Here is a 54,271-nt window from a genome sequence, read left to right as displayed (position 1 = left end):
CCGGACAAGACCCGCCGAAGACGGCGCAACCTGGAACGCCGACGACCGGAGAACACGCGCGGGCGGGAGGCGGCGACCGGAGCGCGGGCAGGGAAAGGGCGTCGGCCGGGGAACGCGCAAGCCGGGAAGGGACATCGGCTGGGAACCCGAACCAGGAAGGGACAACCGCCGGAGAACGTACCCCGGCAGGGGGCGACGGCCGTAAAGCGCTTACCGGAAAGGGACGGTAGCCGGAGAAGGCGCGCCAGGAAGGGAGGCCACCGGAGAACGCGGGCCGGAAACGGCAGCCCCCGGAGAGTACGCGCCGGAAACGGCAGCGGCCGGAGAACGCGCGAGCCGGGAAGAGGCGCCCCCGGAGAGCACCCGCCCAACAGGCGAGGCGACCGCCGGAAAGCGCGCACCGGGAGGGGCCGCGATCCCCGCGCGACTCAGACGCTACGGCGGGCGTGCAGGATGTGAACCGGCGGCGGCGGCGGGCGCCGGCCCGCCGTCGCCGTCGTGTCCACAACCGCCTTCCGCCACCCGAGGAGAACGGTGAGACCCACCCGCTTCCCGCGTCGCGCAGACGTGCTGGCCACCGCCGCACGCGCCCTCACCGCCCCGGCCACTGTCACTGCCACCACGGCCTCCGCCGGTGTCGGCCGCACCTGCGCGGACGCTCCGGCCCACAACCCTCCTGGGCAGCAACGAGTTCGAGCACAGCTGCGTCGGCGAGGCCGGGTCCGTGCGGAGCGCGTCCGCCGTGTCGATCCCCGCCCCCGCCACCCCGGACCCCGCCGACGGCTACCGCGCGACGGCTACGCCGCCCCGGTCGCGGCCACCCTGGTCGCGGCCACCCCGCACACCCCGTACACCCCGGCCCGGCTCTGCGGCGGCGGCTACCTCGACACCATCTGGACCAGCGGCTGAGCTCCCGTCGCACGGGATTGATTGACCGAGCGGCCCCGACCCCCCGGTCAATCCGCCCCCGGCCCCACCCTCGCCACCTGTCACCCCACCGTCCCGCCCCCACCCCCGCCGCCTCGACCTCGGCCCCGAGGACCATCCCGAAGGCCATCGCGAAGACCGGAATTGATTGACCGACACCGCGAGATCCGCCGGTCAAAACCGCCCGGGCATAGAACGGACCACGCCGGGTGGCCGTCGGGGGACGGGCCCCGCCGTCCGGCGAAGCAGGCCGAGGTGTCAGGGGAGGCGTGGGGGATGGAGTTCGGGATTCTCGGACCGCTGCTCGTACGGGACGAAGGGGGGAGCCGTTCGGTCCCGGCGGCCAAGCAGCGGGCGCTGCTCGCGGCGCTGCTGGTCCGGCGGGGGCAGGTGGTGCCGACCGAGGTGCTCGCGGACACGGTCTGGGACGGGTGTCCGCCGCGCACCGCCGCCACCACGCTGCGCAACTACGTGATGCGGCTGCGCAAGGCGCTCGGCGAGGCCGGTGAGCGGCTGGCCACGGAGGCGGGCGGCTACCTCCTCGACGTCCGCGCCGAGGAGTTCGACACCGACCGGTTCACCCGGCTGCGCGACCTCGGCCACGCCCGGTTGCGCGAGGACGATCCCGGGCGGGCCGCCGCCCACTACGAGCAGGCGCTGGCGCTCTGGCGCGGACCGGCCCTGGTCGACGTCCCCTCCGAAACGCTGCGCCGGGCCGAGACCGGCTGGCTCACCGAGGCCCGGCTGGACGTGGTGGAGGGCCGCACCGAGGCCGGGCTGGCGCTGGGCCGGCACACCGAACTGCTCGGCGAGCTGCGGTCGCTGACCGCCGCGCACCCGGAGCGGGAGCGGCTCTGGGCGCAGTTGATGACGGCCCTGTACCGCAGCGGCCGCCAGTCGGAGGCGCTCGCCGTGTACGGGCGGGTCCGCCGGGTCCTGGCGGAGGAGCTGGGCGTCGACCCGGGCCGCGAGCTGCGCGCCGTGCACGGGGCGATCCTGCGCGCCGACCCGGCCCTGGCCGCACCCGTCCGGCCCGCCCGGGCCCGTGCCGGGTTCGTCACCCCCTTCCAACTGCCGCCCGACCTGACCGACTTCACCGGCCGGACCGCCGAGGTCGCCGACCTCGCCGCCCGGCTGGCCGAGGCGGGCGGGGGCGCCGGGTGCCGGGCGCCGCTGATCGCGGTCGTCAGCGGCCAGCCGGGCGCGGGCAAGACCGCGCTGGTCCAGCACGCCGCGCACGCCGCCCGCGCCGGGTACCCGGACGGCACCCTCTACGCCGACCTGCGCGGCAGCCGGCCGCGGTCCGCCACCCCGCACGCCGTGCTCGGCGGCTTCCTGCTCGCCCTCGGGGTGCCGGCCGCCGTCGTGCCGGCCGACACCGAGGCCCGGACGGCGCTGTTCCGCTCGCTGCTGGCCGGGCGGCGGACGCTGGTGGTCCTGGACGACGCCCGGGACGGCGCCCACGTCCGGCCGCTGCTGCCCGCCGGCCCCGGCAACGCCGCGCTGGTCACCGCCCGCACCCGGCTGCCCGACCTCGGCGGGACGCACCCCGTCCACCTCGGGCCGCTGCCCGCGGACGAGTCCCGGGAGTTCCTGGCCCGGCTGCTCGGCCCGGCCCGGGCGTCCGCCGAACCGCGGGCCCTGGCCCAACTCGCGGCCGTCTGCGGCGGGCTGCCGCTCGCGCTGCGGATCTGCGGGGCCCGGCTGGCCGCCCGGCCGTCCTGGGCCGTGCGGCACCTGGTGGAGCGGCTCGCGGACGAGGACCGGGCCCTGGACGAGCTCCGGCTGGGCAGCCTGGACGTCCGGGCCGTCTTCACGGCGGGCTGCGCGGCCCTCGACCCGCCCACCGTCCGCGCCTTCCACCTGCTCGCCCTCGCACCGACCGGCACCGTCGGCCTGGCCACCGCCGCCCGGCTGCTCGGCGAGTCCCCGGTCCGCGCCGAACGCGTCCTCGAACGGCTCGCCGACGCCGGTCTGCTCACCGCCCGGGAGCCCGGCCGCTACCGCTACGAGCCGCTGATGCGGGCCTACGCCCGCGAACTCGTCCGCCACCGCCCCTCCCCCGCCCGGCCCGGCCCCCGCGCCCCCCGCCGCGCCGCCCTGGTCGGCTGACCCGCGGCGGCCCGCGGCGGCGACCCGCGAGGGCGGCCCGGCGCTCAGGTGCCGGACGGCCCCGCGGGGTTCCCGACCGCCGCCTTTTACCCTCACCCTCATCCTCACCCTCACCCGCGCCCGGAACGGAATCCGCTTTTCCGAATTGGCGTGCGCATGGAAAATAACCCTTGCTCCCCTCGGAAAACCCTTCCCTACGCATACGAACTCCACAATCCGGTGTTAGCCTCCAGCTGTTTCGCTCGCCGCGTGGGCGTTCCGGGCCACGGCGGGGCACGCTGCCCGCACCCGGTCGGCCGCGCCCTCGCGACCTGAACAGGGGGAGAACGTTGGAAAGGGAAACCCGTACACCCCGGATGACGCCGGAGATGGCACCCGGGACGGCACCGGGGATGTCGCGCCGCGCGCTGGTCAGGGGGGCGGCGCTCGGAGTGGCGGCGGTCGGCTTCAGCGCCACCGCCGGGGCCTGGGTCGCCGAGGCCGCGGCGGCGGGCCCGTTCGACCGGGTGCCGCGCCTGGACGGTGAGCTCCTGCTCGACACCGGCAGCAGGGCCGCCGACAGCGTCGACCAGGGGCGCATCGTGGCCCGCACGCCGGGCGCGGTCCTGCGGCCCGGCTCCGTCGACGACGTCGCCAGGATGGTCAGGTTCTGCGCGGACCGCGGCATCGAGGTGTCGGCGCGCGGCCGGGGCCACACCACCCACGGGCAGTCGCTCACCGAGAACGGCCTGGTCGTCGAGATGCGCGGGCTCGGGCGGATCCACCGGGTCGGCCCGCGGGGAGCCGACGTCGACGGCGGCGTGCTGTGGACGGAGCTGATGACGGCCGCGTTCGCCCGCGGCCTGACACCGCCGGTGTTCACCGGCTACACCGACCTCACCATCGCCGGCACCCTCGCGGTCGGCGGCGCGTCCCCGGGGGCCGGGTCCACCCGCGGCCTGCAGATCGACCACGTCCAGGAGTTGGAGATCGTCACCGGGCGGGGCGAGGTCCTGGTCTGCTCCGACCGCCGCCACGCCGACCTCTTCCGGGCCGCCCTCGGCGGACTCGGGCAGTGCGGCATCATCGTGCGCGCCAGGCTCGACCTGGTGCCGGCGCAACCCTCGGTCCGGACCTACCAGTTCACCTACCCGACCGGCGACGGGGCCGTCGGCGACCTGCGGACCCTCACCGAACGCGGCGAGGTGCTCGGCGCCTACGCCCTCTGGGCCCCGACCGGGACGTCCCTCGTGGGGCAGCTCCTCGTCAGTGTCCCCTTCACGCCCGGCTCCCCGCCCGACGGCCGGCAACTGCTGCGCGGCCTCAGCCAGCCCCCGTCCGCCGCCGCCGTCACCGACCTGAGCCACCCGGACTGGGTCACCCAGGTCAACCGGCAGGTCGCCCGGCTGGAAGCCGCCCTGGACTACGGACGCCTGGTCAAGCCCTGGTTCGACGTCTGGCTCAACAGCTCGACGGTCGACCGCTTCCTGCGGGACGTCCTCACCGGCCTCAGCCCGCACGACCTCGCCCCCGGCTCCACGCTCCTGCTCATCCCCGCGAAACGGACCGGCGTCGACCACCCCGCCTTCCGCGGCCCCCGGGCGGACGCCACCCCCTGGATGTACCTGTTCGACATCCTCGACAACTCCGCCGCCCCCGGCCCGGACCCGGCATTCGCCGCCGACCGGCTCCGGCGGAACGCCGAGCTCTACCGCAGGGCCCGCGCCGTCGGCGGCTCCCGCTACCCCATCGGCGCACTCGAATTCACCAAGGCCGACTGGATCGCCCACTACGGCGACGCCTGGCCCGCATTCCGACGGGCGAAAAACCGCTTCGACCCGCGCAACATCCTCAATCCCGGCCCCGGAATATTCTGAACCCCCTTCTCGGGACCGGAAGAAACCCGAAGAAACCCTCCCCGCCCGGGGCGGTTCCCCGAAGGCGCGGGACAGTACACTGGGCCCGGTACCGGGCCCAGTGATCCCTTCCCGAGGAGGTGCGCCGATGACTGCCGAAACGGTCGCTCCCGAGTGGATGCACCACCAGATCACCGCGGACGAGTACGACTCCTGGTCCGAGGAGCAGTGCGCGGGCATCGAGATCGTGGACGGGATGGTCGTCGTGAGCCCGAGCGCGTCCAAGCGCCACAACCGCCTGGCCCGCATCCTGGCGAACGCCCTGGACGCGGCCGCCGGGCCGGAGTGGAACGCCGACACGGACTTCGACGTCCGCCTGCAGGACGTGCCGCTCACCAACCGTCGGCCCGACGTGGTGGTCTACCGCGCCGAGACCATCGACCTCACGCCCACTCGCCCGGAGCACGTCCTGCTGGTCGTCGAGGTCGTGTCACCGGGCTCGGAGACCACGGACCGCGTCGTGAAGGTGAACCAGTACGCCCGGGCCGGCATCGCCTTCTACTGGCGGATCGAGCAGACCCCCCACGGCGTCCCGCTCGTCTACACCCACCTCCTCGACCCCGCGACCCGCTCCTACCGCGACGCGGACGTCTTCACCGGCACGGTCAGGGCCACCGCCCCGTTCCCGGTCGAGATCGACCTCGGCACGGTCTGACCGGACTCCGGCGCGTCCGGCCGCTCCCGTCCCTCCGCCCGTCCGCAACAGCGCGGCGTACCGGTAACCGGGAGAAGCGGTACGCATCCGCCCGCGGGCACGCTACGTTGATAGCCCGTCACAGACTTCCGAGGGGAACCAGCGGCGTGACCAGCGAGCAGGATGCCATCGACACGGCCGTGGGCGCCGTCATCTCCGCCGTACGGGCCGGCGACACCGCCGGTCTGTACGAGTCCGTGATGCCACCGGCCGGCGGGCGGACGCCTCCCGCCGAGGCCGGCCAGTGGTTCGGCCTGCTGCTGATCCGCCTGGCGCTCGCCGCCGCGGAGTCCTGCGCGCTGGAACCGGGCTGCTCCCGGGAGGCCCTCGTGCAGTGGATCGCGGACGTGCTGGGCCCGCCGCCCACCCCCGCGCTGATCCGCGGCGCGGACCCGGCCCGCATCGACCACGTCACGGCCACCACTGCCGCGGCCGACCACGCCCGGTACGTCGCGTACGCCGTCGACCTGATGCGGGTGGGCCTCGCCGCACCGGGCGACGACGTGGACCAGCAGATGATCGACGCCCACCAGGCGGCGACGAACGACAAGACCGCGCGCATCAACGTGATCGCCCTGCTCGCCCGACTCGCCGCCACCCCCTCCCGCCACGGCTGAGCCCGGGCCGCACCACCGACCACCGCCGTCGACGGCCGGACCCCGGCGGGGCCCGCCACCCGCGAGAGGCGGTTTCGGACCGCCCCGGAGAGGGGCCGCCGAAGCGGTGCGCCCCGCCAACTCCTCCGCCACAGCACCGCGTTGGCCCGTACGACGCTGATGGCGTTCGAGCGGCCCGGGCACCTGTTCGCGGCACGTCCGCCGCCGACGGCCCGGCACCGGGCAGAGCACCGGGGCGGAGCCGTCCGGCCTCCAGGCGAGCCGGAACAGCAGGTGGGACAGCATCTGCCCGAGTGCGGCGGCCAGGGTGGCGGCCAGCGGGCCGCGCCGCCGGGCGGCGGCCACCACCGACGCCGAGAACACGAACAGCCAGCCCGCCGCGAGCGGCCGCCACGCAAGGCCGCCGCACCCGGCGGCGTGCCCGGCCGAACCGAGCACCGCGCCCGCCGCGGCGAACGCGGCGGCCCGCACCAGCCGCACGTCGAGCGCGGCCGGACGGGGCGGCTGGAGGCGGGGGGCGGCTGCCATGGCGGGCCCATTCTGACCGGTCCCGCCCTCCGGTCGGCGTCGTTCCGAGAAGCGCCCGGGCGGTCCGCGGTGGCCCGAGCGGTCCGCGGTGGCACGGGCGGGGATCCCGACGCCTCGGACGGGACGGGAGCGGCGGGGGCCTACGGGCCGTAGGCGCGGACGGCACTGGCCGACCGCCGCCCGTCGAGCCGGGCCGCGACCCACGGGATGCTGCGCCCGGTCTCCCCGGCGAGGTCGCCCAGGGTCGCCCCGGCCGCCCGGCGCTCGGCCAGCCACTGCCTGATGTCGTGGGTGCCGACCCGGCGGGCGGCGTGCGCGTCGTTGAGCCCGACCCGGGAGCGGCGTCCGGCGGCGGAGTTCACACCCGTGGGGCGCAGGGGGATCCCGTACTCCTCCAGCAGGGCGCGCACCCTGGCCCGTCCCACCCGCAGGTGGGCGGCGACCGCGTCGATGTCGCCCTCCCGGCGGACGTAGAGGGTGCGCAGGGCGTCTTCGAGGTCGTCGAAGCCCAACCCGTCGAGTGCTTCGCGCAGTCGTCGCGCCCTGCGGGTGGACTGGGTGCGGCGTCCGGCGTCCAGCTGGGCCGCGCGGGTGCGGACCAGTTCCTCCGGCTGCGGCTCACCCGCCCTGTTCGCTGCGGCACGCCGGAGTTCTCCGGAGCGGGACATGGCGTGGCCGGTCGCGAGCCGCTCCCGCAGCTCGGCCGAGGTGCGGAAGTCCGCCGCCTGGCGCACGGACCGGCGGCGGGCCAGGGCCCGCGAACTCAGCGAGCGAAGACGGCGCAGCCCGTAGCGGGTGCGGTACTCGTCGGCGCTCAGGCCGTGGCTGCGCAGGTGGGAACCCAGGGCGCGGAAGCCCTGCCCGCACACGTGACACACCACCAGGTCGGCGCCCTCGTCGCGTACGAGCGTGCCGAAGTCCGGGTGGTCGGTACGGGGCCCGGCTGTCCGTCCGCCCGGGTCCTGCGCTCCGGTCCGGCCGCCTGCGATCACCGAAGGGTCCACCTCGCCACCTTATTGCAGAGAATGTGCAACTGCTTACTTCTCGCAAGAATGCCCGGCGACCGCCCGGGGCGCGAGCGCGGGCGGCGACACCCGCCCCACCCCTGGTGCACCCTGCGCGCAAGGACGAACCCGTTGCGGAGTGGGGGCGGGCTGGTGGCGAAGTCGCCGGTGGTGCCGGGGACCGAGCCGTCCTGCGACGAGACCGGCGCGCGGCCGGCGCGGGACGGAGTGCTGCCCGGGCAGGCGGCGGCCTCCAGCCCGGACGGGCACGCCCGCTACGGCGGTACGGCCTTGGAGCGCGCCGGGTTGACCCTCGCCGACGCCGACGCGGTGGCCGTCACCACCGGCCCCGGCCGGTCCGGCACGCTCCAGGTCGGCGTGGCGGCGGCGAAGGGCTACGCGTTCTCGCTCGGCGTGCCGCCGTACGGCGTGCACCACCCGGCCGGACACGTCGCCGCCGCCCCGCTGGAGCACGCCGCCCGCACCCTCCTCGCCAGGACAGCGGCATGACGCCGTACCAGGTCCGGCCGCTGCCGTCCGGCGAGCTGCCCACCGCGCCGACGCCTCCCCGGAGCGGCCGGCCCAGGACGCGCTGCGGCGCTCGCCCTCATCCCCCTGCCGGCCACCGCGCGCCGCCGTCCGGCCGAGCTCCCGCCCGCGGCCTGAACACCCCGGAGGGGCCGACCGCGTCCGACCGGCGCCCAGTGCTCGAGGTGCCGGTGCGGTCGACGGCCGGACGGATCGCGGACTCGTCGCTGTCGCCCGTGCCGGTGACCCGTCCGGTCCCGGTCGGCGGCGACCGCGGGAGGGCGACGAGCCGGACCCTGACGGTCTGCTCGCAGTGGGCGCGGCTCGCCGCCCGACGGCCCGGACCGTGGCACCGGGCGGCTTCCTCCCCCGGGTGCCTGTCGATGTGTCCTGTCGGCCCCGAACCTTTTCCGGCAGTACTGGCACCCCTTCTGTCTGCGACCTATCACCTCTCACCGGTTGCCCGGCTCCGGGCTCCTCGCCCGTTGCCGAAGGGCGGTCACCACTGAGACGGGACGGCCCGGGGAGAGCCGTCACCACCCGACCGTTTCTGATCGGACGGTCGCGCTTCAAGCCAGTTATTGTCCTCCTGTGAGGACGTGCCGGGGACCGTCCGCCCGAGGACCCGTTCCGCCCGGCGCTAGGGTGGCCCCGTGGCGGACACTCCGACGGCGGCGGCCCCCTCCCTCGAAGCCCTGAGCGCCGTGGTCGACCGCGCCTGCGAACCCCCCACGGGCGCCTCCCGGGCGAAGCAACTGCGCTGGGTGGCCGGGGAACTGCGCACCGCCCTGGAACGCGGCGCGATCCCGCCGACGGCCGCCCGCTCCCTCGCCGCGCTCCTCGCCCCGGACACCCTCGCCGCCTACCTCACGGCCGCCGAACGGGGCCTGCTGCGGCGCAGACCCGCCGCACGGCCGGAGCACCCCTCGCCCGCGTCCATCCGCGTGCGGGAGGACTGCCTGCGCATCCTCGGCGTCCAGGCAGGCGTCCCCCTCACCCTCCCCGAACGCGACCTGCCCAAGGTCGCGCTCCGGTCGGTGGTCGCCGCCCGCCCGCGCGGCATCCTCCTCGCCCACCTGGAACACGCGGCCCGCCCCGGCCAGGGCGACGCCCGCACTCGCATCCTCGCCATCATCGGCACCGTGCTGGACACCGGGTGCCGGGCCGGCGAACTCTGCGCCCTGCGCACCCACGACGTCGACCTGCGCCACGGCACCATCCGCCTCACCCGGCTCCCCCAGCACCGCGACCCGCACGCCCCGCCCGCCACCGAGACAGTCGCCCTCTCCGGCACCACCCGCGCCGCGCTGCGCCACTGGCTCGCCGCCCGCGCCCGCCTCACCGTCCGCGACGCCGCCCAACCCCCCGGCCCCGGCAACGAGACCACCGACGCCCTGTGGGTCAGCATCGCCCCCAGCGGCCACCCCCGCCCCGGCCTCCCCCTCCACTTCCGCGGCCTGGCCCGCGCCTACGCCCGCGCCATCCACGACCTCAACACCGACATGGCCGGCCAACCCGGCTGGCAACCCCTCCCCCAACGCATGGAACCCCTACGCCGCGCCATCGAACTCCACCCCGCCGACCCCGCCGCCCCCGAGCGAGGACCACGGCAGGCCCGCCGCGGCCACCGATGACGCCCCCACCGCCGGTGCCCCGTACTCGCCCTACGAACGTCGCGGACGTCGCGGCGCACGGTCTCGTCGTAGCTGTCGGGACGAGGGTCGGCGGCCTCGGTGCGGTGGACGTGGCAGCCGGTGCGTTCGGCGGCCTTGCGGGCGAGGAGTTCGGTGGTCCCGACGGCCGGGGTGGTGCGCCCGCCGTTGAAGTGGTTCCCGCCGGGGCGCCCGGGCCCGGGTGCGGGCGGGCGCCCCGGCATGGTGTGCCGGGGCGCCCGGGGCCGGGTGGAGGCACAGGTCAGTTGTCGAGGCGACGCTTGCTGAGCCAGGCGACCATCTCGGGGTCGTGGTGGTCGAAGAACAGGGTCTTGCCGGTGTCGAGGGCCGCGACGGCGGCCATCTGGTCGTCGGTGAGGGCGAAGTCGAAGACGTCGAGGTTCTGCGCCATCCGGTCGGGGTTGACGGACTTGGGGATGGTGACGATGTCGCGCTGGATCAGCCAGCGCAGCACGACCTGGGCGACGGACTTGCCTTGCGCCTCGCCGATCCCGCTGAGGACGGGGTGGGTGAACAGGTCGTTCTTGCCTTCGGCGAAGCCGCCCCACGCCTGGTGCTGGACGCCGTGCTCGCGCATCAGGGCGTGGTCGGCGCCGCGCTGGAAGAACGGGTGGGTCTCGATCTGGTTGACCTGCGGGGCGGTCTCGTTGTTGATGATCAGGTCCAGGAGGCGGTCGGGGTGGAAGTTGGCGACGCCGATCGCCCGGGCCAGTCCCTCGTGCTGCGCGGCCTCCATGGCGCGCCACTGGCCGTAGACGTCGCCGTAGGGCTGGTGCATCAGGTACAGGTCGACGCGGTCGAGGCCCAGCTCGGCCAGCGAGGTCTCCAGGGCGCGGCGGGTGTTGTCCTGGGCGGGGGCGTCCTGGACCCACAGCTTGGTGGTGACGAACAGCTCCTCGCGCGGGATGCCGCTGTTCTTGATGGCGTGGCCGACGGCCTCCTCGTTGCCGTAGGCGGCGGCGGTGTCCAGCAGCCGGTAGCCGGCGGCGAGGGCGTCGGTGACGGCCCGCTCGGTCTTGTCCGCGGGGATCTGGTAGACGCCGAAGCCGAGGATCGGCATCTCGACGGCGTTGTTCAAGGTGACGTACTGCACGGGACTCTCCTGAGAAGTCGGCCGGTCAGGGGGTGGTGGGGCGGTCGTCCGCTTCGGTGGCCCGGGCCGCGGCGGTGGTGGCACCCGTGGCGGCGGGCCGGCCGGCGTAGCAGGCCGGGTGGGTGGTGGTCTCGGTGAGTTCGGCGCGGGCGGGGCCGTTGTCGGGGGAGCGGCGCAGCCGGGCGTCGCGCCCGGGGGCGACCAGGGCGGCGACGGTGATCGGGCTGCGCTCGCGCGGGGACGGGCCGGGGCGCTGCCGGACGTCGGTGAGCAGGACGTCGTCGGTGCGGTCGGTGAGGTCGGGGGCGTGGCGGCGGGTCAGGTCCGGGGCGCTGCGCGGGTTGGTGCCGCCCATCAGCGTTCCATCATCCGCATCTGGGCCTCGTTGTGGGTGTCGCCGGCGGCCGGGGGCAGGCTGCTGAGCGCGGTGAGCTGCTCGTCGGTGAGGCGGAGGGCGTCGGCGGCGGTGTTCTCCTCGACGCGGGCCACCCGCTTGGTGCCGGGGATCGGGGCGATGGAGTCGCCCTGGGCGAGCAGCCAGGCCAGCGCGACCTGCGCCGGGGTGGCGTCGACCTCGGCGGCGACGGCGGCGACCCGGTCGGCCAGGCGCAGGTTGTGCTCGAAGTTCTCGCCGGTGAAGCGGGGGTTGTCGGCGCGGAAGTCGGTGGCGTCGAACTGCCGGGTGTCGCGGATGGCGCCGGTCAGGAAGCCGCGGCCGAGCGGGGAGAACGGCACGAAGCCGATGTTCAGCTCCCGCAGCGCGGGCAGGACGCGGGCTTCGGGGTCGCGGGTGAACAGGGAGTACTCGGACTGCACCGCGGTGATCGGGTGGACGGCGTGGGCGCGGCGGATGGTCTCCGGTCCGGCCTCGGAGAGGCCGATGTGGCCGATCTTGCCCTCCGCGACCAGCTCGGCGAGCGCGCCGACGGTCTCCTCGACGGGGGTGCCGGGGTCGACGCGGTGCTGGTAGTACAGGTCGATCCGGTCGGTGCCCAGGCGCTTGAGCGAGCCCTCGACGGCGGCGCGGACGTTGGCCGGGCTGCTGTCGGTGCCGCCGTCCCGGCCGGTGTGGGAGATCAGGCCGAACTTGGTGGCGAGCACCACCTCGTCGCGGCGGCCCTTGAGGGCACGGCCCACCAAATCCTCGTTGGTGTAGGGGCCGTAGACCTCGGCGGTGTCGATGAAGGTGACGCCCAGCTCCAGGGCGCGGTGGACGGTGCGGATCGACTCCGCGTCGTCGGTGCCGGCACCGGTGTAGCCCTGGGACATGCCCATCGCTCCCAGGCCGATCCGGGAGACCTCCAGGTCACGCAGCTTGATGTGCTTCACGGTGTTCCCTTTCGTTCGACGGCCGGCCCCGCAGGCGCTGCGGGCGCCCGGCCGGGCCGGGGGTGGTTCACAGGGTGATGTTCCGCATGGGCGTTTCCGTGCCGATCGGGCCGTCGCCGCAGGAGGGGACGCCGACCCGGCTGACCGTCCCGCCGTCGCGCACCACGGCGAAGGAGGTGGCCAGGGTCTGCATCGAGCCGACGCACTCCAGGACCGCACCCACACCGCGCCCGGCGGTCAACTGCCGCACCTGCTCGGCAGCTTCGTCGCCGACGGCGGGGACGACGTCGGTCGCACCGCACTCCGCACCGAGGTCGGTGCGCTCCCGGTGGCGGCCCATCGGCACGACCTGCTCGGCCCCCGGCCGCCTGGCCGCCAGCACCGCGCACAGCCCCACCGCGCCGTCCCCCGCGCCGTCCCCGACCACCGCGACGCTGCTGCCGGGCCGCACCCGGGCGGTGACGGCGGCGTGGCGGCCGGTGCAGAACACGTCGGTCAGCGCCGGCGGCGAGGGCGGCAGCGCCTCGTCGAGCGCGGCGGGGACCTTGACGGTGCCGAGGAACTCGTGCCCCATCCGTGGGCCCTGCCCGGTGGCGGGGGCGGAGCGGTAGGGGTGCAGGCCGCTGCCGCACACTGCGGCACGCGGCACCCGCACGACCGCGTCCGTCGGGTTCTCGATCACCGGGCCGGGTACGTCCTCGACACGGACGTCACCGGCTCCGTGCAGCGTGGTCGTTCGCATGGATTCACTCTCCTGGCTTCGACGGGCGCCGCCGGGCAGGGCGGAGCGTGTCGCGGACGGACGGGGATCGGTCTTCCCCCGGACGGCACCCGGCAGCCGCGGCGCCCGGCACCGGAACCGGGCCGGTGGCAGGCATCGGGGCGACTCCTCGGACGGACGGATCGGTCACGCCCTCCAGCCAACCGCGCCCCGACCGCCCACGGGGGCGGGAGACAGACCCTGACGAGGTCCCCCACGCCCGTGCCCCCGCGAGGCAGCCGGCCGTAGTGTCGGGACATGGACCGACGCACCGAGATCCGCGACTTCCTCACCACCCGCCGCGCCCGCGTCACCCCCGAACAGGCCGGCCTCAGGCCCTCCCCGCTCGGCGGAGCACGCCGCGTCCCGGGCCTGCGCCGCGAGGAAGTCGCGCTGCTCGCGGGCGTCAGCGTCCCCTACTACACCCGCCTGGAGCGCGGCGACGCCCGCGGTGCCACCGACGCCGTCCTCGACGCCATCGCCCGCGCCCTCCTCCTCGACGACGCCGAACGCGCCCACCTCTTCGACCTCGTCCGCGCCGCCAACGCCACCGCCGCCGAAGCCCGCACCCCGCGCCACCCCGCCCGCCGCACCCTGCGCCCGGAACTGTGGAACATGCTGGAGGCGATGAACGGCGTCCCCGCCTACGTCCGCAACGCCCGCCTGGACCTGCTGGCCGGCAACGCCCTCGCCCGCGCCCTGTTCGCGCCCGTCTTCGACAGCCCCGCCCGGCCCGCCAACTCCGCCCGCTTCACCTTCCTCGACCCCGCCGCCGCCGAGTTCTACCCCGACTGGGACGCCGTCGCCGACCAGAACGTCGCCACCCTGCGGGCCGAGGCCGGCCGCAACCCCTACGACAAGGCCCTGTCCAACCTGATCGGCGAACTGTCCACCCGCGGCGACACCTTCCGCCAACGCTGGGCCCGCCACGAGGTCCGCCGCCACCGCGCCGGAGCCAAACGCCTCCACCACCCGCTGGTCGGCGAACTCACCTTCACCTACGAGACCATGGAACTCACCGCGGACGACGGCCTGTTCCTCGTCGTCTGCGGCGTCGCCCCCGGCAGCCGCGACGCCGACGCCCTCGACCTCCTCGCCGGTTGGACCAGCCCCCGGCCCACTAACGAGGCACCCACGCGCAGGACTTGACCTGGACGCACCGGGAAAGCCCGAAGCCGGGCCGCCGGGCCGGGCTCGGCGCGGTGCCGCTCACGGGCGCCGGAGGCGGTCGACGGGGACGGGGCCGCCCCGTGGTCACGGCCGGCGGGATCGCGCGGCCAAGGCGTCGGCGACGGTGGCGTGCAAGGTGAAGGCCCCGGTGAGGTCGGAGACGTCCAGCAGGCGCAGCACGGGCGGGCTCGGGGCGATCAGTGCGAGTGCGGCGTGGTGGCGGGCGGTCTCCTGGCGGGCGTGCAGCAGGAGGGCCAGGCCGCAGCAGGCAAAGAAGGTGACGTCGTCCAGCATCAGGCCGAGCAAGTCGTACGGGCGCCGCGTGGCGCGGGCGAGGGCGGCGCGGGCGGCGGGTTCGGCATCCATGTCCAACTCGCCGTCGAAGTGCACCAGTGCGGTGGTGCCGAGGTGGGCGGTGCGGACCGCGAACGGCACGCCGGTCGCGGGGACGGCCCGCGGGGACGTGCCCGGCGGGAACACGTGCGGGCAGGCATCGGTCGATCGGGCGGGCATGGGGTGCCTCCTCGTCCCGCCGGAACCCCGCGTCCGGAAGCGCGGGGCCCACGCCGTGACGGCCGTGCCCGGAAGGGTTTTCCGGAAGCGGAGGCTGCGAACGGCGGGGCGGCGGCCACGATCCGGCGGAAGGCGACCGACACCCCCAGCCTACGCTCCCGCACCCGGCCGCCACCGCCGCGCCGACCGGCACCGGGCGGAGGGGGCGGGCGGGCCTGCGACCGGTCCGGGTGCCGGACCGGGTGATCCGGGACGGCGGTCGGCGCGGGCACCGCGGAGGCGGTCGGGGCGGGGTGCGGTCCCTCGGGTGGGGCGGACGAGCGGCTACTCGCGGGCGCTGGGCACCTGGAGCGGGTCGTTCGGCGCGTCCGCCTTGGCGGCCGTCATCTCCTCGCCGAGTTCGGTCAGGCGGTTGCGGCCCACGGCCTTGCGGACCTCGGGGAACCACTCCTCCTCCTCTTCCTCGACGTGGTGGCGCACGTTCTCCATCAGCACCGTCATCTTGGCGTCGAAGCGCTCGTCCGCCGGGTCGAGTCCGGCGAGTTCGGAGAGCATCCAGAGCACCACGTGGTGCTCCTCGACGCTCTCCAGCACGTGGTCGGTGGTGTCCGGCACGGCCTTCCGGGCGGCCGGGTAGAAGATCTTCTCCTCGATCCAGGTGTGCACGGTGAGTTCCCGGATCACCTTGTCGGCGATGTCCCGCTTGTGCTTGTGCGCGTTCTCACCGGCCTTCTCGAACTCCTTGAACAGCTTCTCGACCGTCTTGTGGTCGTCCTTCAACAGCACGATGGCATCCATCGGGACCCTTTCGGAGGCGGTGGCGGTGGCGGCGGGGAAGTCCTGCGGGGAGGGACAGTTGACGGCGGACCGGGACACGGACACGTCTGCCCCGAGAAGTTGAACCGACTCCCCGGACCCTGGACCCTGTCCGTGCCCTGTCGTGGTGTCAGCGGGCGGGGGCCGCCGGAGCGGGGAGGCGCTGCCGGGCCCGGTGCGCGGCCGACAGCGTCCGGATGTCGCCGATCACGGTGCCGGGTCGTCGCCGACCACCGGCGGGGCCTCCGCGCCCGTGCGCCGCCGCCCGTCTCGGGGACGGACCGGTCCACGAAGCCGCCGCGATCGAAGTCGGGCGTTTGGAAATCCCGGCAGCGTGAAGACGGATCCCGTCACCGACAACGCTCGTAGGAACAGGAGAACCACATGAGCATCCTCGCTTGGATACTGATCGGCCTGGTCGCGGGTGCCGTCGCGAAGGCCCTGATGCCGGGCAAGGACCCGGGCGGCATCATCATCACGATGCTGATCGGCATCGCGGGCGGCCTGCTCGGCGGCTGGCTCGGCAAGGTCATCTTCGGCGTCGACTCCATCGACGGCTTCTTCGACCTCTCCACCTGGGTCGCCGCCATCGCCGGCTCGGTCATCCTCCTCGCCGTCTACCGGCTGGTGACCGGCAACAAGCACCACGGCCACCACCACCGTCACGCCTGATCCACCCGGCACGTGCAGCGCGGCAGCCCCCACTCCTGGGGGCTGCCGCGCTGCGCGTGCCGGGCTGCCTCGTCCGGTCCGGCGCCGGAGCGGACCGGACCTCGAGTCTCTCACGCGGCAAGGGCGTTGGACGTGAAGCACCGGGCCTCGGCCACCGGGCAGCGTTGTCCCTGCCCGCCCGGGAGCGCCGCGCCGCCGGAGCGCGGATGGTGCCGGACGGCACCGGAGGGGTGGAAGCGGTGGCAACGGGCAGACGTGCCGTGATCGCCGCTCCAGCGGCGTCGGGCACCGGCCGCGGTGATCACGTGGCCGACGGGCCCGCACCCGGCGGAGGTGGCTGCGCCGCTGATCGCACTTCTCCCCGGAGGTACCCGCCCATGGCGACCACTGTTCTGCGACCCGTCGACCTCGGGACGGTGTGGACGCTGCCCGGGGTCTACGCGCCCCAGGCGGACACCTTCCTGCTGGCCCGGGCGCTCACTGCCGAGAAGGTCTCCGCGGGCACGGACGTCCTGGACCTGTGCACCGGCAGCGGCGCGCTCGCCGTACTGGCGGCCCGGATGGGCGCCCGGGTCTGTGCCACCGACATCTCCTGGCGGGCGGTGCTGACCACCCGACTCAACGCGGCCCGGGCCCGAAAGCGGGTACGGGTCCTGCACGGTGACCTGTCGGTGCACGGGCCCGGCAGGACCTTCGACACGGTGGTGGCCAACCCGCCCTACGTACCGTCCCCCGCCGCACTGCCGCCGCGCGCGGGCCCGGCCCGGGCGTGGGACGCGGGCCGCGACGGCCGCCACCTCGTCGACCGGATCTGCGCGCGCGCCCCGTCCCTGCTCAAACCGCACGGCGTGCTGCTGATGGTGCACTCCGGACTGTGCGGTGCCGACGCGACGGTGCGGAAGCTGACCGACGCCGGGCTGAGCTGCTCGGTCACCGAACGCGCCCGCGTCCCCTTCGGGCCGGTCCTCACCGGCCGGCTGCCGTGGCTGCGGGCCCAGGGTCTGATCGCCCCGGACGAGGACCGGGAGGAACTGGTGGTCGTCCGTGCCGAACGCAGCTGACCGCCCCCGCCGGGTCTCGGTGGACCGCGACGGCCCGGTACTGATCGAAGGACCGGTGGAAGTCGTCGCCGACGACGGCTCGACCACCGTCTCCGACCGGTTCGTCGTCGCCCTGTGCACCTGCCGCCGCAGCCGCACCTATCCGTGGTGCGACACCAGCCACCGCGCACGAGACCGCAGACCCGCCGCGAACGCCCCGGACGGCGAACAGCGGCACGACCAGCGGAGCGAAGGAGAATCGTGAAGGCCACCGCCCCCGCCACCGCCACCGGACGGCGCCGCACCGAACCCGCCCTGCCCGCACCGCGCGGACCGCTGTCGGCCGGCCTGCTGACCGCGCTCACCACCCCGCGGGCGCCCGCACCCGACCCGCGCGAAGCGGCGAGGGCCGACCCCTACGGCGAGGACCTGCAACTGGCCCTCTACCTGCTCTACGAGTTGCACTACCGCGGCTTCGCCGCAGTGGCCGAGGACCGCGAGTGGGACCCGGCACTCATGCCGCTGCGCCGGGCGCTGGAGGACCGCTTCCTCGCCGCGCTGCGCGCCGACGTCCCCGCCGGCCGCGGCACCGAGGAGGTGTTCGGCGAACTGCTGGTGGAGCCCCTCGACCACCGCGGCAGCGTCGCCCACCACCTGGAGCACGAGGGCGAGTTGTGGCAGCTACGGGAGTACGCCGCGCTGCGCTCGCTGTACCACCTCAAGGAGGCCGACCCGCACGCCTGGGTCATCCCCCGCCTGCGCGGCCGGGCCAAGGCCGCCATGGTGGCCATCGAGTACGACGAGTTCGGCGCCGGCCGGGCGGAGGACGTCCACGCCCGGCTCTTCGCCGACCTGATGACCGATCTGGACCTGGACACCGCCTACGGCCACTACCTGCCGGTCGCGGCCGCCGATGTGCTCGCCACCGTCAACCTGATGACGCTCTTCGGCCTGCGCCGGGCGCTGCGGGGCGCCCTGGTCGGCCATTTCGCCTGCGTCGAGGTCACCTCCCCGCCCGGCTCGCGCCGGCTGGCCGCCGCGATGCGGCGCGCCGGGGCGGGCGCGGCCGCCGTGCGGTTCTACGCCGAGCACGTCGAGGCGGACGCCGTCCACGAGCAGGTCGTGCGCCGCGAGGTCATCGGCGGACTCCTCGAGGACGAACCCCACCTGGCAGCCGACGTGGCCTTCGGCGCGGACGCCACCGTGCTCCTGGAGGACCGGCTCGCGGCCCGCCTGCTGGACACCTGGCGGCACGGACGCTCAGCCCTCCGGCCCGCCTGACCGGCCGTCCGCGACGGCACCCGCCCCCCCGGCCCGCAGCCCTGCCGACGGGCCGCCGGTCGTGGAGCGCATGGACACGGGTGCCGCGCGGGCCCCGGCCTGACCCGGTGTCAGGCCGGGCTCGGAGCGGGGTGCGGTTCGGGGACGCGGCACTTCGGGACGGAGTCGACCCGATGCCCCAGCCGGACCGAGGCGGCCCACCGCGCCTCCCCCGACCGGCGGCCAAGGCCGCGCCGACCGGCCGGTCCGGGGCCGCCCACGGATCGGTCGAACGGTCGACCGCGAAGCAGGAGGGCGGGCACATCAGGCGGCGGCACCCGGCGAGGTGTGACAGCACGGCCTTGCCACCGGCCTTCGCCGGCCGGTGCCACGGGCGACGGGCACCCGACGCAGGGGCGGGCGACGCGGCCAGGGCGCGGTGGCGGTCGAAGATCGTGCTCTTTTCGAATGGGGGCGTCGTCCGGGGGCGTCGTCCGATTCGGCACGCTCCCGGAGGCGGCCCGTTCCTCGGACGATGCCGTCCGGGCGTGCGCACGACCCGTCAGCGGAGACGGCGGTGGCCTCATCGCCGCACACAGGACTCGAGAGCGAGGCCGGGGGCGCTGCTGCTCGGGAGTTCGGCGTACCCGCGCACGGGTTCCACTGCCGCGAAGCCGCCGGGATTGCCGCGTACCGAGGCGTTGCGGAGACGACGGCGCCGGCCCTTGGGCGCCACGCCTTCGCGGGTGTGGCGCTCGGTCAGGGCGACCTTGGAGTGGCCGCCGTGCCGTGCCGGTTCCCGGAGCTCCGCCTCAGGGTGATCTCGGGGTTCATGCGTGCCGCTGACCCGCCCCCCGTCCGCCGTCGGCTGGCGCCTTGTCGCCGAGTGAGAGCAGCAGGGTGCGCAGGGTGTCGGCGAGGGCTGCGCGCTGGGCGGTGTCGAAGGCCGCGAGCAGGCGGTTCTCGTTGGCCACGTGGGCGGGCAGGGCGCGGTCGATCAGTGCCTGGCCCTGTGCGGTGAGTGCGACGTGGACCACGCGGGCGTCCGTCGCGCTGCGCGTACGGCTGACGAGGCCGCCGCCCTCCAGCCGGTCGAGGCGTTGGCTGATCGCACCCGAGGTGACCATCGCCGCCTGCATCAGCTGGGCGGGGGTGAGTGTGTGCGGCGGATCGCTGCGGCGCAGTGTGGCGAGCATGTCGAAGGAGGGCGCGTCCAGGCCGAACTCGGCGAAAGCGGGACGCAGTTCGGCGTCCAGCAGGCGGGCGAGTCGCTTGAGCCGGCCGATCACTGCCATCGGAGAGGTGTCCAGGCCGGGGCACTGCCGATCCCACTGGGCGAGCACCAGGTCGACGTGGTCGTTTGGTTCCTCGGTATCGGTCACGGAACCAGGGTAGCCAATACCTTAGCGATGAGATATTTTCCCTTAGCGCTAAGGAATCAACCTGCGGCCATCCTGCTGTCAGCCCTGGCACCGACCGTCCGGGGTACCACCTCCTACACCACCACCGAGTTCCTCCCGCCGAACGGACCGCTACTGGCCGCCGTGGCGCGCGCCCCGCCCGCCGGGCTACCGCTCGTCGCCCTGCTCTCCGCCGGCCTGCTCGGCGATCGACTCACCCTGCGCACCGCGGCCACCGGCACCCGTACTGGCCACCACCGGAGGGCAACTGGTCGCCGGCGGCCTGGTCCTGCTGCCCGTCGCGCTGCTGGTCGCTCGACTGCGGCACGCCACCGCCCCGCAGCCCGCTCGGTTCTGACCCTCCCCACCCAAGGAGCCCCATCATGCGCATTGCCGTCTTCGGAGCCGCCGGAGCCGCCGGAACCCAAGTCGTGACCGAGGCCCTGTCCCGCGGACACGAGGTCACCGCCGTGGTCCGCACGGCCGAGCGTTTCGCGGACCTCCCCCCGCGCGCCCTGGCCGAGATCGGCGACGCCACCTCCACCCAGTCCGTGGTGGAGCTGACCCGGGGGCAGGACCTGGTGATCTCCGCCACCCGTCCCGCCCCCGGCCACGAGCGCGAACTCGTCACCGCCACCAGGGCCCTGCTCGCCGGCCTGAAGCACACCGGGGCCCGACTGCTCCTGGTGGGTGGTGCCGCCACCCTCACCCTGCCAGGAGGCGGCACCGTGATGCAGGCACCGGACTTCCCCGCCGACTGGCTGCCCATAGCAAGCGCGTGTGCCGCCCAGTTGGACGTCTGCCGCGCCGAGACAACCGTGGACTGGACCTACCTGAGCCCCCCGGCGCTGCTCGAACCCGGCCTTCGGACCGGCAACTACCGACTGGGCGGGAACGACCTGGTCACGGACGGGGACGGGGTGTCGACGCTCTCCTACGAGGACCTCGCCGTCGTACTGCTCGACGAGGCCGAGCACCCGCGGCATCGGCGCTCACGCTTCACCGCGGCGTACTGAAAGCGGCGTACTGAAAGCGGAGCCCCGGAGCAGTCGGCCCGTCAGGGTGCGCCCGCGGACCCGTTCACCGGACAGCACCGGTAGCCCAGCGAGCGCACGTTGCGCGGTGCCCTGGGGAAGGTGACCCCAGCCGCACTGGCCCGAGCCCCTGATCGCGCGGGCCGCAGGCCGAGCCGCCGCCGACCGCACCCCGGACGGCGTCGGCGGACGTGAACGCCGCCGTGTCGAGGCCGACGCGGTGCGTTCACCGGTGCCGCAGGCGCGGGGTGGGGCGGTAGTGCCCGTCGAGGTCGGCGCCGGCGGTCGCGCTGCCCGGGGCGATGCGGACGAGTGCGCCGACGATCCGGCCGATCCGGCCGCTGTGGACCAGAGTGAACCACAGGGCGCCGTCCGGTCCCGTGGTGAGGGAGTAGGGTCCGGCCGCGGCGTCGGCCACCGGGTGCTCTTCGATGGTCACGTGGGTCACAGCGGCTTCTCCAAGGCGTGCTCGGCGGCGATGCGGGCGAGGTCGGCCGGGGTTCCGGCCATGACGGTGCGGGCGTGTGCGGTGACGAGGCCCGTGGGTCGGTCCCACCAGGCGGCGCGCTGCAGCCGTTCGACGTCGGCGGTGACCACGGCTCCGGCCGCGATGATCGCGCCGTCCCCGATGCGCACGCCGGGCATGACGGTGGCCCGGTAGCCGAACCGGACGTCGTTGCCGACGACCGTGTCACCGCGGCTGGGCACGGCGGTGACGATGTCCAGGGCCTCCTCGGCCCACCGGCCGCCGAACACGGTGAACGGGCAGGTGGACACCCCCGTCGTCGGGTGTTCGGGGCCGTAAGCGCAGCGGACGTCGCTCCGCTCGAACTCCGTGGCGGCGTCCGGGTCCTCGTAGGACGTGTACGCGCCCACGTCGATGGTCGGCGAGGTGGCGAGGGGCTTGAGGAACACCGCGCGTTCGTGGGCGGGCAACGGGTGGAGAGTGGTCGGATCGGGTGGCCAGGCACCTCTCCTCGGGGAGGGGTGTGCCCGGGTACGGCGGAGACGGGCGGGGAGGGGTCCGGTCTAGCTCGGGCCGCCGGCGGACGCCTTGCCCGAGGCGGTGACCGTGCCGGGGCCGCTGGAGCGCTGAGGGGTCGCGGAGCCTTCGGCGGGCCCGGGCTCCGCGGGCCTGGCCTTCGCCAGCCACAGGCCGGTGAGCACGGCGGTGGCGGAGGTGACGGCGCCGGCGGCGAGGAAGGCGTCGTCGAGGCCGGTCCCGAAGGGTGCGCCGCCGGACTGCCGGGTGCGGACGACCGCTCCCAGCAGTGCCACGCCGAGCACCGCGCCGACCTGCCGGGTGGTACTGCTGATGCCCGATGCGAGGCCGCCCTCCTGCGGGCCGACCGACTGGATGGCGGCTCCGGTCAGCGGGGACAGGGTCAGGCCGAAGCCGATGCCGACGACTGCCAGCCGCCACCACACGTTCCCGTAGCCGGTGTCGGCCCGCACCGTGCCGAGCGCCAGCAGCCCCGGGCCCGCCAGGGCCAGACCGGTGGTGACCACGGCGCGGAAGCCGTACCGGGCGGCGAGCCGGCCCGCGTACGGACTGACGAGCACCATGGCGAGGGTGGCGGGAAGGGTCTGCAGGCCGGCGCGCAGGACCGAACTGTCCTGGACGGACACGAAGAACTGGGAGAAGAAGAACGACGAGCCCATGAGCGCGAACCCCACCGCGCCCATGGCGGTGTTGGAGACGGTGAACAGCCGTTGCCGGAACAGCCGCAGCGGCAGCATCGGAGCGGAAGCGCGCGCCTCCACGGCGACGAAGGCGGCGAGGAGGACCGCCGCGGCGGCGAAGTTCCCCAGGACCACCGACGACAGCCAACCGCGGGCGCCGCCCTCGATCAGCCCGTAGGTCAGCGTCCCCACGCCCAGCACGGAGAGCACCGTCCCCGGGACGTCGACCGCGGGAGCGCCCGGATTGCGGGACTCATCGAGGTGGCGCAGGCCGACCAGCAGCAGGACCGCGCCGACGGGCAGGTTGACCAGGAAGATCGCGGGCCAGCCGAAGGCGTCCGTCAGCACGCCGCCGGCCACCGGGCCCGCGGCCAGGCCGATCCCGCTGAGTCCGGCCCACAGCCCGATCGCCCTGATCCGCTCCTGCGGCACGGGATGGGCGGCGGCGAGCAGGGCCAGCGAGGCGGGGCTCAGCGCCGCCGCCCCGACGCCCTGCAGCACCCGGCCGACGACCAGCCAGCCGAGCGAGGGCGCGAGGCTGCACAGCACGGAGGCGGCGGTGAACACCGCCACGCCGATCAGATACACCCGCTTGCGGCCGAACCGGTCGGCGAAGATCCCTCCGGACAGCAGCAGCATGGCGACCAGCAGGACGTACGCGTCGATGATCCACTGCAGACCGGTCAGCTGGGTGTGCAGCCGCTGCTGCATGTCGGGCAGCGCCGCTCCGACGACCGTGTTGTCGAGCAGGACCATGAACTGGCCCAGGCAGGTCACCGCGAGCAGCACGGCCCGGTTCGGTCGACTGCTCGCGTCCGCATGTGATGCCGTCAATGGGCCCCCCTTCCGATCGTTGCTCGCATCCGGCCGGATGCGGCGTGGGTGTCGGTGTGACCCGGCCACCTAAAGCAGTCGGCGACTGCGTTAGATGACTGTAGGGAGCCCCCGCCACAAACGCAAGCGGCAACTGCGTTAAGGTGGCGGCGTGAACGAGCGACAGCAAGCCCGGCGTCCCGGCGGGCGCAGCGCCCGCGTCGGCGCCCAGGTGCACCAGGCCGTCACCGAGCTGATCGGCGAACGCGGCTACGGCAACTTCACCGTCGGCGAGGTCGCGGCCCGCGCGGGCGTGGCGGACAGCAGCATCTACCGCCGGTGGGGCAGCCTGGAGAAGCTGCTCACCGACGTGGCGCTCACCCGCCTCAACGCGCGCTCACCGATGCCCGACACCGGGAGCTTGGCCGGCGACCTGCGCACGTACGCGGCCCAGGTGGCCCGTGAGATCACCGGACCCGACGGTCCGGCGGTGCTGCACCTGGCCGTCGCCCTGTCCGGCAGCGGCGAGCAGGGGGTGCGGGCGGGTCAGGAGCTCCGGGCCGAACGCACCCGGCAGTTGCAGTCCGTGCTCGACCGCGCCCGCGCCCGCGGCGAGGACGCACCCGACGCGTTCGACGTGCTGGACCACGTCCTGGCCCCGATGTACGTCCGCGTCCTGTTCGGCATGGTCCCGCTCGCCCCGGACTACGTCGACGGGCTGGTCGACCGGCTGCTGTCGACCCGCCGAGTGGATCAAGGCTAGGGCCCACGGCAACATCGCGTGTCGGTCACCGGCCGGGTGAGGCATAGCGCGGCGTGGAGCACTACGCCGACCCCCGGCGGCAGCAGCCCGGCACGATCAACCGCAACGACGGTGGCCGCGGCGTGCACTTCATGGACCCGGCGGGCCACGCCGTGGAACTCATCACCGTGCCGTACGGCGGCCGGCCCTCGTCACCACACGCACCGAGGACCACGCCCCCGGGCCCTGTCCGCGAGGAGTCCGGCCGGCGCCCAGGAGCCGTTGCCACACGCGGCCGGTCGTCCGGGCCGCGAGGAGTTCGGCCGGTCGCCCGGCCGGGGTTTCCCGGCCGGGCGACCGGTGTGGACGCCGCGTGGTTGACCGGCACCGCTCGCGCCCGGCCCCGGTCGCGGGCGTACCGGTCCAGGACCCGGGCCCCCCGGGCCGGAAGTCCGGGTCCGCGAACCGGCCCCGCCACGTGCGCACGGCGTCCACGTGCACTCCCACCTCGACGGCGGTACGCGCGTTGGACCTGCCTCAAGCCGCCCGGAGCGCGCTCCGCGCCCGCACCCCGGCCCGGTGGTCGGTCTTGCGGCCCCAGGCCCCCTTCGACCGGTGCCGCTCGGCGGCGGTCCGGACTGCCGGGCGCGCGGCGGCAACCGGCGGGGCAGACAGGCCGATCAGCAGAAGTGGATCATGAAAGCCGGAGCCTGCCGTATCCGCTTTCACCCGGGCCCGGGCCGGGCCGGGGCGGCGGGCCCGGGCGCTCACGGGGATCCCCCGGGGTCGACAACGACGGGGCGGCTCAGGAGAGTTCGTGCCGGGTGCCGTCGGCGACGGCGTGGAGCTTGTCGGGGTTGGCCACGTTGTGGATGGCCGAGATGCGGCCTTCCACGTCGAAGTCGAAGGTCATCGTGGCGATCACGCGGTCCGGGCCACGGAAGACCACGCCCGGGCCGCCGTTGATCGAGGTGAGTTCCGCCCGCATCCGATCGGGTGTGACGCCCTGGTAGGTCGCGGTGCCGAGTGCGGCGAACCAGCCGGCCACGGTCTCCAGGCCGATGACCGGCTTGAGGGCCTGGCGGACCTTGCCGCCGCCGTCCGTCCACAGCGTCACGTCCGGGGAGAGCAGCTCCATGAGGGTGTTGATGTCGCCGCCCGTCGCCGCCGCGAAGAAGCGCTCGGTGACGTCGCGCTGGCGGGCGCGGTCCGCGGTGAAACGGGGCCGGCGGGCCCGAACGTGTTCGCGGGCGCGGTGGGCGGCCTGCCGCACCGCCGCCTCGGAGCGTTCCACCGCCTGGGCGATCTCCGCGTAGCTGAAGGCGAAGACCTCCTTCAGTACGAAGACCGCGCGCTCCAGGGGGCTCAGCGTCTCCAGGACGACCAGCAGGGCCATGGAGACCGAGTCCGCCGCGGCGGCGCCGTCGGCGACGTCCGGGCCGGTGAGGATCGGCTCGGGGAGCCACGGCCCGACGTAGGTCTCGCGCTGACGGCGGGTCGAACGGAGCCGTTCCATCGCCAGGTTGGAGATGATCCGGGTCAGGTACGCCTTGGGGTCGGCGATCTGGGAGCGGTCGGCCGACGACCATTTGAGCCACGCGTCCTGGACCACGTCCTCGGCGTCCGCAGCGGTACCGAGGAGGCGGTAGGCGACGGAGAACAGCAGGCTGCGGTACTGCTGGAAGGCGAGCTGGTCGGGGCTCTTCTGCTGCGGCTGGATCACTTGGCGCTCCGAATCCGGGTGTAGCGGCCGCCGTGCGGCCAGAACGCGCCCGAGACGGGCATCTTCTTCATGCGGGCGAAGGTCGGCCACGGTGCGGCGGTGACGGTCTCCTTGTACTTCGCGGCCCGCTTGCCGGTCAGTACGAACCGGCGCGGACTGTCGTCGGGGTGGGTGAACTGCACAACGGCGTCGCCCCGGCCCAGGCTGACGGGGGTGTGGTAGTAGCCGAAACGGAAGGGCCGGGGTTCCTTGCCGGCCAGCACCCGCAGGATCGAGAGGGCCGCGTGCACGCCGGTGGGCATGCCACCCTGGCAGGTCCCGTGCATCACGCCGTAGCCCTGCCGGATCGCCGCCGCGTCGCCCACGGCGTAGACGTCCGGGTGGGAGACCGAGCGCAGCGCACTGTCGGTGACCACCCGGCCGCGCTCGTCAACGGTCAGGCCCGCGGCGGTTGCCAGCGGCGAGACCCGGGTGCCACTGGTCCACAGCACCGCAGCCGCCGGGATGCTGGTGCCGTCCGCCAGTTCGACGCCGTCCGGGAGCACCTCGGTCACCTCGACGCCGCTGCGCACCCGGATTCCGAGCCGGGCGAGCGCCGCGTCCAGGTACGCCTTGGCCTTCGGGTGCATGCCCGCACCCGGCTCCCCCCGGCCCAGCAGCACCACCTGGAGCTCCGGGTGCCGTTCGGCGATCTCCGCGGCGGCCTCGACGCCGGTGAGGCCGCTGCCTCCGACCACGACCGTCCCGCCGTCGAGCCGGGCCAGCCGTTCGGCGAGGAGGACGGCGTCCTCCGGACCGTCGAGGGTGTAGGCATGGTCGTCCACGCCGCGGACGGCGGCCGTGTCCGCGATGCTGCCCAGGCCGTAGACCAGGGTGTCGTAGCGCAGCACCCGGTCGTCGTCGATCCGGACGGTCTTCGCACCGGCGTCCACGGCGGTGACCCAGCCGCGGACGAACTCGGCACCGGTGCCGTCCAGCAGCTCCGGGATGTTCAGCTCGGCCGTCTCCTGGCCGGTGGCGGTCATGTGCAGCCGGAGCCGCTCGGTGAAGGCGTCGTGGGGGTTGACCAGCGTCACTCGCAGGTTCCCGCGCTTCCCGGTGCGGGCCGCGAGCTGCATCGCGGCGGAGAGCCCGGCGTAGCCGGCACCCAGGACCAGGACCTCGTGCTGTTGCGTCGTCGTGCTCATCGCTCTGTCGCCTCTTCCGTGTGGACCGTTCCCGCGTTGCGGACGACCACCAGACGCACACTGCCCTTCCGTTCGTGACACGGGGCCGGTGTGACCCGCGTCACCTCGCGGAGAAAGGGCGGACGCGACGCGGCACCAGCCCCCCGGAGCGCCGCGACGCAGCATTCAACCATGATCGACTGACTCCGTGCGGGAACTGACGGAACAGCAGGAGCCGCAGATCAGCGGCAGGACCTGATGCTTCCGCGCCGCTCGCGAGCGCGACCGCCTCTGCCCCCTCCTCCGACAAGCGGCACGCCACCCTCATCCACGTGATCGCGGGCTTCACTCGATCGGGACAGGGTGGTGCGTTCACGGGCGCCGGAGGCGCGGGGTGGGGCGGTGGTGCTCGCCGAGGTCGGCGACGACGGTCGCGCTGCCGGGGGCGATCTCGGTGAAGCCGGCGTCGCGGACCACCGGGAGTCGGCCGTCGGTGAGGGTGGGCCAGGCGGGGGCGGGGGCCGTGCGGACGGCCAGGGGGAAGCCGTCGGCGGCCCACTTCTCGCGCTGGGGGGTGTCCAGTTCCCACCAGGCGAGTTGGGCGGCGTGGCCGGTCTGGGCCATGGTCTTGCCGGCGCTCATCTCGAGTGCGGGGTTGAGCCAGAGCACGGGGACGCCCTCGGGGGCGGGGCCGGGGGGCCGCGGGTCGTCGAGGTCGGTGCCGGAGACCTGGAGCTTGGCGAGTTCCTTGGGCCAGCCGTCCAACGGGATCGGCGGGAACACCCGTACCTCGGCGCTCTCCCCGGTGACGGTGATGCCGGGGAGTTCGGCGGCCTTGCGCCACTCGCCGCCGCGGGCGCGCCGGACCACCTTGCGGATCCGGGCGTCCTCCCAGGCGGCGACCCGCTCGGCCCACTCGCCGTCCGCGTCGGTGACCCGGGGGTCGGCGAGCAGGGTGAGGACGGCGCGCGCGGAGGTCTCCAGCGCGTCGGTCCGGGCGGGCGGGTCGGCCCGCTCCAGCCGGACCACCAGCGGCAGCACGTACTGCGGGCGGGTGTCGCGGTCCTCCGCGTGCCCACCGACGGCGGGGGCGGCGGGGGCGGCGGACGCGGAGGGTTCGGGCTGCCGGGCAGGGAGGTCGAAGGGTGAGCTCACCCGTCCAGCATGCCAGTTCAGCGGCGGTAGCCCCGGCCGGGGTCGCGCTCCTCGGCGTCCTCGTAGCCGAGGAACCAGCCCTCGGGGTGGGTGGCGGCCAGCAGCCGGTCGATCCGCTGGTCCGCGTCGAGGTCGCTGTCCTCCTCGTCGGGGCCGTAGACGCCGAACAGTTCGTCGCCGCAGCCGTCCCAGTCGTAGTCGTACAGGTCGGCGGGCAGGTCGCCCATCATGTCGGCCACCGACTCGGGCTGCGCGCCGAGCAGGGCGCGGGCGTCGGCCAGGGCCAGGCGCAGCGCGACGTCCTCGGCGGGGCAGCGGGGCAGCGGCCACTCGCCGATGGCGAGGTCGTCGGCGAGGTCGTCGAAGGCCCGGGCGAAGGCGCGCCGCCAGCCGCGGTGCAGGCTCCAGGTGCGCTGCGGGAGGCGGCCGAAGACCGTCCACTCGCCCTCGTCGGCGACGGTGACGGGGTCGTCGCCGTGGTCCTCCAGGTCTTCGTAGGCGGCGTCGGCGAGGCCGATCAGCTGGGTGTGCAGCAGGCAGGCGGTGCGCGGGGTGAGCGTCCAGTCGCCGGTGTCGCCGTCGTCGTCGAGCGGGAACAGCTCGGCGAAGTCGGGGGCGAAGTCGTCGGTGACGCTGATCTCCAGGGTGCCGCCGAGCGCCTCGATGCCGGGCAGGGACGCCACCAGCCGGTCGGGGTGGAGCAGCGCGCCGAGGGCCGCGTTGGGGTCCTCGGCGACCTCGCGCAGCAGTTGGGCGCGCTGGCCCTCGGGGTCGATGCCGTCGAAGTCCAGCTCCTCGACGGCCGCCCGCGCGGCGGCCCGCAATGCCGGCCAGTCGGTGATCCGCAGCCCCAGCACCACCGTGGCCTCGATCTCCTGCGCGCCGGATTCCTCCGCCGCGTGCGGCCCCTGTGGATGATCGCTTCGCTCGCCCATGCGACAAGGTTGACAAACCCGGTGCCCGGTGTCCATCAGCTCTCGTGATCCGGTGTCCGGCGGCGGTGGCGCGCGGGCGCGGAGCGCGATCGCCCGGCGCGCCGGGGCGGGCTGCGGGCCGTCCGGGCGGGAGGCTGGTGGCATGAGCGAACTGAACGATTTCGGCGGCGGGCAGGACCCGTCCGGCGGCGTACTGGTGGTGACCACGAACGACGTGCCCGGGCACCGGGTGGTCCGGGTGATCGGCGAGGTGTTCGGCCTGACGGTGCGCTCCCGGCACCTCGGCTCGCAGATCGGCGCCGGTCTCAAGTCCCTGATGGGCGGCGAACTCAAGGGTCTCACCAAGACCCTGGTCGAGACCCGGAACCAGGCCATGGCGCGGCTGGTCGAGCAGACCAGGGCGCGCGGCGGCAACGCCGTCCTGATGATGCGCTTCGACGTCTCGGAGGCCGCCGACGTCGGAACGGAGGTCTGCGCGTACGGCACGGCCGCCGTGATCGAGCCGCTCGCCTGACCCGCCCCGCTCCCCCGGCCCTCCGGCGGCCCCGGACCGGCGCGTTCCGGGGCCGCCGGCCCGGGCCGGTACGAGCCGGTACGAGCCGACGCGGGCCGGTACGGGCCGACGCGGGCCGGTACGGGCCGACGCGGGCCGGTACGAGCCGGCGCGGGCCGGGCCTACAGCATGACGAGCACCCGGGTGCCGGGCACCAGCTTCCGGTTGACCGAGGTCGACTGGACGAACACGGTGTACGCCGGGTTGTCGCCCGGCTTCACCGTGATCTCCGCGGCGGGCAGGCCCAGCAGGCTGCGGGCCGCCGGGCCGGAGAAGACCCGGCCCGTCATCAGGCCGGTGGCCGGGTCCTTCTCGGCCACCGCGAGCTGCTTGCCGCCCTGGATCCTCTCGCGCTTGGAGAGCTCGTAGAAGGAGCAGCCCGTCCGGTAGGGGTGCCCGGCGCCGGTGACGAACTCCCGGATGGGGGCCTGCCGGTCGACCGGGACGAGGGCGTAGGCCCCGGTGTCCAGGGCTTCGAGGTTGGCGCTCACGTCGGCCGCGCTCAGGTCCTGCCCCATGGCGAAGAGGCTCTTGGTGCCGCGCACGCCCTTCTCGCGGCCGCGCAGGAAGCTGGTGGCGGCGGTCTTGACGGTGTCGATGGCCTCCTCGACGCCGCCGCTGGAGTCCGCGTCCCAGATCGCGATGTTGCCCGCCGGGAAGCCGTACTCCTGGGCGGTGCGCTTGGCCAGCGAGTTGGGGACCAGGATCGCCGACGTCCAGTGGTCGGGGAGGTCGGCCATGGCGGTGCGGATGCGGTCCATCCAGCCGCGCAGGACGGCGGCGCCCTCGGTCTTCTTCATCCGGGTGTGCATCAGGCCGCTCTCCGCGCAGCCGGAGGCGTTCTCCTCGCCGTCGGTCACGACGACCTGGAGGAAGGAGTGCTCGCCGTAGCCCTCCCAGACGTGCTTGAGGTCGTCGACGGACTTCACCGCCGCCTCGATCAGCGCCGTCGCGCCGTTGGCGACCGCGTAGAGGCCCTGGAGGGACGGCAGGTGCTTGACGTCCATGTCCCAGACCAGGTTCCGCACCTCGTGGTCGAAGGCGTAGAGGCTGATCCTGGTCTCGTGGCCGAGGCGGTCGGACTCCTCCTGGAGGCCCTTCACGAATTCGTCCACCACCCGGACCAGCTGCGCCTCGTGCCGGCGCATCGAACCGGATTTGTCGACCACCAGCGAGACGTGGTTGACCTTGTGCTCGATCCTGTTCGCAGACATTTCGCCGCCCCTTTTCCCACGCCGCTCCCGACGCCTCTTCCGGCGCCCCCTCCAGCGTGTTTCCCACCTTACGGCGGCCCACTGACAATCCCGTCCAGCCCGGCGGCCCGCCCGTTCCGGGGCCCGTTCGAAAGAATTCCGTCCGGACGGATTTCCCCCGGACGCATTCCACCCGGACGCATTCCGTCCGATCCGCTGGAACGCGCCGGAACGCGCCCGAACGCGCCCGCACGCGTCGGAATGCGCTCGAGCGCACCCGAACGCACCCGAACGCGCCCGGGGCCCGCGCCGACCGGAACGATCACCGTCCGGCGCCGTCCGGCCACGCCCCGGTCATCTCGTCGGACGGGATGACATACCGGTTGACACTGGTCAGGGCCCCATAAGACGCTCGCTGCGCACTCTTCCGCCCCGACGCCAGGAGCCTCCCGTGAGCACCGCCCTGCACCCGCCCGTCCGCCGGCCCCAGCGGGTCGCGTACGCCACCTGCCGCGGGGTGGAGGACGTGGAGGCGATGCCGGTGCTGGCGGCGTTCGCGCGGCTCGGGGTGAGCGCGGAGGCGGTGTTCTGGAACGACCCGGGGGTGGACTGGGCGGGGTACGACCTGGTGCTGGTGCGCAGCGTCTGGGACTACATCCTGTACCGCGCGGAGTTCCTGGCCTGGTCGCGGCGGGTCTCCGCGCTGACCCGGCTGGCCAATCCGGCCCGGGTGCTGGAGCGCAACACCGACAAGACGTACCTGCGCGAACTGGCCGCCGCCGGGCTGCCGGTGGTGCCGACGCTCTGGGTCGCCCCGGGCGACCCGGTGGACGGCGTGGCGGCGGTCGACTGGCCGGAGCTGGTGGTCAAGCCGACGGTCTCCTCCGGCGCGCGGGACACCGTGCGCACCGCGGACCGGGCCGCGGCGCTGGCGCAGGTCGCCGCGCTGACGGCGGCCGGGCGGACCGCGATGGTGCAGCCGTACCTGGCGATGGTGGAGGACGAGGGCGAGACCTCGCTGCTGTACCTGGGCGGGGAGTTCAGCCACGCGGTGCGCCGCGGCCCGATGCTGGGCGGCGGTTTCGCGGACGTCGCCCGCGAGCCCGACGCCGACCAACTGGCGCTCGCCGACCGGGTGCTGGCGGTGGCGGCGGAGCCGGGCGAGCTGCTGTACGCCCGGGTCGACCTGGTCCGCCTGGCGGACGGTTCGCCCGCGCTGATCGAGCTGGAGCTGACCGAGCCCCGGCTGTTCCTCGCCCTGTGCCCGGACGGCCCGGACCGGCTGGCCGCCGCGGCCTGCGCGCTGCTGCCGGGAACACCCGACCGCGCCCCGGTGTTTCACCGGCGTGACTGTTGAACGTGCAAGCACCGGGGGCGACGGCACCGTCCGCGAGGTGGACGCGCTGGTGATCGGCGCGGGCCAGGCCGGCCTGTCCGCCGCCTACCACCTGCGCCGCCGCGGCTTCGCCCCGCACACCGGCTTCGTGGTGCTGGACGCAGACGACGCGCCCGGCGGCGCCTGGGCGCACCGCTCCCCCTCGCTCACCATGGCCACCGTGCACGGCTTCCACGACCTGCCGGACTTCGAGCTCCCCGCCACCGACCCGGCCGCCGAGGCCCGGGTGGCCGTCCCCGGCTACTTCGCCGCGTACGAGGCGCAGCACGCGCTGCCGGTGCTGCGTCCGGTGAAGGTGCTCGCGGTGCGCGAGCGGCCGGACGGGCGCCCCGACGGCGGCCCGGACGGGCGGCTGCTGGTGGAGACCGACGCCGGGCGCTGGGCCGCCCGCGCCCTGCTGAACGCCACCGGCACCTGGACCAGGCCGTTCCTGCCCCGCTACCCGGGGCACTTCGCCGGGCGGCAGCTGCACTACGCCGACTACCGGGGCCCGGCGGAGTTCGCCGGGCAGCGGGTGGTCGTGGTGGGCGGCGGGGCCTCGGCGGTGCAGGTGCTCTCCGAACTCGGCGCGGTGGCCGAGACGGTGTGGGTGACCCGCACCCCGCCGGTGGTCCACTCGGGGCCGTTCACCGAGGAGTTCGGCCGCGAGGTGGTCGCCCGGGTGGACGAGCGGGTGCGGGCCGGGCTGCCGGTGCGCAGCGTGGTCTCGGTGACGGGCCTGGGCCCGAGCGTCGCCTACCGGCGGGCCGAGGAGCTGGGCGTGCTGCGCCGCCGCCCGGTGTTCGACCGGCTCACCGAGCGCGGAGTGGCCTGGGGCGACGAGGAGTTGCCCGTCGACGCGATCGTCTGGGCGACCGGCTTCCGGGCCGAGCTCACCCACCTCGCCCCGCTGGGCCTGCGCGGCCCGGGCGGCGGCATCCGGATGGACGGCACCCGGGTCGCCGCCGACCCGCGGGTGCACCTGCTGGGCTACGGCCCGTCCGCGTCCACGGTCGGCGCCAACCGGGCGGGCCGCACGGCGGTCAACGAGGTGGTCCGGCTGCTGGGGGCCCCGGTGCCGGCGCCCGCCCGGTCCGCCGCGGTCTGACGGCTCGGTCCTGCGGCGGTTCACCCTCCGGCGGTTCACCCTCCGGCGGTGCGGCCGCCGCCGCGAACCGGGCCGCCAACGCGGCCACCGCCTCCCGCAGTTCGGGCCCGTCCAGGACCCGGAACGGGAACGGGACGGCCGCCAGCCACTCCCCCGCGTACATCGCCGGGTTGCGGGTGCTGCCCTCCAGCAGGCAGCCCCCGCCCGCCGGTCGGAGCCGTCCCATGGTCGGGCCGACCCACGGGGCGACCTGCTCGAACGGCGCGTCGAACAGCACCCGGGTGCGGAACGCCCAGCCGCTGCCCAGGTGCCGCTCCAGCACGGCGACCGGGTCGAGCCCCTCCGGCGGCTCGAACGGCGTGCCGCTCCGCTCGGCGGCCCGGACCCGGTCGATCCGGTAGGTCCGCACCGCGTCCGACCGGTGCGAGTGGCACAGCAGGTACCAGCGGGCCCGCCGCACCACCACCGCCCACGGGTCGACCTCGGCGCGCCACTCGTCGCCGCCCGGGCTCCGGTAGCTGATCACCGCCCGCCGCCGGGACGCGATCGCCTCCACGAGCGTGCTGGCGACCGCCGGGTCGGGGTGCGCCGAGTACGGGTCGGGCGCGGCGGCGGCGTGCGCCCGCAGCGCGGCGGCCTGCCGCCCGATCGCCTCGGGCAGCGCCCGGACCACCTTGCCGAGCGCGGCCCCCACCGGGTCGTCCGGATCGGTGGCGGCGGGCCGCCCGTCCAGCACCGCCATCACCAGCCCGAGAGCCTCCTCCTGCGTGAACGACACCGGTGCCAGCCGGGCCCCGCGCCCCAGCCGGTACCCGCCGTAGGGGCCGCGCTCCGACTCGACGGGCACGCCCGCCTCCCGCAGGATCGCCACGTACCGCCGGGCGGCCCGGTCGCTCACCCCCAGCCGCTCCGCGAGCTGCTCGGCGGTCGTCCCGGGCCGGTCGCGCAGGATCTCCAGCGCGCGCAGCGCCCGGGCGGTGGGGCTGGTCTCCGTGGTCGCCACACCCGACAGCCTACGGAAGCGCGGTCCGGGGGCCCGGGGGCCCGGGGGGCCAGGGGCCCGGGGGTCCAGGGGCCCGGGGGGCCAGGGGCCCGGGGGGCCAGGGGCCCGGGGGGCCGAAACGTCCCTCCCGATCAGGAAGCCGATCGTCCGGAACCCTCCCTAGCCTGGTCAGCGACCCGCTCGAACGGGCCGCTCGCGGCCCTCGGCACCTGGAGGAACACCATGGACGTCCTACTGATCGGCGGCCTCTGGCTGGACGGCACCGCCTGGGACGCGGTAGCCCCCGCCCTCGCCGCGCGCGGCCACCGCCCGGTGCCGCTGACCCTGCCCGGCCAGGGCGACGGCCGCGCGGCGGCGACGCTGGCGGAGCAGCTGGCGGCCGTGGTGGCCGCCGTGGACGCGGCGGAGGGCGGGTCGCTGCTGGTGGCGCACTCGGCGGCCTGCACGCTGGGGTGGATGGCCGTGGACGCCCGCCCGGAGGCGGTCGCGGGGCTGGTGCTGGTGGACGGCTTCCCGCACGGGGACGGGAAGGCGTACGCGGACCTGTTCCCGGTGGTGGACGGCGCGGTGCCGTTCCCCGGCTGGGAGCCGTTCGAGGGGCCGAGCAGCGCCGACCTGGACGCGGAGCTGCGCGAGCGGATCGCGGCGAACGCCGTGCCCGTTCCGGCGGGTGTCGCGCTGGCGCCGGTCCGGTTGGCGGACGAGCGGCGCTACGGCGTGCCGGTGACGATGGTCTGCGCCGAGGCCGCGCCGGCCGAGGTCCGGGGGTGGGTCGCGGCGGGCGCGGCGCCGGAGGTGGCCCGGATGGAGCGGATCGCGTACGTGGACCTGGACTCCGGCCACTGGCCGATGTTCAGCCGGCCCGCCGAACTGGCCGCCCTGATCGACGCGGCGGCCGACCGCGGTTGAGGCCCCGGTCCCCGCCGCGCCCGTCCCCTACCGGTCGTAGTCGACCGTCACCCGGTCGGAGACCGGTCGGGCCTGGCAGGTGAGCACGTAGCCGGCCGCCACCTCGGACTCCTCCAGCGCGAAGTTGCGCCGCATCTCGGCCTCGCCCTCGCACACCAGGGCCCGGCAGGTGCCGCAGACGCCGCCCTTGCAGGCGAACGGCAGGTCGGGGCGGGCGCGTTGGGCGCCGTCCAGGATGGAGCGGTCGCGCGGCAGGGCGAGCGTGCTGGAGCGGCCGTCCAGGACGAGGGTGACCTCGCTGGCGTCGGCGTCCGGCGCGGGTTCGAGGTGCCGTTCCTCGGTGATCCCGTCGGCGGCGTCCTCGGCGTGGAACAGCTCCTGGTGCACCCGCCCGGCGGGGACGCCGAGCCCGGCCAGCAGCTGCTTCGTCCCGGCGACCATCCCGTACGGTCCGCACAGCCACCAGTGGTCGACGGCGGGGACGTCGACCAGGGCGGTCAGCAGGGCGGCGACCCGTTCGGGGTCGAGTCGGCCGCTGAGCAGCTCGGCGTCCCGGCTCTCCCGGGAGAGCACGTGGACGAGCTGGAAGCGCTCCAGGTGGCGGTCCTTGAGGTCGGCCAGCTCGTCGGCGAACATCACCGTGTCGCTGCGCCGGTTCCCGTACAGCAGGGTGACCCGGGAGTCGGGGTGGCCGGCCAGGACGGAGCCGGCGATGGAGAGCATCGGGGTGATGCCGGAGCCGGCCGCGATCAGCACGTGCTCGCCGGGTTCGGCCGGGTCGGCGGCGAACGCGCCTGCGGGGGGCAGGACGTCGACCAGTTCGCCGGTCCCGGCCTCGCCGACCAGCCAGTGCGAGAACAGGCCGCCGGGCACCTCGCGCACCGCGATCCGCAGCGGGCCGCCGACCGGGGAGCAGAGCGAGTAGGAGCGGCGCTCGTCGGCCCCGTCGACGATCCGGCGCAGCGTCAGGCTCTGGCCGGGGCGGAAGGCGAACTCCCCGGCCAGGTCGGCGGGGACGTCGAAGGTGACCGCGACGGCGTCCTCGCAGAGCCGTTCCAGGGTGCCGATCGGCAGCGGGTGGAACCGCGGGCGGCGGACGGCCATCAGATCTCCTTGATCCGGTCGAAGGGTTCGCGGCAACTGCGGCACCGCCAGAGCGACTTGCAGGCGGTGGAGCCGAACCGGGACAGCTCCTCGGTGTCCTCGGACCCGCACTGCGGGCAGGCCACCGCCCGGCGGGTCGGGCCCAGCGCGAGCAGCCCGCCGGGCGCGGGCAGTCCGCCGGGCGTCGGCGGGGCGATGCCCGCGGCGGCGAGCTTGCGGCGGCCCTCGGCGCTGATCCGGTCGCTGGACCACGGCGGGTCGATCCGCAGCCGGACCTCGACCTGCGCGAACCCGGCGGCCCGCAGCCGGCGGGCCACGTCGGCGGCCATCTCGGCGACGGCCGGGCAGCCCGAGTAGGTGGGCGTCAGCCAGGCGGTGACCGTGCCGTCGGCCTCCTCGACCCCGGCCAGCACGCCCAGGTCGGCCAGGGTGAGCATGGGCAGTTCGGGGTCGGGCACGGCGGCGGCGACCTCCCGGGCCCGCTCTAGGGTGCTCACCACGTCGCCCCCGGGTGCGCCCGGGCCAGCACCTGGAGTTCGGCCAGCAGCGGCCCCATCGCCTCGGTGTGCACCCCGTGCCGCCCGGCCCGCCCGTTCACGTACGCCCGGCCCGCCGGCTCCGGGACTGGCAGCGTGGCCTCGGCCAACACCCTTTCCAGGACGGCCAGTACGGGTGCGCGAAGCTCCGACGGGTCGACGCCGAGCCGCAGTTCGGCCTCGTGCGGGGTGAACAGCTCGTCCAGCCACGGCCACAGCACCTCCAGCGCGGCCCGCATCCGCCGGTGCGACTCCTCGGTGCCGTCGCCGAGCCGCACCGTCCAGGAGGCCGCGTACTCCCGGTGGTAGGCCAACTCCTTGACGCCGAGCGCCGCGACGGCCGCCAGCACCGGGTCGGCGTGGCCGGCCAGCCGCCGGTACAGCTCCTCGCGGGCGGTGGCGAACAGCAGCAGCCGCACCACGCACTGCGCGAAGTCGCCGTTCTCCAGCTCCACCAGCCGCACGTTGCGGTAGTCGGACTCCTCGCGCCAGTAGGCGAGTTCGTCCTCGCTGCGGCCGCTGCCGTCCAGCTGCCCGGCCCGGGTGAGCAGACGGCGGGCCTGGCCGAGCAGGTCGAGGCCGAGGTTGGCGAGCGCCACCTCCTCCTCCAGCTCCGGGGCCCGGGTGATCCACTGGATCAGCCGCTGGGAGAGCACCAGCGCGTCGTCGCCGAGCATCAGGCAGTACGCGGCGAGGTCGGCCGGGTCGATCCCCTCCGGCGGCGCCGCGTCCACCCCCAGCAGCGGATCGGCGAACCCCGTGCCGTACGCCCAGCGGGCCTCGCCGTCCGGCTCCGGGCCCGCCTCGGTCAGCGAGAGGTACACGTGTTCGTCGGTCATGTCGCCTTCCCTGCTCGGTTCCTGACGGACCGTCAGTTTCCTCAGATGTGCGGGACGTCCTCGGGGATCGGGTAGAACGTCGGGTGCCGGTAGACCTTGTCGCCGCTCGGCGCGAAGAACGGGTCCTGCTCGTCCGGGCTGGACGCGGCGATCGCGTCCGAGCGGACCACCCACAGGCTCACCCCCTCGTTGCGCCGGGTGTACAGGTCGCGCGCCGCGAGCAGCGCCATCCGGTCGTCGGCCGCGTGCAGCGAGCCGACGTGCACGTGGTTCAGCCCGCGCCGGGGCCGCACGAACACCTCGTACAGCGGCCAGGAGGCCCGTTCCCCGCTCATCCCGAACTCCCTTCCCGTGCGGCCCGCTTGGCCGCGTACGCGGTGGCCGCCTCGCGCACCCACCCGCCGTCCCGGTGGGCGGTGCGCCGGCGCTCGATCCGCTGGGCGTTGCACGGGCCGCCGCCCTTGATCACCTGCTGGAGCTCCGACCAGTCCGGCTCGCCGAAGTCCCAGCCGCCGCGCTCCTCGTTCCAGGCCAGCGCCGGGTCGGGCAGCGTGACGCCCAGGTGCTCGGCCTGCGGGACGGTCATGTCGACGAAGCGCTGGCGCAGCTCGTCGTTGCTGTGCCGCTTGATCCGCCAGGCCATCGAGCGCTCGCTGTTGGGCGAGGCCCCGTCCGGCGGCCCGAACATCATCAGCGAGGGCCACCACCAGCGGTCCACGGCGTCCTGCACCATGGCGCGCTGCGCGTCCGTCCCGGCCATCAGCGTCATCAGCAGTTCGTAGCCCTGCCGCTGGTGGAAGGACTCCTCCTTGCAGATCCGCACCATCGCCCGGGCGTACGGGCCGTAGCTGCACCGGCACAGCGGCACCTGGTTGCAGATCGCCGCACCGTCCACCAGCCAGCCGATCACGCCGACGTCCGCGAAGGTCAGCGTCGGGTAGTTGAAGATCGAGGAGTACTTCTGCCGGCCGTCGATCAGCTTCTCGGTCAGCTCGGCGCGGTCGACCCCGAGCGTCTCCGCCGCCGCGTACAGGTACAGCCCGTGCCCGGCCTCGTCCTGGGCCTTGGCGAGCAGGATCGCCTTGCGCCGCAGCGAGGGCGCCCGGGTCAGCCAGTTGCCCTCCGGCTGCATCCCGATGATCTCCGAGTGGGCGTGCTGCGCGATCTGCCGCACCAGCGTCGCCCGGTACGCCTCCGGCATCCAGTCCCGGGGCTCCACCCGCGAATCGGCGGCCACCACCGCCTCGAACCGCGACTGCGCCGCCGCCTCCGCCGCCGTGCTGGTCTCCACTGCCCACCTCCCGACTGACCGTTCGGTCGGTTCCATTCTGTACACAGGGACAGCACCGTGACAAGCAAGGGCGGGGAACCAGGGGAACCAGGGGAACCAGGGGAACCAGGGGAACCAGGGGAACCAGGGAGACAGACGGCGGGGACGGCGGGGACGGCGGGGACGGCCGCCTGGGCCGCAGTTCCCCGCCGTCCCGTCGCCGTGCCCCGTCAGCGCTCGCGCAGGCGCGGCAGCGGCACCGCCAGGAGCGCGGCCAGCAGGGCGATGCGCGGGCCGAGCTGGTCGACCCGCAGGTGCTCGTGGCGGGCGTGCGGGCCGGCGCCGACCGCGCCGAGGCCGTCCAGGGTGGGCAGGCCGCGCGCACCGGCCAGGTTGGTGTCGCCCGCCCCGCCGGCGGGGGCGCCGTCGAGGTGCTGGCCGAGCGCGGCGGCCAGCGAGCGGACGTGGCGCAGCAGCGGGTTGCCGGTGCGTTCGGGCCAGGCGGGGCGGCTGGAGAGGACCTCGGCGCGGACGTCCGCGCCGGGCCGGTTGGCGGTGAGGTGGGCGAGGGTGTCCAGGGTGCGGCGCTGGGCCTCGGTGGTGGCGAAGCGCAGGCCGAGTTCGGCCTCGGCGTGCCCGGCGATGACGTTGGCCCGGGTGCCGCCGTCGATGCGGCCGGTGTTGAGTTCGGTGCCGGGCTGGCGGGCGAGGCCGCGGACGGCGATCAGCTGGTCGACGAGTTCGTCGATCGCGGAGAGTCCCTCGGCGGCGTCGTTGCCCGCGTGGGCCTCGCGCCCGGTGACGGTGAGCCGGACCCGGGTGGAGCCGCGGCGGGCGGTCTTGAGGCGGCCGTCGGGGTGGCCGGGTTCCAGGCCGAGGACGGCGGCGGCGCCGCGCAGGTGGCGTTCGACCTGGCGGCGGCCGTCGGGGCTACCGACCTCCTCGTCCGAGACGATCACCATCCGGACCGGGCGGTGCGGGCGCTGCCCGAGGTCGGCGAGGAGCGCGAACGCGCCTTCCAGCAGGGCGAGTCCGCCCTTCATGTCGAGGATGCCGGGGCCGGTGAGCCGTCCGTCGCGCTCCTCGACCGGCCAGTCGGCGAGGGTGCCGACCGGCCACACGGTGTCGTGGTGGCCGACCACCAGCAGGTGCGGGAGGTCCTCCTGCTGGCCGGGCCAGTCGAGGACGAGGTGGTCGCCGTGCTCGCAGCGCTGCCGGACGGCGGTGGCGCCGGTCGCCGCGTAACCGGCGGCGAGTTCTTCGGCGAGGGAGTCGAGCCGGGCGGCGTCGCCGGACGGGGACTCGATCCGGGCCAGGTCGGCGCAGCGCTTGCGGACGGCCGCGGTGAGGGTGCGGGCCCGGGCGGCGAGGGTGCGCGGGAGGCCGGGCAGGGCGGCGGTGGGGGTCACCGCCGGTGCGGCGGCGGGCGGTTCGGCGGTGTCCGCGGCGGGTGGCGCGGAGGTTCCGGCGGGGGCGGGAGCGGCCGCGGGGGCTCCGTCGGGATGCGGCTCGGCGGGGTGCGGCTCGGGGGCCACGGTATGCGGGCTCACCGTTCACCCCCGGCGGGCCGCGGGGCGCCCGGTGGTATCGGCGGGACGGGCGTCCGGCGGGTCCTGCGCGGCGTCGGGCTCGGTCGCGGTGTACGGGGCGGCCTGGGACTGGGCAACACTTCGTCCTCCTCGCTCGGTCCGCGGCTCCGGCTCGGCCCGGGGCCCGGGGACGTGGGTCTCCGTTCCTCGGCGCGGACGGGCACCGGGGCAGGGGACCTGAGCGAGCCTAGAAGATCGGTTCGTCTCCCTGCGAGGTGGCCTGCCGCTCGGCGCGCCGCGACGGGTCGGGGGGCGCGCGCCCGGCGGACGGGATCCACCGGGGCGCGCGCACCGCTCCGGGCCTGGTGCGGCGAGCGGGACGCGGTCTTCCGAGTGCGTCCTGCTCCCACCTTGGACCCACGGGGGCGGTTCGGCAGCACGAATCGCCCACGATCGAGCGAACCCCGCCCGATGGGTGACCGCGGATCAGCCTTTGGTACCGGTCGCACGAACCCGCTGGCGGGCGCCCCGGGCAGCCACGGCGCTTACGGCGCTTACGGCGGGGCGGGGCCGGACGCGGCGGGACGCAAGCGCCGCGACCGGACGCGCAGGAGCCCCTGCCGCCGCGCTGAGCGGGCAGGGGCGCCGGTCGGCCGTGGACGGCCCGGTCAGTCGCGGGACCTGCCGAACACCAGTCGGTAGGCGATCAGCAGGACGAGGGCGCCCGCGATCGCGGAGATCCAGGTCGGCAGGTCGAAGAAGTGCACGTTCACGGACCTGTGCAGGATCTTCGAGGAGAGCCAACCGCCGATGAAGGAACCGGCGATGCCGATCAGGGTGGTGACGATGATGCCGCCCGGGTCCTTGCCGGGCAGCAGGAGCTTCGCGACGGCTCCCGCGAGGAGCCCGAGGATGATCCAGCTGACGATTCCCATGTCCGTTCTCCTGCCCCCGCGCCGTGACGGGCAACCACCCGCGCCCGTTCACCGGGAGGGACGCGCGCCTGCCACCGCGCGGTTCCGGCCACCCGCGCGCGGACGGACGCGAGCGGGCGTGAACGGACGCGGACGCGAGCGGGGCGGGCGCGAGCGGGCGCGGACGGCGCTCAGCGGGCCCGGGGCAGCGGCACCGCCTCGGGGCGGTAGCGGACGGTGGTCGCCATCCAGTGCAGCAGCGCGTGCGCGAACCGGACCAGCGCCCGGACGTAGCAGCGCACCGGCGGCGGCCAGTGCGAGCCCCGGGCGATTCCCTCGGCCAGGAACTCCAGGGTGGTGAGTTCGGCCCCGCAGAGCGCGGCCACCTGGGCGGCCGCGGCGGCCTGCGGCAGCCGCTCGTGCACCTCCAGCGCGGACAGCAGGTTGTTGCCGTGGCCGGTGGCGGTCTCGGTCCGGTACGAGCACAGGTCGTTGGCCCAGCCGACCAGGTGGTCGAACCGGTTGCGCAGGTCGACGAGTTGGGGGTGGTGGTGGAACTGCTCGGGCAGGTCGAGGCGGTGGGCCAGCTCGACCGTGCCGGCCGCGCAGCGGGTGGCGCCGCCCCGGTCCCGGTGGGAGAGGTACTGCGGCACGGTGGGGGTGGCGCCGCGCAGCCGCAGGAATTCGAGCGAACTCTCCAGGTAGCAGCGGAAGTCGGCGGTCTGACGGGCTCGCCAGGCGGGTCCGGTGAGGGCGACGCTGTCCTGCCAGAGGGTGCGGAAGGCCCGGGCCAGGGCGGTCCGCGGGGCGGGCGCGGCGGCGTCGGGGGCGAGTTCCGGGGCGAGCAGGGCGGCGAGTTCGCGGACGGTGCGGTCGGCCTCGTCGGAGGGGTCGCCGAGCCAGTGCCGGTCGAAGTGGTCGTCGAGGATCCAGCCGAGCAGCAGCCACTGGGTGGCGGTCCGCAGCCCCGGCCCGGCCGGGAGGTCGCCCCAGCAGCGGGACGCCAGCTCCAAGTGGCCCTGTTCCAGCAGGCGTTGGGTGCCCTCGTGGTCGAGCAGGCCGGTGCCGGCCAGCCAGTGCGCGAGTTCCTCGCGCAGCGCATCGGCGTACGGGTGCGGCGCGGGGGACGGAATCCGGTCGAGCAGCGCGCCCAGTGGCCCGGCGGACGGCCCGACCGGGAGGCGCTGCACGGTGGCTCGGCTCATGGCGGGATCCTCCGGTCCGTTCGCGTGCGTGGGCACCGCGCCCGGGAACGCCGGGCACGGGCGGGGCCGACCGCGGACACGCCCGGATCGACGGGTCGCCGGGGGACGCGCCCCGCCCGACCGCCCGGGACGCGCGTCAACTTCCCGCCGGAGCACGCGTCAACCGCCCACCAGGACGGACCGGCCGCCGACGGCACGAGTCTGCTGGAACCCCAGGTCCGGACGGCGCAGAACCGTCGGCCGTTCCCCCGCCCGGCGGATACCACCGCTCATCCGATGATGTGCCCGCGAGCGCGCACCGGGCAGCCGCCCCGCCCGCTCACCGCGCACCGCCCCGCCCGCCGCCGGGGCGTCAGGCCGCGCGTTCGGCCGCGCTGCGTTCGACGCAGAACTCGTTGCCCTCGATGTCGGCCAGCACCACCCAACCCGTGCCGTCCGGGCGCCGCTGGTCGTCCACCCGTACCGCGCCCAGGGCGATCAGCCGGTCGACCTCCTCGTCCCTGGTCCGTTCCTGCGGCTGGAGGTCGAAGTGGATCCGGTTCTTCCCCGCCTTGCCCTCGGGCACGGTCACGAACAGCAGCCCGGCGCCCTCGATCAGCGCCTGCGGGTCTCCCGGGAAGTCGTCCTCGTGCAGCGGCTGCCCCAGCACCTCCGACCAGAACGAGGCGAGGCGGTACGGGTCGAGGCTGTCAACGGTCACGTGCCTGATCAAGGAAGTCATGCCCCGGATTGTCGACCGCCGGGGTGGGACCGGCAACCCGATTCCCGCCCGGCCCTTCCGGCCCGCGCGGCGGGGGCGCGGGGTGCGGTGTTACGGTGCGGTCCATGTCCGAGAGCGTCTCCACCGTCAAGGCCGAACTCGACCGGCTGACCGCCGAGTTCTTCGGCGCGTTCGACAACCGGGACGGCGGGGCCGCCGATGTCGGGCGGTTGCGGCGGCTGATGCTGCCCGGCGGGGTGATCGTGGTGACGGCGCCCCGCTACGCCGTGTACGGCGTCGAGGAGTTCATCGCTCCGCGCGAACTGCTGCTCTCCGACGGGCGGTTGACCGACTTCCACGAGTGGGAGGTCGACGAGCGCACCGAGATCGCCGACGGCGTGGCCTGCCGGATCGGCAGCTACCGCAAGTCCGGCCTGCTGGACGGCGAACCGTACGTCGGCGGCGGCACCAAGACCTTCCAGTTCGCCCGCACCCCGGACGGCTGGCGCATCACCGCCTTCTCCTGGCACGACGAGCCGTAACCGCCCACCACCGGCCGCCCACCACCAGCCGACCGCCGACCGCCGCCCACCGGGGCCCCTCCCCGCTCCCGTGCGGCCGCCTGTGCGACAGTCGGCGGTGGAGGTGGCGCGAGTGGCCGGGCGGGTGCTGGTGGTGGACGACGACGCGGCGATCCGGCGGAGCCTGGAGCGCGGGCTGCGGCTGAGCGGGTTCCGGGTCTCGACGGCGGCGGACGGCGCCGACGCGCTGGCGGCGGTGGCCGAGGAGCCGCCGGACGTGCTGGTGCTGGACGTGGGGATGCCCGGACTGTCGGGGACGGAGGTGTGCCGGACGCTGCGGGCGCGGGCGGACGACACCCCGGTGCTGATGCTCTCCGCGCTGGACGAGCTCGCCGACCGGGTGGCCGGGTTGCAGGCGGGCGCGGACGACTACCTGGTGAAGCCGTTCGCGCTGGAGGAACTGGTGCTGCGGCTGCACGCGCTGCTGCGCCGCCGCCCGCCGCAGTCCGCGGACCTGATCCGGGTCGGGCCGCTGCGGATCCACCCGGAGACCCGCCGGGCGTTCTGGTCGGAGAGCGAACTCCGGCTGACCAGGCGGGAGTTCGAGCTGCTCGCCCAACTCGCCCGGAACGCCGGCCTGGTGCTCTCACGGGAGGTGCTGCTGGACCGGGTCTGGGGCTACGACTTCGAGGTGCGCAGCGACGCCGTGGACACCTTCGTCTCGTACCTGCGGCGGAAGTTGGAGGCCGACGGCCGCCCCCGGGTGCTGCACACGGTGCGCGGGGTGGGCTTCGTGCTGCGGGCGCCGGACGAGGGCGGGGCGGGACGGTGAGGCTGTCGACCCGGATCGCGCTCGGGGCGGCCGTGCTGGTGCCGCTGCTGGTGGCGGCGGCCGGGGTGCTGCTGCTGCCGCTGGTCGGGGCGGACCTGCACCGCCGCCAGGACGACCGGTTGGGCGCCCGGGCGGCGGCCGTCCTGCCGAACGCCCGGGCGCTGCTCGCGGCCGACAGCCGGAACCGTCCGAAGGTCGAGCAGAACCAGCAGCGCAAGCTGCTGGACGCGGCGCTGGACGCGGGCGTGCGGGTGGTCGCCGCCGACGGCACGGTGCTGCTCTCGGCGGGCTCGCAGCCGGACGACCCGGCGCGGCTCCCGGCCGCCCCGAGCGGGGGCGCGGTGACGGTCCGCCAGGGCGGTTCGGCCTGGCGGGTGCTGGCGGTGCAGGTGGGAGGCGGGAGCACCGCCGGGACGCTGTGGGTGCTGGCCCCGGCCGGGGAGCCCGCGGACGAACTGCGGGCGGTGCGGCGGCGCGTGCTGCTGGTGGCACTGGTCGCGGCGCCGCTCTCGGGGCTGATCGGCTTCGGGCTGGCCGAGCGGGCCACCCTGCCGCTGCGCCGGCTGGGCCGCCGGGCGGCCGTCCTGGACCCGCGGGCGGGGCACGCGGCGTTCGCGCACGTCCGGACGGGCACCGCCGAGGTGGACGAACTCTCGTCCGCGATCGCCCTGTTGCTGTCCCGGTACGACGAGCAGGCGGACCGCACCGCGCAGGCCCTGGACACCGCCCGGTCGTTCTCCTCCGCGGCCTCGCACGAGCTGCGCACCCCGCTGATGAGCCTGCGCACCAACCTGGACGTGCTGGCCGCGCACCCGGACCTCCCGGCGGGCGAACGGGCCGAGGTGCTGGCCGAGTTGCAGCAGGACCACGCCCGGATGCTGGACCTGCTGAGCGCGCTGTCCGCCCTGGCCCGGGGCGATCTGGTGGAACTCTCCGCGTTCGGGCCGGTCGACCTCGCGGAGCTGGTGGACGCCGCGGTCGCCGAGGCCGCCCGCCGCCACCCGGACACCGTCTTCCGGATCGGCGAACTCCCCTCCGAGGTGCGGGTGTTCGGCTGGGACGCGGGACTGCGCATCCTGCTCGCCAACCTGCTGGGCAACGCCGCCGTGCACGGCCGCGCCACCGCGCACGGCCGCGAGGCCGGCCGGAACGACACGCCGGGCACCGACCCGGACACCGACCCGGCCACCGGCCCGGACGACGCCCCGGACGACGCCCGCTCCGCCGAGGTGACCGTCCGGCTGCGCGTCGGGGACGGCGCCGCCCGACTCACCGTGGACGACACCGGCCCGGGCATCCCGCCCGCCGAACGCGCCGCCGTCTTCCACCGCTTCCACCGCCGCCCGGACAGCCCGGGGTCCGGCCTCGGCCTGACCCTGGTCGCCCAGCAGGCCGCCCTGCACCGCGGATCGGTCCTGGCCACCGACCGGCCGGACCGCCCCGGCTGCCGCCTGGAGGTCCGCCTGCCGCTGCTCGTCCCGGACGCGCCGACCGTACGGCTCCCCTCCCCCCGCGACTGGCTGAGCGACCGCGAACGGCACTGAGGACGGCCCTGAGGACAGAACCGAGCGCGGACCCGAGCGCGGACCCGAGGGCGGGCGGCCCCGCCGGGCCGGTCCGCATGCCCACTCCCCCGGTCCGGCAATCTCGCTCGATGAGGTGAAGCAGCGTCACTTTCTCTTCCTAGCGGCGCAGTTGGGACGCTTGCGCGCCTCGCGCGCCCCCTTGTGCCGGTCCGCGCGGGCTTCCTAAGGTCCGGATCATGACCATTCCCACCGAGGCGATCGGTTCCCTTCCGCGCCCGCGCACCCTGCTGAACGCCCTCACCGACCACGCCGCCGGCCGGATCGACGACGCCGAACTGGCCAAGCACCAGGAGGCCGCCACCGCCGACACCCTCGCCCGGCTGGCCGAGCTGGGGAGCCCGGTCCTGGTCGACGGCGAGCAGGCCAAGCCCAGCTTCCTCACCTACCCGGTGGCGGGCCTCGACTCGCTCGCGCCCGGCGGTGCGATCATCCCGTTCGCGGACGGCCACACCCGCGAACTGCCCGTCCTGACCGCCGGTCCGTTCCGCTACCGGGTGCGGGCCGCCGAGTACCTGCGGGAGGCCCGCCGACACACCCGGCTGCCGGTGAAGCAGGCGGTGATCGCCCCGTCCGCGCTCAGTCTGCTCTACCCGGCGGACGGCATCGACGGCTACCCGCGCGAGGACTTCCTGCGGGACTTGGCCGACGAGGCCGAGGCCGACATCCGCGGTTGCCTGGAGGGCGGGGCGCACGCCGTCCAGCTCGACTTCACCGAGGCCCGGCTGTCGCTCAAGCTCGACCCCAGCGGCGGCCTGCTGAAGGACTTCGTCGCCCTCAACAACCGGGTGCTGAGCCGCTTCACCGAGGCCGAGCGGGCCCGGATCGGCGTGCACACCTGCCCCGGCGGGGACCAGGACTCCACCCACAGCCTGGACGTCGACTACGCCGAACTGCTGCCCACCCTCTTCCAGTTGGAGGTCGGCAACTTCTACGTCCAGCTCGCCGGGGAGGCCGACCCGGAGCGGGTGCTGAGCGTCATCGCCACGCACCTCCGCCCGGGCGCCCGGGTGTTCGTCGGCGTGACCGACCCGATCGACCCCCGGGTGGAGACCCCGGAGGAGGTCCGCGACCGGGTCCTGACCGCCGCCCGCCACCTCCCGGTGGACCGGCTCGGCACCTGCGACGACTGCGGCTTCGCCCCGTTCGCCGACGACACCTCCACCTCCCGCGAGACCGCCTTCGCCAAGATCGACGCCCGGATCAAGGGCACCGCGCTGGCCGCCGAGGCGCTCGGCCTGTAGGTCCGCCCCCTGCCGCCCGCCGAGCCGTACCCGCCGGACCCCCAGCGGGACCGGCCGCCGGAGGCGGGTGGCAGGATGCCCGGATGGAGCAGATCCTCGCGGCCGCCGCCCGCCTGCTGGGCAGCGGCCTGTCCGACCCCGTCGACCTGGGCGGCAGCCGCCGGACCACCGTGCTGCGCTGCCGCACCGAGGACGGCGGCTCGGTCGTCGTCAAGGCGTACCCCGGCGGCCCGGACGCGCTGCGCAGCTTCACCGCCGAGGCCGCCGGGCTCACCCTCGGGGTGGCCGGTCCGCCGCTGCTCGCGGTCGACCCCGAGGTGCCGCTGCTGGTGCTGGGCGACCTCGGCCCCGCACCCACCCTCGCCGACGTGCTGCTCGGCACCGACCCGCGGGCCGCCGAGGCGGGCCTGCTCGCCTGGGCCCGCGGGCTGGGCGGGCTGGCCGCCCGGGCCGTCGGCCGCGAACCCGAACTCGCCGCGCTGTGGCGGCGGTTCGACGTCGGAGTGCCGACCTGGGCGGAGCAGCCCTGGATCGTGGAGAACGCCGCCGCCTTCCCCGGGGTGCTCGCCGCGGCCGGGGTCCCCGCCCCCGCGGGGCTGGCGGCGGAACTGGCCGCGGTCGGCGCCGTCGGCGGCCCGGAGTACCTGGCGTTCACCCCCGGCGACACCTGCCCCGACAACAACCTGCTCACCCCGGACGGCCTGCGGCTGCTCGACTTCGAGGCCGCCTGCTTCCAGTCGGTCTTCCTCACCGCCGCCTACTGCCGGATGCCGTTCTCCTCCTGCTGGTGCGTCTTCTCCCTGCCGCCCGACCTGGCCCGGCGGGTCGAGGCCGCCTACCGGGCCGAGGTCGTCCCGGTCCACCCGGCGCTGGCGGACGACGCCCGCTGGGAGGCCGGCATGCGCGACGCCACCGCCGTGTGGACCGTCAACGTCACCGTCCGCCTGCTGCCCCTCGCCGCCGAGGACGCCCCCCTGCACCCCACCCGCCGCCCGGTCCCGACCCGCCGCCAACTCCTGCGCCACCGCTGGCAGTCGGCCACCCGCCTGGACGGCCTCCCCGCCCTCACCGAGACCTTCGAACGGCTGCTGCGGCGGACCGCCGACACCTGGCCGGTCGAACCCCTGCCCGGCTACCCCGCCTTCCGCCCCCAGACCCCCGCCAAGATGCCTGTCGCCTAGCGCTCCAGCCGCAGCTCTTGATCACTGGTCCTGGCCGCCTCGGCTGCCTCCCGGAAGGTGACGACCGCCTCGCCGTTCTCCCGCGCCCATGCGGTGAGCATCCTGATGGGCTCCTCCAGGGTTCGCCCGAGAGCGGTCAGGCCGTACTCCACGCGCGGCGGCGCCTCGGCGTACGCGTGCCGCTCGACGAGCCCGTTGGCCTGGAGCCGGCGCAACGTCTGGGTCAGCACCTTGCGCGAAATGCCACCGCTCAGCTCGACCAACTCACCGTGGCGCAACGGGCCTTCGGTCAACGCGAAGAGCGTGACCATGGACCACTTGCTGGCGATGATCTCCATGGCCAGGAGAGCGGGGCAGTCGGCGAGGAAGGCGATTCCGGGTCGCAGGCTCATGCCCCGAAGGTTACCTGGAGGTACCTGGTGGCCGCCTATCGTCGTCGAGGTGCGCACGCCCCCTTGCTCGCCTCTCGCACGATTGAGGTTTCAGCCATGTTCGTCTCCCTCGCCGTCGTCACCGTGTTCATGTCGGCGCTCCTCCTGGTATCGGCCGGGGCCAAGTCCCTGCGGACGCGGCACATCACCGAGCAGATGTCCACCCTCGGAGTGCCGAAGAGCATGATGGCTCTCCTGATCGGCGCTCAGATCGCGGGCGCGGCCGGTGTGATCGCCGGACTCCGGTGGGGACCCGTCGGAATCGCCGCCGCGATCGGCCTGACGCTCTACTTCGCCGGGGCGGTCGTCTTCCACCTGCGCGTCGGCGACCGCAGGGGCGCGTCTCCGGCGGTGGTCCTCACCGTGGCCTCCGTCGCCCTGATCGTGCTGCGTGCTGCCACCCTCTGACAGCGGACGGCCGGTCTGACGCCGGCCTTGACCGTGCCGAGTGAGGTCGGCCTCCGGGCCGGAGCGTAGACCCTGCTCAGTGGCCATCGGTGTTCGAGGGTGTGATGGACAAGGTGGCGGGCCGCTTCGCCGGTGACCCACAGGCGTTGAAGCACCGGAGCGGGTTGCCCCCTGCCCTGATCTCAGAGCGGCGCCGTGAATTGGTCACCGCCGCCCTGGAGTGGCACCGCGCCCACCCGTGACGGCACGACGTCCGCCGGGCCGGTACCCGCTCGCCCGCCCCTCCGTTCCACAGGGTTTCCACAAGAAGGGCCCCTACCGTCGGTCGGGTCCGGCCAGGGAGCCGGTCGGGGTCCGGAACGGAAGGGGACGGCCATGCGGATCGACCGGGCGGCGGCGGCCGCTGTCGGGGTACTGGCACTGGCGGGCGGCCTGCTCGCGGCGGGGCCCGCGCAGGCGGCGGCCGGGGCGCCGAAGTCGGACGGGGCGAAGGCGGTGTGCAAGCGGCTGCCGAAGACCCAGGAGCGGGTCGACAAGGCGCTGACCCGGCTGAACGGGGACGCCACCGTCGTGGGGTCGGTGGCGCGGCTCCAGCAGCGGGTGGACAACGCCCACAAGGCGGGGCACGCCGAGATCGAGAAGTACCTGAACGACCGGCTGACCTTCCGCCGCGGCCTGCTGCCGACGCTCCAGACCCGCAAGGCGGACCTCGGCCCGGTGGCCGACTGGTGCGCGAAGAACGCCCCGGCGGCCGGGAAGTGACCCGCCGGCCCGCCGCCGGGCGAGCGGCCCTGGCGGCGCTGGCGCTGGCCTCGGCCGCCCTGCTGTCGGCCTGCGGCCCGACCTCCGGCGGGCCGTCCGGGGGCGCCGGGCCCGACGACGCGCGGCAGGTCCAGCAGATGCAGCAGAGGGTGGACGCCGCGGACAGCGCCGCCGCCCAGGCCGAGTCCGACGCCGCCCAACCCGACGCGGACACCGGCACCGGAGGCGGCACCGATCCCGGCACCAGCACCGGCGGCAGCGGCGCTCCGGCCTCCGGCAGCGCCTCCGCCCCCGGCAACTGAGGGCGCGGCGCGCCCCCGACCGCCCCGACGGCCCGTGCTCTCCCCGGAGCGCGGGCCGTCGGCCTGTCCGGCCAGCGGGACGGAAACGTCCGGGATGCGATCATGAGCGTGGCGGAACTTGACGCGCTGCCGCCGGGTCGTGAAGCATCAGCGGCATGAACTCCGGCACCTTCCTGGTCTGCCGCCTGCACGTCGATCTGCGACGCCAGGCGAGCGACATGTGTGCCTGTTGACGCTCACCGCGTAACCTCCGCGCGTGCCCTGTGAGTTGACCCAGGGCTCCGCGCCCCCGCCGCCAGACACCCCCTTTCCCCCGCTGTCCGCGTCTCCCCGCCCGTGCCCCGGCACGGGTGTCGGCGCCGTCGACGGCCGCCCCGGCACACCCCGGAGGAATTCCATGAGCACCGGCCTCGTCGCCACCCCCGAAACCGCCACCACCACCGCCCCCGCCGCCGGCGGTGCCACGCCCGCCCGCCCCCCGCTGTCCCCGAACGCGCTGCGCCGGATCGTCCGCGACCTGGCCGAGCGGCCCGAGCGCTGGCTGCACCGGGTGCGGCTGTCCGCGGAGGAGCGCTGGTACGAGCGGCTGGAGCTGGCGGAGGACTACGAGGTGTGGCTGATCAGCTGGCTGCCGGGGCAGTCCACCGGGTTCCACGACCACGGCGGCTCGCGCGGGGCGTTCACGGTGGCGCTGGGCGAGCTGGAGGAGCTGGCGCTGGCCGGGCCGGAGCACGGGCTGACCGTGCGCCGGCTGCCGTCGGGCAGCGAGCGGGCGTTCGGGCCGCAGTACCTGCACGACGTCCGCAACACCGCGCAGGGTCCGGCGGTGACGCTGCACGCGTACTCGCCGCCGCTGAACGAGATGTCGCACTACCAGTTGCGGGTCAACGGCCTGGTGAAGACCTCCACGGAGGAGGCGGCGCAGTGGTGACGGACGGAACGGCAGCGGCAGCGACAGTGGCGGACGGAACGGACGGAGCAGCGGTGACGGACGGAGCGGCGGCAGCGGGCGGCCCGGTGACGCGGACGGTGGACCAGCTGGTGGCGGCGGCCCGCGCGGGCCTGGACCGGCCGGACCCGGCCCGGGCCTGGGCCGAGGTGACCGACGGGGCGCGGCTGGTGGACATCCGCCCGGCGGCGCAGCGGGCCCGCGAGGGGGAGATCCCGGGGGCGCTGGTGATCGAGCGGAACGTGCTGGAGTGGCGGCTGGACCCGACCGGCAGCCACCGCATCCCGGAGGCGGTGGACCACGGGGTGCGCTGGATCGTGGTCTGCTCGGAGGGGTACGCGTCCTCGCTGGCCGCGGCCTCGCTCCAGGAGCTGGGGCTGTACCGGGCGACCGACCTGGACGGCGGGTTCGTGGCCTGGGCGGCGGCCGGGCTGCCCACCCGTTCGGTTGATCAAGGTTTGCGGTGATGCCACCGCGGGAAGCCGGACAGGCGACGCATTCAGACCATTGTTCGATACCTGTGCCGGCCGTGCGCGCCGGGCACAGCGCCGTTCCGGCCGAGCCAGCCGTTCCGGCCGACCCTCCGAGGACCCTTCCGTGATCAGATTCGAGGGCGCCGCCAAGCGCCACCCCGACGGCACGGTCGCCGTCCGCGGCCTGGACCTGGACGTGCCGGCGGGTCGGACCACCGTGCTGGTCGGGCCGTCCGGCTGCGGCAAGACGACCATCCTGCGGATGGTCAACCGGATGGTGGTGCCCACCGCCGGGCGGGTGCTGCTGGACGGGACGGACGTGGCGGGGCTGCCCGCGGCGCAGTTGCGGCGCGGCATCGGGTACGTGATCCAGCAGGCCGGGCTGTTCCCGCACCGCCGGGTGATCGACAACGTGGCGACGGTGCCCCGGCTGCTCGGCTGGGACCGCAAGCGGGCCCGGGCCCGGGCGGCCGAACTGCTGGAGCTGGTCGGCCTGTCGCCGGAGACCGCCCGCCGCTACCCGGCACAGCTCTCCGGCGGCCAGCAGCAACGGGTGGGCGTGGCACGGGCGTTGGCGGCCGATCCGCCGGTGCTGCTGATGGACGAGCCGTTCAGCGCGGTCGACCCGCTGGTGCGCGCCGGGCTCCAGGAGGAACTGCTGCGCCTACAGGCCGAACTGGGCAAGACGGTGCTGTTCGTGACGCACGACATCGAGGAGGCGGTCCGGCTCGGCGACCGGGTGGTGGTGCTCCGCGAGCACGGCGAGATCGCCCAACTCGCGGACCCGCACACCCTGTTGACCGCCCCGGCGGACGACGGCGTGGCCGCCTTCCTGGGCCGCGACCGCGGCCTGCGCGGGCTGGGCCTGCGCCCGGCCGGCGCCGTCCCGCTGGACGGGCTCCGGCCCTCCTACGGCGAGTGGACCCTGGCGCTCGACCCGGAGGGCCGCCCGGAGCACTGGGCGCGCGGCGCCGAACGCCACCCGGCCCCGGTCTTCGCGCCGTCCCGGGACTCGCTGCGCTCCGCGCTGGACGCGGCCCTGCTCGCCCCGTCCGGCCTGGCCGTCGCGGTGGACGCCGAGGGCCGGGCGGTCGGCACCGCGAGCCGCGCCGCCGTCGTCGAGGCGCTGGCCCTGAGCCAGGCCGCACCGGCCGCGGAGGCCGTGCAGGCCCCGGCCGGAAGCTCCCCCGAGTCTGCGCAGGTGCCGCATGCTGGACGGTGAGCCGCTGATCCGCTGGCGCTGGCTCGGCGACCACCTCGGCTACCTGGGCGACCTGACGGCCGACCACGCGGTGATCGCGCTGGTGCCGGTGCTGATCGCGCTGCTGCTGGCGCTGCCGCTGGGCCTGGCCTGCGCGCGCTTCCCCCGGCTGTACCAGCCGCTGGCCGCGGTGTTCAACGTGGTGTACGCGCTGCCCTCGCTGGCGGTGTTCGTGGTGCTGATCCCGTACACGGGGCTGGCCACCCGGGAGACCGTGATGGTGCCGCTGACCTGCTACGCGCTGGCGGTGCTGCTGCCGACCGCGGTGGACGGGCTGCGCGCGGTGCCGGAGCCGGTGCGGCAGGCGGCCACCGCGATGGGCTACGGCCCGTGGCGGCGGCTGGCGGCGGTCGAGCTGCCGGCCTCGGTGCCGTACCTGATCGGGGGGCTGCGGGTCGCCGCGGTGTCCTCGATCTCGCTGGCGGCGGTGGGAGCGCTGGTCGGCCGGGGCGGGCTGGGCTACCTGTTCGTGGACGGCTTCCAGCGGACCTTCCCGACGCCGATCCTGGCCGGGATCGCCCTGGTGGCGCTGCTGGCGCTGGCCGCCGACCTGGTGCTGCTGGCGGCCCGCCGGGTGCTGGCGCCGTGGTCACGGGGGGTGGCGCGGTGAACTGGCTGGGCTGGCTGCACGACTTCTTCGCCGACCCGGCGCACCGCTCGGGTCCGGACTCGATCCTGCACCGGGTGCTGGAGCACCTGGTGTTCTCCGCCGAGGCGCTGGGCCTGGCCGCGCTGGTGGCGCTGCCGCTGGGCCTGCTGATCGGCTACTCGGGGCGCGGCCTGTTCCTGGTGACGGCGCTGGCC

General features: G+C 75.1%; 58 protein-coding genes and 1 pseudogene (1 of these 59 only partly in view). 32 read left to right on the top strand and 27 right to left on the bottom strand.

The window, feature by feature from the left end; translation table 11 throughout:
• Positions 1-534 precede the first annotated feature (534 nt).
• From ACIP60_RS01665 to ACIP60_RS01645, 5 genes are all read left to right on the top strand, one after another.
• Positions 535-909: a hypothetical protein gene (locus tag ACIP60_RS01665; RefSeq protein WP_400678934.1), complete on the top strand. Its 375-nt coding sequence runs from the start codon at positions 535-537 to the stop codon at positions 907-909.
• Between the two features lie 294 nt (positions 910-1,203).
• Positions 1,204-3,039, top strand: a complete 1,836-nt coding sequence (locus ACIP60_RS01660) for a BTAD domain-containing putative transcriptional regulator (RefSeq protein WP_400678933.1) — start codon at positions 1,204-1,206, stop codon at positions 3,037-3,039.
• 392 nt (positions 3,040-3,431) lie between these two features.
• Complete coding sequence (locus ACIP60_RS01655) at positions 3,432-4,895, top strand: FAD-binding protein (protein WP_400678931.1); 1,464 nt, start codon at positions 3,432-3,434, stop codon at positions 4,893-4,895.
• 127 nt (positions 4,896-5,022) lie between these two features.
• Complete coding sequence (locus tag ACIP60_RS01650; RefSeq protein ID WP_400678930.1) at positions 5,023-5,589, top strand: Uma2 family endonuclease; 567 nt, start codon at positions 5,023-5,025, stop codon at positions 5,587-5,589.
• 146 nt (positions 5,590-5,735) lie between these two features.
• Positions 5,736-6,245 carry a hypothetical protein gene (locus ACIP60_RS01645; protein WP_400678928.1) on the top strand — a complete coding sequence of 170 codons (510 nt, stop codon included), beginning with the start codon at positions 5,736-5,738 and terminating at the stop codon, positions 6,243-6,245.
• A 668-nt stretch (positions 6,246-6,913) separates the two neighbouring features.
• Here ACIP60_RS01645 and ACIP60_RS01640 read toward each other — a convergent pair.
• Positions 6,914-7,777, bottom strand: coding sequence for a MucR family transcriptional regulator (locus tag ACIP60_RS01640; RefSeq protein ID WP_400678927.1), 864 nt, complete (start codon positions 7,775-7,777; stop codon positions 6,914-6,916).
• Between the two features lie 132 nt (positions 7,778-7,909).
• Between ACIP60_RS01640 and ACIP60_RS01635 the strand changes: the two genes are divergently transcribed.
• Both ACIP60_RS01635 and ACIP60_RS01630 read left to right on the top strand, forming a co-directional pair.
• Positions 7,910-8,287, top strand: coding sequence for a hypothetical protein (locus tag ACIP60_RS01635; protein ID WP_400678925.1), 378 nt, complete (start codon positions 7,910-7,912; stop codon positions 8,285-8,287).
• Positions 8,288-8,958: 671 nt separating this feature from the next.
• Positions 8,959-9,939 (top strand): site-specific integrase, encoded by a 981-nt coding sequence (locus ACIP60_RS01630; RefSeq protein ID WP_400678923.1) that lies wholly within the window; start codon positions 8,959-8,961, stop codon positions 9,937-9,939.
• A gap of 280 nt (positions 9,940-10,219) precedes the next feature.
• Here the strand turns inward: ACIP60_RS01630 and ACIP60_RS01625 are convergent, their stop codons facing one another.
• The 4 genes from ACIP60_RS01625 to ACIP60_RS01610 all read right to left on the bottom strand — a co-directional run bounded on the left by ACIP60_RS01625 (position 10,220) and on the right by ACIP60_RS01610 (position 13,142).
• Positions 10,220-11,071, bottom strand: coding sequence for an aldo/keto reductase (locus tag ACIP60_RS01625; protein ID WP_400678921.1), 852 nt, complete (start codon positions 11,069-11,071; stop codon positions 10,220-10,222).
• Positions 11,072-11,096: 25 nt separating this feature from the next.
• A complete protein-coding gene (locus ACIP60_RS01620) occupies positions 11,097-11,426 on the bottom strand; it encodes a carboxymuconolactone decarboxylase family protein (RefSeq protein WP_400678919.1) in 330 nt (109 codons plus the stop codon).
• The gene (locus ACIP60_RS01615) at positions 11,426-12,400 is read right to left on the bottom strand and encodes an aldo/keto reductase (protein WP_400678918.1); all 975 of its coding nucleotides are present in this window, start codon (positions 12,398-12,400) and stop codon (positions 11,426-11,428) included. The genes ACIP60_RS01620 and ACIP60_RS01615 overlap by 1 nt, the downstream gene beginning before the upstream one ends.
• Before the next feature lie 67 nt (positions 12,401-12,467).
• Entirely contained in the window at positions 12,468-13,142 is a 675-nt protein-coding gene (locus ACIP60_RS01610) for a zinc-binding dehydrogenase (protein WP_400678916.1), read from the bottom strand.
• A 276-nt stretch (positions 13,143-13,418) separates the two neighbouring features.
• Here ACIP60_RS01610 and ACIP60_RS01605 point away from each other — a divergent pair, with 276 nt between their 5' ends.
• Entirely contained in the window at positions 13,419-14,309 is an 891-nt protein-coding gene (locus ACIP60_RS01605) for a helix-turn-helix domain-containing protein (protein ID WP_400678915.1), read from the top strand.
• Between the two features lie 105 nt (positions 14,310-14,414).
• Here the strand turns inward: ACIP60_RS01605 and ACIP60_RS01600 are convergent, their stop codons facing one another.
• Both ACIP60_RS01600 and ACIP60_RS01595 read right to left on the bottom strand, forming a co-directional pair.
• A complete protein-coding gene (locus tag ACIP60_RS01600; RefSeq protein WP_400678913.1) occupies positions 14,415-14,843 on the bottom strand; it encodes an anti-sigma factor antagonist in 429 nt (142 codons plus the stop codon).
• A gap of 324 nt (positions 14,844-15,167) precedes the next feature.
• The gene (locus tag ACIP60_RS01595; RefSeq protein ID WP_400679905.1) at positions 15,168-15,641 is read right to left on the bottom strand and encodes a hemerythrin domain-containing protein; all 474 of its coding nucleotides are present in this window, start codon (positions 15,639-15,641) and stop codon (positions 15,168-15,170) included.
• Positions 15,642-16,043: 402 nt separating this feature from the next.
• Between ACIP60_RS01595 and ACIP60_RS01590 the strand changes: the two genes are divergently transcribed.
• The 4 genes from ACIP60_RS01590 to ACIP60_RS01575 all read left to right on the top strand — a co-directional run bounded on the left by ACIP60_RS01590 (position 16,044) and on the right by ACIP60_RS01575 (position 18,652).
• Positions 16,044-16,331: a GlsB/YeaQ/YmgE family stress response membrane protein gene (locus tag ACIP60_RS01590; RefSeq protein ID WP_400678912.1), complete on the top strand. Its 288-nt coding sequence runs from the start codon at positions 16,044-16,046 to the stop codon at positions 16,329-16,331.
• A gap of 377 nt (positions 16,332-16,708) precedes the next feature.
• A complete protein-coding gene (locus tag ACIP60_RS01585) occupies positions 16,709-17,392 on the top strand; it encodes a HemK2/MTQ2 family protein methyltransferase (RefSeq protein ID WP_400678911.1) in 684 nt (227 codons plus the stop codon).
• Complete coding sequence (locus ACIP60_RS01580; protein ID WP_400678909.1) at positions 17,376-17,636, top strand: CDGSH iron-sulfur domain-containing protein; 261 nt, start codon at positions 17,376-17,378, stop codon at positions 17,634-17,636. The genes ACIP60_RS01585 and ACIP60_RS01580 overlap by 17 nt, the downstream gene beginning before the upstream one ends.
• Positions 17,633-18,652 carry an iron-containing redox enzyme family protein gene (locus ACIP60_RS01575; protein WP_400678908.1) on the top strand — a complete coding sequence of 340 codons (1,020 nt, stop codon included), beginning with the start codon at positions 17,633-17,635 and terminating at the stop codon, positions 18,650-18,652. Before ACIP60_RS01580 ends, ACIP60_RS01575 begins: the two co-directional genes overlap by 4 nt.
• Before the next feature lie 809 nt (positions 18,653-19,461).
• Here ACIP60_RS01575 and ACIP60_RS01570 read toward each other — a convergent pair.
• Entirely contained in the window at positions 19,462-20,013 is a 552-nt protein-coding gene (locus ACIP60_RS01570; RefSeq protein WP_400678907.1) for a MarR family winged helix-turn-helix transcriptional regulator, read from the bottom strand.
• Between the two features lie 401 nt (positions 20,014-20,414).
• Between ACIP60_RS01570 and ACIP60_RS01565 the strand changes: the two genes are divergently transcribed.
• Complete coding sequence (locus ACIP60_RS01565; RefSeq protein ID WP_400678906.1) at positions 20,415-21,047, top strand: NAD(P)-dependent oxidoreductase; 633 nt, start codon at positions 20,415-20,417, stop codon at positions 21,045-21,047.
• A gap of 244 nt (positions 21,048-21,291) precedes the next feature.
• On the opposite strand, the gene ACIP60_RS01560 is transcribed toward ACIP60_RS01565, so the two are convergent.
• The 3 genes from ACIP60_RS01560 to ACIP60_RS01550 form a co-directional block, all read right to left on the bottom strand.
• Positions 21,292-21,513: a hypothetical protein gene (locus tag ACIP60_RS01560; protein WP_400678905.1), complete on the bottom strand. Its 222-nt coding sequence runs from the start codon at positions 21,511-21,513 to the stop codon at positions 21,292-21,294.
• Positions 21,510-22,001 carry a DapH/DapD/GlmU-related protein gene (locus tag ACIP60_RS01555; RefSeq protein WP_400678903.1) on the bottom strand — a complete coding sequence of 164 codons (492 nt, stop codon included), beginning with the start codon at positions 21,999-22,001 and terminating at the stop codon, positions 21,510-21,512. The genes ACIP60_RS01560 and ACIP60_RS01555 overlap by 4 nt, the downstream gene beginning before the upstream one ends.
• 93 nt (positions 22,002-22,094) lie before the next feature.
• Positions 22,095-23,582 (bottom strand): MFS transporter, encoded by a 1,488-nt coding sequence (locus tag ACIP60_RS01550; RefSeq protein ID WP_400678902.1) that lies wholly within the window; start codon positions 23,580-23,582, stop codon positions 22,095-22,097.
• A gap of 151 nt (positions 23,583-23,733) precedes the next feature.
• Here ACIP60_RS01550 and ACIP60_RS01545 point away from each other — a divergent pair, with 151 nt between their 5' ends.
• Both ACIP60_RS01545 and ACIP60_RS01540 read left to right on the top strand, forming a co-directional pair.
• Positions 23,734-24,324, top strand: a complete 591-nt coding sequence (locus tag ACIP60_RS01545) for a TetR/AcrR family transcriptional regulator (protein WP_400678901.1) — start codon at positions 23,734-23,736, stop codon at positions 24,322-24,324.
• A 47-nt stretch (positions 24,325-24,371) separates the two neighbouring features.
• Positions 24,372-24,506: pseudogene (locus tag ACIP60_RS01540) on the top strand (VOC family protein); the annotation flags it as partial.
• 602 nt (positions 24,507-25,108) lie between these two features.
• Here the strand turns inward: ACIP60_RS01540 and ACIP60_RS01535 are convergent.
• The 4 genes from ACIP60_RS01535 to ACIP60_RS01520 form a co-directional block, all read right to left on the bottom strand.
• Positions 25,109-26,026, bottom strand: a complete 918-nt coding sequence (locus ACIP60_RS01535; protein ID WP_400678900.1) for an RNA polymerase sigma-70 factor — start codon at positions 26,024-26,026, stop codon at positions 25,109-25,111.
• Complete coding sequence (locus ACIP60_RS01530; protein WP_400678899.1) at positions 26,023-27,213, bottom strand: NAD(P)/FAD-dependent oxidoreductase; 1,191 nt, start codon at positions 27,211-27,213, stop codon at positions 26,023-26,025. Before ACIP60_RS01530 ends, ACIP60_RS01535 begins: the two co-directional genes overlap by 4 nt.
• Before the next feature lie 351 nt (positions 27,214-27,564).
• Positions 27,565-28,347 (bottom strand): peptidyl-tRNA hydrolase, encoded by a 783-nt coding sequence (locus ACIP60_RS01525; RefSeq protein ID WP_400678898.1) that lies wholly within the window; start codon positions 28,345-28,347, stop codon positions 27,565-27,567.
• A gap of 17 nt (positions 28,348-28,364) precedes the next feature.
• The gene (locus tag ACIP60_RS01520; RefSeq protein ID WP_400678897.1) at positions 28,365-29,282 is read right to left on the bottom strand and encodes a hypothetical protein; all 918 of its coding nucleotides are present in this window, start codon (positions 29,280-29,282) and stop codon (positions 28,365-28,367) included.
• 142 nt (positions 29,283-29,424) lie between these two features.
• Between ACIP60_RS01520 and ACIP60_RS01515 the strand changes: the two genes are divergently transcribed.
• On the top strand, positions 29,425-29,796 hold the full coding sequence (locus ACIP60_RS01515) for a YbjQ family protein (protein ID WP_400678896.1): 372 nt from the start codon (positions 29,425-29,427) through the stop codon (positions 29,794-29,796).
• A gap of 161 nt (positions 29,797-29,957) precedes the next feature.
• On the opposite strand, the gene ACIP60_RS01510 is transcribed toward ACIP60_RS01515, so the two are convergent.
• Complete coding sequence (locus tag ACIP60_RS01510) at positions 29,958-31,049, bottom strand: vWA domain-containing protein (protein WP_400678895.1); 1,092 nt, start codon at positions 31,047-31,049, stop codon at positions 29,958-29,960.
• Positions 31,050-31,479: 430 nt separating this feature from the next.
• Between ACIP60_RS01510 and ACIP60_RS01505 the strand changes: the two genes are divergently transcribed.
• Both ACIP60_RS01505 and ACIP60_RS01500 read left to right on the top strand, forming a co-directional pair.
• Positions 31,480-32,385, top strand: a complete 906-nt coding sequence (locus ACIP60_RS01505) for a RimK family alpha-L-glutamate ligase (RefSeq protein WP_400678894.1) — start codon at positions 31,480-31,482, stop codon at positions 32,383-32,385.
• Positions 32,375-33,511, top strand: coding sequence for an NAD(P)-binding domain-containing protein (locus ACIP60_RS01500; RefSeq protein WP_400678893.1), 1,137 nt, complete (start codon positions 32,375-32,377; stop codon positions 33,509-33,511). Before ACIP60_RS01505 ends, ACIP60_RS01500 begins: the two co-directional genes overlap by 11 nt.
• Here the strand turns inward: ACIP60_RS01500 and ACIP60_RS01495 are convergent.
• Positions 33,447-34,514 carry a helix-turn-helix transcriptional regulator gene (locus ACIP60_RS01495; RefSeq protein ID WP_400678891.1) on the bottom strand — a complete coding sequence of 356 codons (1,068 nt, stop codon included), beginning with the start codon at positions 34,512-34,514 and terminating at the stop codon, positions 33,447-33,449. The two genes, ACIP60_RS01500 and ACIP60_RS01495, sit on opposite strands and share 65 nt — an antisense overlap.
• Before the next feature lie 222 nt (positions 34,515-34,736).
• Here ACIP60_RS01495 and ACIP60_RS01490 point away from each other — a divergent pair, with 222 nt between their 5' ends.
• Positions 34,737-35,423, top strand: coding sequence for an alpha/beta fold hydrolase (locus ACIP60_RS01490; protein ID WP_400678890.1), 687 nt, complete (start codon positions 34,737-34,739; stop codon positions 35,421-35,423).
• 27 nt (positions 35,424-35,450) lie between these two features.
• Here ACIP60_RS01490 and paaE read toward each other — a convergent pair whose 3' ends face one another.
• The 9 genes from paaE to ACIP60_RS01445 all read right to left on the bottom strand — a co-directional run bounded on the left by paaE (position 35,451) and on the right by ACIP60_RS01445 (position 43,541).
• Positions 35,451-36,527 (bottom strand): 1,2-phenylacetyl-CoA epoxidase subunit PaaE, encoded by a 1,077-nt coding sequence (gene paaE / locus ACIP60_RS01485; RefSeq protein ID WP_400678889.1) that lies wholly within the window; start codon positions 36,525-36,527, stop codon positions 35,451-35,453.
• Positions 36,527-37,027: a 1,2-phenylacetyl-CoA epoxidase subunit PaaD gene (gene paaD / locus ACIP60_RS01480; protein WP_400678888.1), complete on the bottom strand. Its 501-nt coding sequence runs from the start codon at positions 37,025-37,027 to the stop codon at positions 36,527-36,529. Before paaD ends, paaE begins: the two co-directional genes overlap by 1 nt.
• On the bottom strand, positions 37,021-37,902 hold the full coding sequence (gene paaC, locus ACIP60_RS01475) for a 1,2-phenylacetyl-CoA epoxidase subunit PaaC (protein ID WP_400678887.1): 882 nt from the start codon (positions 37,900-37,902) through the stop codon (positions 37,021-37,023). Before paaC ends, paaD begins: the two co-directional genes overlap by 7 nt.
• Positions 37,903-37,943: 41 nt before the next feature.
• Entirely contained in the window at positions 37,944-38,237 is a 294-nt protein-coding gene (gene paaB / locus ACIP60_RS01470) for a 1,2-phenylacetyl-CoA epoxidase subunit PaaB (RefSeq protein WP_100839651.1), read from the bottom strand.
• Complete coding sequence (paaA, locus tag ACIP60_RS01465; RefSeq protein WP_400678886.1) at positions 38,234-39,229, bottom strand: 1,2-phenylacetyl-CoA epoxidase subunit PaaA; 996 nt, start codon at positions 39,227-39,229, stop codon at positions 38,234-38,236. Before paaA ends, paaB begins: the two co-directional genes overlap by 4 nt.
• Positions 39,230-39,402: 173 nt before the next feature.
• Complete coding sequence (locus ACIP60_RS01460) at positions 39,403-40,722, bottom strand: M20 family metallopeptidase (RefSeq protein ID WP_400678884.1); 1,320 nt, start codon at positions 40,720-40,722, stop codon at positions 39,403-39,405.
• A gap of 647 nt (positions 40,723-41,369) precedes the next feature.
• On the bottom strand, positions 41,370-41,636 hold the full coding sequence (locus tag ACIP60_RS01455) for a GlsB/YeaQ/YmgE family stress response membrane protein (RefSeq protein ID WP_400678883.1): 267 nt from the start codon (positions 41,634-41,636) through the stop codon (positions 41,370-41,372).
• A 170-nt stretch (positions 41,637-41,806) separates the two neighbouring features.
• Entirely contained in the window at positions 41,807-42,820 is a 1,014-nt protein-coding gene (locus tag ACIP60_RS01450; RefSeq protein ID WP_400678882.1) for a terpene synthase family protein, read from the bottom strand.
• A gap of 352 nt (positions 42,821-43,172) precedes the next feature.
• Positions 43,173-43,541 carry a VOC family protein gene (locus ACIP60_RS01445; RefSeq protein WP_400678881.1) on the bottom strand — a complete coding sequence of 123 codons (369 nt, stop codon included), beginning with the start codon at positions 43,539-43,541 and terminating at the stop codon, positions 43,173-43,175.
• Positions 43,542-43,645: 104 nt separating this feature from the next.
• Here ACIP60_RS01445 and ACIP60_RS01440 point away from each other — a divergent pair, with 104 nt between their 5' ends.
• The 5 genes from ACIP60_RS01440 (at position 43,646) to ACIP60_RS01420 (ending at position 48,881) form a co-directional block, all read left to right on the top strand.
• Positions 43,646-44,062 carry a DUF4440 domain-containing protein gene (locus ACIP60_RS01440; RefSeq protein WP_400678880.1) on the top strand — a complete coding sequence of 139 codons (417 nt, stop codon included), beginning with the start codon at positions 43,646-43,648 and terminating at the stop codon, positions 44,060-44,062.
• Between the two features lie 97 nt (positions 44,063-44,159).
• Positions 44,160-44,873 carry a response regulator transcription factor gene (locus tag ACIP60_RS01435; protein WP_400678879.1) on the top strand — a complete coding sequence of 238 codons (714 nt, stop codon included), beginning with the start codon at positions 44,160-44,162 and terminating at the stop codon, positions 44,871-44,873.
• Positions 44,870-46,417 (top strand): sensor histidine kinase, encoded by a 1,548-nt coding sequence (locus tag ACIP60_RS01430; RefSeq protein ID WP_400678878.1) that lies wholly within the window; start codon positions 44,870-44,872, stop codon positions 46,415-46,417. The genes ACIP60_RS01435 and ACIP60_RS01430 overlap by 4 nt, the downstream gene beginning before the upstream one ends.
• 218 nt (positions 46,418-46,635) lie before the next feature.
• On the top strand, positions 46,636-47,700 hold the full coding sequence (locus tag ACIP60_RS01425; RefSeq protein WP_400678876.1) for a cobalamin-independent methionine synthase II family protein: 1,065 nt from the start codon (positions 46,636-46,638) through the stop codon (positions 47,698-47,700).
• 83 nt (positions 47,701-47,783) lie between these two features.
• A complete protein-coding gene (locus tag ACIP60_RS01420; RefSeq protein WP_400678875.1) occupies positions 47,784-48,881 on the top strand; it encodes a hypothetical protein in 1,098 nt (365 codons plus the stop codon).
• On the opposite strand, the gene ACIP60_RS01415 is transcribed toward ACIP60_RS01420, so the two are convergent.
• Positions 48,878-49,273 carry a winged helix-turn-helix transcriptional regulator gene (locus ACIP60_RS01415; protein WP_400678874.1) on the bottom strand — a complete coding sequence of 132 codons (396 nt, stop codon included), beginning with the start codon at positions 49,271-49,273 and terminating at the stop codon, positions 48,878-48,880. The two genes, ACIP60_RS01420 and ACIP60_RS01415, sit on opposite strands and share 4 nt — an antisense overlap.
• Positions 49,274-49,369: 96 nt before the next feature.
• Here ACIP60_RS01415 and ACIP60_RS01410 point away from each other — a divergent pair, with 96 nt between their 5' ends.
• The 8 genes from ACIP60_RS01410 to ACIP60_RS01375 all read left to right on the top strand — a co-directional run.
• On the top strand, positions 49,370-49,720 hold the full coding sequence (locus tag ACIP60_RS01410; protein WP_400678872.1) for a DoxX family protein: 351 nt from the start codon (positions 49,370-49,372) through the stop codon (positions 49,718-49,720).
• A 375-nt stretch (positions 49,721-50,095) separates the two neighbouring features.
• Positions 50,096-50,482 carry a hypothetical protein gene (locus ACIP60_RS01405; protein WP_400678871.1) on the top strand — a complete coding sequence of 129 codons (387 nt, stop codon included), beginning with the start codon at positions 50,096-50,098 and terminating at the stop codon, positions 50,480-50,482.
• Positions 50,479-50,784, top strand: coding sequence for a hypothetical protein (locus ACIP60_RS01400; RefSeq protein ID WP_400678869.1), 306 nt, complete (start codon positions 50,479-50,481; stop codon positions 50,782-50,784). The genes ACIP60_RS01405 and ACIP60_RS01400 overlap by 4 nt, the downstream gene beginning before the upstream one ends.
• 397 nt (positions 50,785-51,181) lie before the next feature.
• The gene (locus tag ACIP60_RS01395; RefSeq protein WP_400678868.1) at positions 51,182-51,715 is read left to right on the top strand and encodes a cysteine dioxygenase; all 534 of its coding nucleotides are present in this window, start codon (positions 51,182-51,184) and stop codon (positions 51,713-51,715) included.
• A 53-nt stretch (positions 51,716-51,768) separates the two neighbouring features.
• Positions 51,769-52,200, top strand: coding sequence for a rhodanese-like domain-containing protein (locus ACIP60_RS01390; protein WP_233533573.1), 432 nt, complete (start codon positions 51,769-51,771; stop codon positions 52,198-52,200).
• A gap of 130 nt (positions 52,201-52,330) precedes the next feature.
• Positions 52,331-53,428, top strand: coding sequence for an ABC transporter ATP-binding protein (locus ACIP60_RS01385; protein ID WP_400678867.1), 1,098 nt, complete (start codon positions 52,331-52,333; stop codon positions 53,426-53,428).
• Positions 53,415-54,077, top strand: coding sequence for an ABC transporter permease (locus ACIP60_RS01380; protein WP_400678866.1), 663 nt, complete (start codon positions 53,415-53,417; stop codon positions 54,075-54,077). The genes ACIP60_RS01385 and ACIP60_RS01380 overlap by 14 nt, the downstream gene beginning before the upstream one ends.
• Positions 54,074-54,271 carry the beginning of an ABC transporter permease gene (locus ACIP60_RS01375; RefSeq protein ID WP_400678865.1) on the top strand. The gene runs 549 nt beyond the window's last position, so the window shows 198 of its 747 coding nt (coding positions 1-198); it begins with the start codon at positions 54,074-54,076; the stop codon falls past the right edge of the window. Before ACIP60_RS01380 ends, ACIP60_RS01375 begins: the two co-directional genes overlap by 4 nt.

The sequence above is a fragment of the Kitasatospora sp. NPDC088783 genome, assembly GCF_044750705.1.
In the GTDB taxonomy this organism is placed as follows: Bacteria; Actinomycetota; Actinomycetes; order Streptomycetales; family Streptomycetaceae; genus Kitasatospora; species Kitasatospora fiedleri.
This window is presented reverse-complemented; position numbering and strand designations above follow the sequence as displayed.

What these genes read in the sequence shown, in the direction of transcription:
- ACIP60_RS01595 (WP_400679905.1), bottom strand. Translation starts at nt 15,641, where the DNA reads ATGGATGCCATCGTGCTGTTGAAGGACGACCACAAGACGGTCGAGAAG.
- ACIP60_RS01450 (WP_400678882.1), bottom strand. Translation starts at nt 42,820, where the DNA reads ATGAGCCGAGCCACCGTGCAGCGCCTCCCGGTCGGGCCGTCCGCCGGG.
- ACIP60_RS01515 (WP_400678896.1), top strand. Translation starts at nt 29,425, where the DNA reads ATGAGCGAACTGAACGATTTCGGCGGCGGGCAGGACCCGTCCGGCGGC.
- ACIP60_RS01530 (WP_400678899.1), bottom strand. Translation starts at nt 27,213, where the DNA reads ATGAGCACGACGACGCAACAGCACGAGGTCCTGGTCCTGGGTGCCGGC.
- paaE (WP_400678889.1), bottom strand. Translation starts at nt 36,527, where the DNA reads ATGGCCGTCCGCCGCCCGCGGTTCCACCCGCTGCCGATCGGCACCCTG.
- ACIP60_RS01565 (WP_400678906.1), top strand. Translation starts at nt 20,415, where the DNA reads ATGCGCATTGCCGTCTTCGGAGCCGCCGGAGCCGCCGGAACCCAAGTC.
- ACIP60_RS01655 (WP_400678931.1), top strand. Translation starts at nt 3,432, where the DNA reads ATGTCGCGCCGCGCGCTGGTCAGGGGGGCGGCGCTCGGAGTGGCGGCG.
- ACIP60_RS01520 (WP_400678897.1), bottom strand. Translation starts at nt 29,282, where the DNA reads ATGGGCGAGCGAAGCGATCATCCACAGGGGCCGCACGCGGCGGAGGAA.
- ACIP60_RS01605 (WP_400678915.1), top strand. Translation starts at nt 13,419, where the DNA reads ATGGACCGACGCACCGAGATCCGCGACTTCCTCACCACCCGCCGCGCC.
- ACIP60_RS01510 (WP_400678895.1), bottom strand. Translation starts at nt 31,049, where the DNA reads ATGTCTGCGAACAGGATCGAGCACAAGGTCAACCACGTCTCGCTGGTG.
- ACIP60_RS01600 (WP_400678913.1), bottom strand. Translation starts at nt 14,843, where the DNA reads ATGCCCGCCCGATCGACCGATGCCTGCCCGCACGTGTTCCCGCCGGGC.
- ACIP60_RS01410 (WP_400678872.1), top strand. Translation starts at nt 49,370, where the DNA reads ATGTTCGTCTCCCTCGCCGTCGTCACCGTGTTCATGTCGGCGCTCCTC.
- ACIP60_RS01440 (WP_400678880.1), top strand. Translation starts at nt 43,646, where the DNA reads ATGTCCGAGAGCGTCTCCACCGTCAAGGCCGAACTCGACCGGCTGACC.
- ACIP60_RS01455 (WP_400678883.1), bottom strand. Translation starts at nt 41,636, where the DNA reads ATGGGAATCGTCAGCTGGATCATCCTCGGGCTCCTCGCGGGAGCCGTC.
- ACIP60_RS01405 (WP_400678871.1), top strand. Translation starts at nt 50,096, where the DNA reads ATGCGGATCGACCGGGCGGCGGCGGCCGCTGTCGGGGTACTGGCACTG.
- ACIP60_RS01380 (WP_400678866.1), top strand. Translation starts at nt 53,415, where the DNA reads ATGCTGGACGGTGAGCCGCTGATCCGCTGGCGCTGGCTCGGCGACCAC.
- ACIP60_RS01650 (WP_400678930.1), top strand. Translation starts at nt 5,023, where the DNA reads ATGACTGCCGAAACGGTCGCTCCCGAGTGGATGCACCACCAGATCACC.
- ACIP60_RS01620 (WP_400678919.1), bottom strand. Translation starts at nt 11,426, where the DNA reads ATGGGCGGCACCAACCCGCGCAGCGCCCCGGACCTGACCCGCCGCCAC.
- paaC (WP_400678887.1), bottom strand. Translation starts at nt 37,902, where the DNA reads ATGACCGACGAACACGTGTACCTCTCGCTGACCGAGGCGGGCCCGGAG.
- paaA (WP_400678886.1), bottom strand. Translation starts at nt 39,229, where the DNA reads ATGGAACCGACCGAACGGTCAGTCGGGAGGTGGGCAGTGGAGACCAGC.
- ACIP60_RS01585 (WP_400678911.1), top strand. Translation starts at nt 16,709, where the DNA reads ATGGCGACCACTGTTCTGCGACCCGTCGACCTCGGGACGGTGTGGACG.
- ACIP60_RS01610 (WP_400678916.1), bottom strand. Translation starts at nt 13,142, where the DNA reads ATGCGAACGACCACGCTGCACGGAGCCGGTGACGTCCGTGTCGAGGAC.
- ACIP60_RS01590 (WP_400678912.1), top strand. Translation starts at nt 16,044, where the DNA reads ATGAGCATCCTCGCTTGGATACTGATCGGCCTGGTCGCGGGTGCCGTC.
- ACIP60_RS01660 (WP_400678933.1), top strand. Translation starts at nt 1,204, where the DNA reads ATGGAGTTCGGGATTCTCGGACCGCTGCTCGTACGGGACGAAGGGGGG.
- ACIP60_RS01445 (WP_400678881.1), bottom strand. Translation starts at nt 43,541, where the DNA reads ATGACTTCCTTGATCAGGCACGTGACCGTTGACAGCCTCGACCCGTAC.
- ACIP60_RS01395 (WP_400678868.1), top strand. Translation starts at nt 51,182, where the DNA reads ATGAGCACCGGCCTCGTCGCCACCCCCGAAACCGCCACCACCACCGCC.
- paaB (WP_100839651.1), bottom strand. Translation starts at nt 38,237, where the DNA reads ATGAGCGGGGAACGGGCCTCCTGGCCGCTGTACGAGGTGTTCGTGCGG.
- ACIP60_RS01425 (WP_400678876.1), top strand. Translation starts at nt 46,636, where the DNA reads ATGACCATTCCCACCGAGGCGATCGGTTCCCTTCCGCGCCCGCGCACC.
- ACIP60_RS01420 (WP_400678875.1), top strand. Translation starts at nt 47,784, where the DNA reads ATGGAGCAGATCCTCGCGGCCGCCGCCCGCCTGCTGGGCAGCGGCCTG.
- ACIP60_RS01415 (WP_400678874.1), bottom strand. Translation starts at nt 49,273, where the DNA reads ATGAGCCTGCGACCCGGAATCGCCTTCCTCGCCGACTGCCCCGCTCTC.
- ACIP60_RS01490 (WP_400678890.1), top strand. Translation starts at nt 34,737, where the DNA reads ATGGACGTCCTACTGATCGGCGGCCTCTGGCTGGACGGCACCGCCTGG.